We start from the raw sequence: 57,671 nt of genomic DNA, 5'->3' as shown, positions 1-57,671 counted from the left end.
GCGTGACCTGGCTGTATGGGTTCCAGTTCGAGATCAAGGTGATCGCGAAGCTGCCGTGATACGGGTAGTGCCGGCCGCTGGCCGGCAACGCGGTGGGGTCGAAAAGCGTGTCGACCAAGGTCGACACCTACCTGAGCACATGTGCGCGGCGCACCCGAACGGTGTGGTGGGGTCAGAGCCCTTTCCGGAGGAAAGGGATCCGACCCCGCGCCCGGCCCAGCTGAACGGGAGATTCCGACGAATTCCCGAAGCGTCCATTGATATTGTATCCGGCGAAAACCGCTTGCTAGCCTGCCGTCCATGCGCTGGATCACCCGCCACCTCCGTTCGACCCTGCTGATGCTGCTGATGGCGGCATTCGTGGTCGTGCCGGTGGCCGACGCGCTGGCCTGCACGGTGGAACCGCACGCCAGCACGGTGCATGTGGAGTCCGCACCGGATGCCGATGGCGATGCCGACGGCAAGCACGCCGGTGCCTGCAGCCACAACCACTGCCACCACTCCAATCTGAGCCTGCCGGCCAGTACCTTCGCCGCCTTCGGTGCGCCGCTTCCGGCGCGCTGGATGAATGCCGGCGACGCGGCGACCTATGCGGTCGCCCAGGATGAACTGACGCGTCCTCCCCGGGCGTGAGTTGAGCGCGTCCCGCATTCGCGGGCTTCGGTTCCCCTCACCTCCGGAAATTCTCCATGTCGACCCTGACACGTCGGCCGCTGCGTGCGGCCGGGCGGGTCGTCGCCGTGTTGCTGGGCCTGGCCCCGGCGGCATCGGTGATGGCGCAAGCCGCCCCTTCCTACGACACCCTGCTTGAACGCCTGGACCAGCTGCCCGGCACCCGCGTCGGTGCGGCGCTGGCCGAGGCCGCCGACGCGCGCGCCGACCAGGCCCGTGCGTTGCCCAACCCTTCCCTCTCTTACTCCGCCGAAAACGCCTGGGGCACCGGCTCCTATGGCGGCATGGGCAAGGCCGATACCGTGCTCACCCTGTCCCAGCCGCTGGAGGTCTGGGGCCAGCGTGGCGCGCGTGTCCGTGCCGCCCGTGCCGAGGCACAGGCCGCCAACCTGCGTGGTGCCCAAAGCCGCAGCGACGTGGCCAGCCAGCTGGCGGTGGTCTATGCACAGGCGGAAAGTGCACTGCGCCGCTACACCCTGGCCGAAGAAGCACTGAGCCTCACCCGCGCTGACGCCAACGCGGTCAACGCGATGGTCAAGCAGGGCCGCGAGCCGCAGCTGCGCGCCGTGCAGGCGCAGAGCGAAGTCGCCAACGCCAGCGCCGCGCTGGATGAGGCGCAGGCCTTCCGCGATGCCGCGCTGGCCCGCCTGGCCGGTGCCGCGCTGCTGGATGCGCCGGTGCAGTCGATCGGCGACAGCCTGCTCGACCGCGCGCCGCCGTTGCCACGCGGTGCCACCGATACCGCGCTGGCGGTGCGCATCGCCGAAGCCGAAGCGGATGCGGCGGGCAAGCTGGTCGACGTGGAGCGCAAGCGCGCCCTGCCCGACCTGAGCGTCACTGCCGCGCAGACCCGCTTCCGCGAGGGGGGCGAGCGCGCCTACAACCTCGGGGTCAGCCTCAGCATCCCGCTGTTCGACCGCAACCGCGGGGGCATCCGCGCCGCCAATGCCGACCAGCGCGCGGCCGAGGCACGCCTGGACCAGCAGCGCCGCGACAGCGAGGCGGCACGCCTCTCCGCGGTGGCCGGTTTGAAGGCCGCCGGCAGCCGTACCCGCGCCGCCGATGAAAGCGTGGTCGCCGCCGAAGAGGCGTATCGCCTGGCCCGCATCGGCTTCGACGCCGGGCGCATCTCGCAGCTGGAACTGCGCAGCACGCGCAGCGCCCTCATCGCCGCCCGCGGCACCGCCGTGGATGCGCGCCTGTCGCGCGTCGCCGCGGAAATCGATCTTGCCCGCCTTGAAGGGCGCGCACCTTTTGTGGAGGTCCCATGACGCTCTCCCGTACTTTCCCGCTGATCGGCGGCGTGCTGCTGGCCGCGCTGCTGGCCGGCTGCGCCGGCAACGCGCAGACACCTGCCAATGAAGACCCGGCTGCGGCCAAGGCCGGCACCGACGATGGCCACGGCCATGCCGCCGACAGCAAGGAGGCCAAGGCCGAATCCGCGAAGGCGCCCGCCGATGGCGATGAGGGTGTCGTGCAGCTGACTCCTGAGCAGATCAAGGCGTCCGGTATCGAAGTGGTCGCGGTCGGTCGTGGTGGCGGTAGCTCCACGCGCCTGTCCGGCCGGGTCGAACCGTCGGTCGGTGCACGCGCCTCGGTGGCGTCGACCGTGACCGGCCGCGTCGAACGCGTGCTGGTCGCACCGGGCACCGCGGTGAAGCAGAACCAGGCACTGGCGATCGTGGTCAGCGGCGAAGCGGCGGTGTTCCGCGCCAATGCGCTGGCCGCCTCGGCCGAAGCCGAGGCCGCGCGCCTGGCCTATGGTCGCGACAAGGCGCTGGTCGACCAGGGCGTGGTTGCCCGCCAGGAGATGGAAGCCTCGCGCGCACGGTCGCTGGCGGCACAGGCCCAGGCCGCTGCCGCGCAGGCCCAGGCCGCTGCCAACGGTGCGCCCGATGCCAGTGGCCGCGTGCGCATCACCAGCCCGGTGGCCGGCATCGTCGGCAACGTGCAGGTCACTCCGGGCGGTGTAGTCGCCGCCGGCAGTGCAGTCGCCGATGTCGCCGACCCGACAATGAACGAGCTGGTGTTCACCGCACCGCCGGCGCTGGCCGCACAGGTCACGCCGGGCATGACGCTGGAAGTGAGCGTGCCGGGTGGCAGCTTCACCGCCACCGTCACCGGTTCGGCCGCCGATGTGCGCCAGCAGGGCGGCGTCGCCGTGATCCGCGCCACCCCGGTGGATGCGTCGCTGCCGCCGGCCGGTTCGCCGGTCTCGGCCGTGGTGGTCACCGAAGGCCAGGACGGTTCGCTCAGCGTCCCGGCCGATGCAGTGCAGAACGTTGATGGCAGCAGCGCGGTGTTTGTCGCCGTCGAAGGTGGCTTCAAGGCGCAGCCGGTGCTGGCCGGGCGCCGTGCCGGTGACCGCATCGAGATCCTCGCTGGGCTGACCGGCAGCGAGCGCATCGTCGGTGCCAATGCCTTCCTGCTCAAGGCCGAGCTGGCCAAGGGCGAAGCCGAGCACGGCCACTGAGGAGGCGACCATGTTCAAGCTGATCATTGAAACAGCGGTGCGCCACCGCTGGCTGGTGGTGTTCATGGCCGCACTGATCGCCGCGGTGGGCCTGTTCCAGCTGGGCAAGCTGCCGATCGACGCGGTGCCGGACATCACCAACCGTCAGGTACAGATCAACACGGTGGCACCGGCGCTGACACCGGAGCAGATCGAGCGGCAGGTGACCTATCCGCTGGAAACCGCGCTGGCCGGCATCCCCGGCCTGACCACCACGCGTTCGCTGTCGCGCAATGGTTTCTCGCAGGTCACCGCGATCTTCACCGATGCCACCGACATCTACTTCGCCCGCCAGCAGGTGGCCGAACGCATGCGCGAGGCATCGGAAGACCTGCCCGATGGTGCATCACCGATGCTGTCGCCGGTCACCACCGGCCTTGGCGAGGTGCTGATGTGGACGGTGGACTTCACCGCGTTCGATCCGGCCAAACTGGCCAAACCCGATGAAGCGGGCTGGCAGGCCGGCGAGGTCTACCGCACACCGGAAGGCAACCTGCTGCGTACGCCCGAAGAACGTGCGACCTACCTGCGCACCGTGCAGGACTGGATCATCGCGCCGCAGATGCGTTCCAGCCCGGGGCTGGCCGGCGTCGATACGGTTGGCGGCTACGTCAAGGAATACGGCGTGCATCCGGACAGCGCCAAACTGGCCGCGCATGGCCTCGGCCTGGCCGACCTGGTCACTGCGCTGCAGCGTTCCAACGTGCAGGCCGGTGCCGGCTTCGTACAGCGTGCCGGCGAGGGCCTGGTGGTACGTGCCGACGGCCTGGCGCTGACCACCGACGACCTGGCACAGGCCCCGGTGGCGACCCGCAATGGCGTGGTGGTACGCGTAGCCGATGTGGCCACGGTGGAACTGAGCCGCGCGCCGCGGCTGGGTGCGGCCAGCCGCAACGGCCATGAAGCCGTGCTGGGCACCGCGCTGATGATTGCCGGTGGCAACAGCCGCACCGTGGCCCAGGCAGCGGCCGCGCGCCTGGAACAGGTAAACAAGTCACTGCCGGCCGACATCGTGGCGGCACCGGTGCTGGACCGCAGCGTGCTGGTCAATTCCACCATCAAGACCGTCGCCAGGAACCTCACCGAGGGCGCGCTGCTGGTGGTGGTGGTGCTGTTCCTGCTGCTGGGCAACCTGCGTGCGGCAACGATCACCGCGCTGGTGATTCCGCTGTCGTTCCTGTTCGCAGTGATCGGCATGAACCGCTTCGGCATCAGTGGCAACCTGATGAGCCTGGGTGCGCTGGACTTCGGCATCCTGGTGGACGGTGCGGTGATCGTGGTCGAGTCGACACTGCTGATGCTGGGCCAGCGCCGCGCCGAACTGGGCCGTGCGCTGACCGCGATGGAACGCCTGCGCGTAGCCGCCGATTCGGCCATTAAGATGGCGCGCCCTGCGGCCTTCGGCCAGCTGATCATCCTGCTGGTGTTCGCGCCGATCCTCACGCTGGAGGGCGTGGAGGGCAAGACGTTCCACCCGATGGCGGCCACGTTCATGCTGGCCCTGGTCGGTGCCTTCCTGTTCTCCTTCACCTTCGTGCCGGCGATGGCCGCGCTGCTGGTGCGCGAGCCCAAGGTGAAGGACGGCGATGCGCACGCGGACGACGGCGAGCACGAAACCAGGCTGATCCGCGTGCTGCGTGCGCGCATCGAACCGGTGGTGCGCAAGGCCGTGGCGCACCCGCGCACGGTGCTGGCCGGTGCGGTGATGATGGTGGTGGTGGGCATCGGCGCGTTCTCGCTGCTGGGCCGCGAGTTCATGCCGACCCTGGATGAAGGCAACGTGGCGATGCAGGCCCTGCGCGTGCCATCGACCTCGCTGGAGCAGTCACTGGCAATGCAGCTGGCGCTGGAAAAGGCGATTGCCAAGCAGCCGGAAGTGGAAACCGTGTTCTCGCGCACCGGTACCGCCGAGGCGGCGATCGACCCGATGCCGACCAACATTTCCGACAGCGTGATCGTGTTGAAGCCACGCAAGGACTGGCCCGATCCGACGCTGGCCAAGGACGCACTGGTGGCGCGCTTCGAGAAACTGGCCGGGCAGCAGCTGGGCAACAGCTTCGAGTTCAGCCAGCCGATCGAGCTGCGCTTCAACGAACTGATTTCCGGCGTGCGTACCGACCTGGCCGTAATGATCTTCGGTGATGACTTCAGCCAGCTGCAGAAGGTGGCCGACCAGGTGGCGTTGAAGCTGCGTGCGGTGGATGGCGCGGCCGACGTGCGGGTAGAACAGATCTCCGGCCTGCCCACGCTCAACGTGGCGATCGACCACGTGGCGGCGGCACAGTACGGGTTGAGCGCTGCAGATGTGAGTGATGCGCTGTCCACCGGCATCGGCGGTACCACGGCCGGCAAGATCTTCGAAGGCGACCGTCGCTTCAACGTGGTGGTGCGCCTGGACGATGCCTCGCGCAACGATCCGGACCAGCTGGCCTCGCTGCCGATCGCCACGCCATCGGGGCTCGTGATTCCGTTGTCGTCGGTGGCGCGCATTACCGTGAGCGAAGGGCCGAACCAGATCAGCCGCAACAACGGCAGCCGCCGCGTGGTGGTGCAGGCCAACGTGCGCGGTCGCGATCTGGGCGGCTTCGTCGGCGAGGCGCAGGCTGCGGTGGCCGACGTGGCGCTGCCGCCGGGCGCCTACCTGACCTGGGGCGGTCAGTTCGAGAACCTGCAGCGCGCGGAGAAGCGGTTGGCAACGGTGGTGCCGGTGGTGTTCCTGCTGATCGGCAGCCTGCTGTTCATGGCCCTGCGCAGCGGCAAGGAAGCCATTCTGGTGTTCAGCTGCGTGCCGTTGGCGCTGGTCGGTGGCATCCTCGCGCTGCTGCTGCGAGGCATGCCGTTCTCGGTATCGGCGGCAGTTGGCTTCATCGCCGTCTCCGGCGTGGCCACGTTGAACGGCCTGGTGCTGATGCAGGCGATCCGCGAACGCCTGGATGCCGGCGACCTGCCGCTGCAGGCGGCGATCAACGGTGCCTCCAGCCGCATCCGCGCGGTGCTGACCACGGCGCTGGTGGCGATCGTCGGCTTCATCCCGATGGCGATTGCCAGCGGTTCCGGTGCGGAGGTGCAGAAGCCGCTGGCCACGGTGGTGATCGGTGGCCTGATCACCGCCACCGTGCTGACCCTGCTGGTGCTGCCGACCTTCGCAGCACGGGTGGCCAAGCCGCGGCCGGTGGGGTGAGGCGAGAGGGGGTCGGAGCCCTTTCCACAGGAAAGGGATCCGACCCCGTGACCGGGTCGGGTTGCCGGCCAGCGGCCGGCACTACCCTTGCACGGTCAGGCCTTCTTGCGCTCGGCGATGTAGGCCTGGATCTGCTGTTCCAACACCGGCAGCGGCACCGAGCCCTGCTTGAGCAGGGTGTCGTGGAAGCCCTTGATGTCGAACTTGTCGCCCAGCTCCTTCTCGGCCTGCGCACGCAGGCGCACGATGGCGATCTCGCCCAGCTTGTAGCTCAGCGCCTGGCCAGGCCAGGAGATGTAGCGGTCCACCTCGGTGGTCACTTCATGCTCGCTCAGCGCGGTGTGGTCACGCAGGTAGGCCAACGCCTGCTCGCGGGTCCAGCCCTTGCTGTGCACGCCGGTGTCGATCACCAGGCGCGCGGCACGCCACATCTCGTAGGTCAGGCGGCCGAAATCCTCGTATGGGGTTTCGTAGATGCCCATCTCCACGCCCAGCTTCTCGCAGTACAGCGCCCAGCCTTCGCCATAGGCGGAGATGTAGGCGTTGCGGCGGAACTCCGGCAGGTTCTTCTGCTCGGCGGCGATCGCGCCCTGCAGCGAGTGGCCCGGATCGGATTCATGCAGGGTCAGCGCCGGCAGGTTGTACAGCGGGCGCGACGGCAGGTTGTAGGTGTTGAGCCAGTAGGTGCCCATGCCACCGCGGCCGGCCGTCCAGAACGGTGCGATGTCCGGCGGCACCGGCACGATGGTGAAGCGCGCGCGCGGCAACGTCATGTACTTGCCCAGCTGGCCGTCCGCCCGCTTGGAGATCCACGCGGCACGCGACAGCAGCTCTTCCGGTGTCTTTGCATAGAACTGCGGATCGGTACGCAGGAAGGTCAGGAACTCGGCAAAGCTGCCCTTGAACTTCACCTGCTTGATGATGTCGTTCATTTCCTTCTGGATGCGCGCGACCTCATCCAGGCCGATGCGGTGGATCTCGTCCGGCGACAGGTCCAGCGTGGTGTACTCGTGGATCTGCTGCCGGTAGTACGCCTTGCCATCGGGCATCGCTTCGGCGGCCAGGGTGGTACGCGCCTGCGGCACGTACTCGTTGACGAAGAAGGTGCGCAGCTGCTGGAACGCCGGCACCACCTTGCCGCTGATTGCTTCGCGCGCCTGCGCCTGCAGCCTGGCCTGCTCGGCGGCCGGGATGGTGGTGGGCAGCTTCTTGAACGGCGCGTACAGCGGCGACTCGGTCGGGTCCTTCAGCTCGGCGACGGTGGCGATGGACACTTCGCGGCCATCGAGCACCGCGCGCGGCACGCTGAAACCACGCTTCAGGCCGGCGCGCATGTTCTCGGTCTGCTGGCCGAAGTAGCGCGGTACATCATTCAGGCGTGCGATGTAGTTCTGGTAGTCCTGCACGGTCTTCATCTCGCGCCGGGCCATGAAGGACAGGTTGGACCAGAACGAGGAATCGGCGTTGAACGGCATCTCGTAGCCGCGCAGGCGCGTCTCTTCGGCCAGGTTGAACACCTGGTCGTGGTAGATCGCGTAGTTGACCTGGTTGTCGGCCGACAGGGTCTTCGGGTCGATCTTCTTCAGCGCGGCCAGGGTCTCATCCCACACCTTCAGGCGCGCCTGCTGCGCGGCCGGGCCGACGTCGGGCATGCGGGTGGCGTTGGCCGGGGCGTCCTCGTCCTCGCTGGCCTCGCCACCGCCCTGCTGGCGCCACTTCCATTCCTTCTCGTACAGCGCGCGGAAGGCGGCGTCGGCGGGCGATTCAGTGGCCACGCCGGACGGTGCGGCGGTGGCGGGCGGCGCGGCCAGGGCCACGGCAGGGGCGGACAGGGCGATCAGCAGGGCAACGGCAAGACGGGTTTTCACGAGCACAGGTTCCCGGGAAGGCAGACCCCGATCATGGCACCGCCCATCGCCCGTGGCATGGGACGAAGGTCCTGCCTGCGCAGCAGACCGGGGCCCCGGTAGCCAGGTACGCAGTAGACCCACGTCATGCGTGGATGCGCCGCGGATCCGGACAGGGTGATCCGGACGGGGTCAGAGCCCTTTCCCATGGAAAGGGATCCGACCCCGGGGCCTCAGTGGCTGGCCTTGTCTCGCTTCCAGCCGCGGTGCTTGATGTCCAGGTGCAGGCTGTACAGCGCGGTGAACGCCGGGAACAGGTTCTGCAGCACGCCCACCGAGTCCTGCTTGGCCGAGAACAGGAAGTAGCTCAGCGTCATCAGGCTGCCGAGCACGCTCATGTACCAGAACAGGCGCGGGATCACCGGCTTGCCGGCGCGCTTGGACGCGACGAACTGGACCAGCCAGCGGCCGCCGAACATCAGCGCGCCGGTATAGCCGATCAGCTTCCAGCCGGTCACGTGCAGGCCGGTCCAGTACAGCCAGGTCAGCGGCTGGTCGAGCCAATGCAGCTCCAGATCCATCAGCGCTCCTCCACCGCGGTGCGCTTGCTGCGGGTGATCAGCCAGGCCACGCCACGCAGGTCGCGGATGCCGACCAGCGCGCGGCCGAGGTTGTTGTACTTGGACACGCCAGCGGTACGGTGGCGGTGGTTGACCGGCACGCTGGTGGTCTTCCAGCCGGCGCGCTGCATCAGCGCCGGCAGGTAGCGGTGCATGTGGTCGAAGTACGGCAGGTCGAGGAACGCGCTGCGTTCGAACAGCTTGATGCCGCAGCCGGTATCGGGCGTATCGTCGCGCAGCATGCGTGCACGGATGGCGTTGGCCCATTTGCTGGCCCAGCGCTTGCTGCCGCTGTCCTGGCGGTTGACGCGCCAGCCGGCGAACAGCTTCACCTGCGCCTCGGCGGCGTCGCGTGCGGCGAGCAGCTTGGGGATATCGGCCGGATCGTTCTGGCCATCGCCATCCAGGGTCGCGATCCACGGCGCGCGGGCGTGCTTGACGCCGGTGCGCACCGCGGTGCTCTGCCCGCTCTGGTTCACATGGTGCAGCACGCGCAGTTCCGGGGTGGTCGCCTTCAGTCCCTGCAGCACCGCCAGGGTGTCATCGCGCGAGTGATCGTCGATGTAGACGATTTCGAACGGCAGCCGGCCACGCAGCGCGGCGGTGATTTCGGCGACCAGCGGGGCGACATTGTCGCGCTCGTTGAATACCGGGACGACAACGGAAAGCTCGGGTTGGCTCATAAGGCACTCGGCCAAAGGGGGGACAAAGACCGCGCATTCTCCGCTGCCGAGGTTATCCGAAGATGAACCCCGCGGCGTGAGGATCCATCCTCAGGCGCGATCGCCAAAATACTCGCGGCACCACTGCACCACAGGCGGCAGGCCTTCTTCGATCGGGGTCACCGCATCGAAGCCGAAAGCGTCATGTGCGCGCCGGGTATCGGCCATCGTGCGCACCATGTCGCCGGGCTGCATGGGCTTGTACACCTTCTGCGCGGGGCGGCCGGCGGCCTGCTCGATCACGCTGATGAAGCGCTCCAGCTCGACCGGCGTATGGTTGCCGAGGTTGAACACCCGGTGCGGCACCGGGCCGTCGGCCGGATGCGCGAGGGCGCCGAGGATACCGGACACAATGTCGGAGACATGTGTGAAATCGCGCTGCATGCGGCCTTCGTTGAACACGTCGATCGGCCGCCCGGCCAGCACCGCGCGGGAGAACAGCAGCGGTGCCATGTCCGGCCGGCCCCACGGGCCATACACGGTGAAGAAGCGCAGGCCGGTGGCATGCAGGCCGTACAGCTGCGCGTAGGTATGGGCCATCAGCTCATTGGCCGCCTTGGTCGCCGCGTACAGCGAACGCGGCTGGTCTACGCGCTGGTCCTCGGAGAACGGCGGCGTGGCCGAATCGCCGTAGACCGAGCTGCTGGAGGCATACACCAGGTGCTGCACGCCGCGGTGGCGGCACAGTTCGAGCATGTTGACGAAGCCGACCAGGTTGCTGTCGACGTAGGCGTGCGGGTTTTCCAGCGAATAGCGCACGCCGGCCTGGGCGGCCAGATGGATCACCGCCGTCGGCTGCACTTCATCGAACAGCGCAGCCAGGCCCTCGCGGTCGGTCAGGTCCAGCGCGCGCAGGTCCAGCGACGGGCACAGCGCGGCCACGCGGTCGCGCTTGATCTGCGGGTCGTAGTAATCGTTGAAGTTGTCCAGGCCGACCACGGCCTGGCCGGCCTCCAGCAGTGCGCGGGCGGTGTAGGCACCGATGAAGCCGGCAGCGCCGGTGAGCAGGATGGTCATGGCAGGGGCCTGGAAACGAAGTTCAGGCCCCTGATGTTACCGGTCTCAGAACAAACCGAAACGCTTCTTCGCCACGTTGGTGCGGCCGGGTTCGATTACATCCTGGATCTTCTTCGCGTCGAAGCGGTCGAGCAGCGCCTCGGCGCCCTTCCTCAGCTTCAGGTCCATCTCTTCGGGGTACAGCGGGACCAGGCTCATGAAGCTGATGGTCTTGCCGTCGTCCAGTTCCAGCGTGGCAAAGTCCTCCGGGGTGGTTACCGGCGTCAGCACGATGGCGCCGTCGAAGCCCACGCCCGGCGCATAGGGCTCGCTGGGATGGCCGTTGGGAATGGTGTGGCCGAAGCCCAGCCAGGTGTCGTACTCGTGCGGCAACCGCGCCATGCCCTTCAGCAGGCGCACCGGCCAGTAATTGCGCTCGTCCTCGAAGGCGTCCTGGGAGATGGGCCAGTCCGCCGGCAGGGTCACCATCAGTTCCATGTAGCGCGGCACGTCCGCGTCCACCTCGGCGGGCACGGTCATCGGCAGGTCGCTCATGCCGGAGGTGACCAGGCGCAGGTAAGGGCAGTGGTCATTGGCCGGCACCACGTGCACGTCGATGTGCACCAGGTCGGAGATGATCTCGTGGAAGACACCGGATACCGGGCCCAGATGGCGTTCGAGGTGGGCGCTGATCGCCTCGATGTGGCGTTCTTCGCCGGTGGCGAGCACGAAGTCCTTTTCGCGGCGATGTACCAGTATCTGGGTGCCGTCCGGGCTGACGTCCTCGTATTCGTTGCTCATGTCCTGCTCCCTGGATGAGGCCACGGACCGGAAGGCAGTGCATTCCCTCGGCGCGCGCGGCGGTACGTTCCCTGTCATTGGCGGGACACGGCAGGAACGGGCCGCGCCACTGTCACTGCGCCGGGCTCAGCCCTGGCGCGTGCGCAGCTTTTCCAGCACGCCGTCCAGGGTATCCAGGTCGGTGTAGTGGATGATCAGCTTGCCCTTGCCACCGCGGCCATGATTGATCGCCACCTTGGCGCCCAATGCTTCGGACAGTTCGGTCTCCAGCGAGGCGATATCAGCCTGCTGCACCTTCGGCGTGGCCGCCGGGCGGTTGCTCGGCACCTTGCCGGCGGCGAAGGCCTGCGCACGGCGCTCGACCTCGCGCACCGACCAGCCTTCATCGGCTGCTTCCTGGGCCAGCTTGCCGGCCAGCTCGGGAGCCAGGGTCAGCAGCGCGCGGGCGTGGCCCATTTCCAGGCGGCGGGTTTCCAGCAGCAGGCGGATCGCCACCGGCAGCTCCAGCAGGCGCAGCAGGTTGGACACCGCCGCGCGCGAGCGGCCGACGGCCTCGGCGGCCTCGGCATGGGTCAGGGTGAACTCGCTGATCAGGCGCTGCAGCGCCTCGGCTTCTTCCAGCGGATTGAGGTCTTCGCGCTGGATGTTCTCGATCAGCGCCATCGCGATGACGGTGCGGTCTTCCAGCTCGCGCACCACCACCGGCACTTCGTCCAGGCCGGCCAGCTGCGATGCGCGCCAACGGCGTTCACCGGCGACGATTTCGTAGTTGCCTGCCGGCAGCTGGCGCACCAGGATCGGCTGGATCACGCCCTGCGACTTGATCGAGTCGGCCAGCTCGGACAGCTTGCCCTCGTCCATCTCGCGGCGCGGCTGGTACTTGCCCGGCTGCAGCTGGCCGACCGGCAACTTGCGCAGCACTTCACCCGGCAGCGGCTCGATCACCGCGGTGGTGGCCTGCACCTGGCTGACCGCGCCTTTCGGGCCCAACAGCGCATCCAGGCCACGGCCGAGGCCTCGCTTCTTGGCTGCCGGCTTGCTGCTGGTCATCAGACGATCTCCACGGCCTTGCCGGCCTTGTTGCGTTCGTTGTTGCGGCGGATGATCTCGCCGGCCAGGCCCAGGTAGGCCACGCCACCGCGCGAGGCGCGGTCGTAGCCGACGATGCTCTGGCCATGGCTGGGTGCCTCGGCCAGGCGCACGTTGCGCGGCACGATGGTGCGGAACACGCGGTCGCCGAAGTGCTCGGTGAGCTCGGCCGACACTGCGTTGGCCAGGTTGTTGCGCACGTCGAACATGGTGCGCAGCACGCCTTCGATCTCCAGCGCCGGGTTCAGGCTGGTGCGCAGCGCTTCGATGGTTTCCACCAGCGCGCTCAGGCCTTCCAGCGCGTAGTACTCGCACTGCATCGGCACGATCACCGAGTCGGCGGCGGCCAGCGCGTTGAGCGTCAGCAGCGACAGCGCCGGCGGGCAGTCGATCAGGATGTAGTCGTACTCGTCGCGGATCGGCGCCAGCGCGCGCTTCAGGCGCTGCTCGCGCTCGCTCTGGCCCATCAGCTGGATCTCGGCGGCGGTCAGGTCGATATTGCCGGGCAGCAGGTCGTAACCCTCGGCAGTCTGCACGCGTACATCGGCAGCGCTGTTCTCGCCGAGCAGCAGGTCACAGGTGGAGGCGGCCAGCTCGCGTTTGTCCACGCCACTGCCCATGGTCGCGTTGCCCTGCGAATCCAGGTCGACCAACAGCACGCGCTTGGGTGCGTTGGCCAGGGAAGCGGCCAGGTTGACGGCGGTCGTGGTCTTGCCGACGCCACCCTTCTGGTTGGCGATGGCGATGATGCGGGCCATGCGGGTGTGCCTCGTCGACGTGTGCTGGGACCGGTCATTATGCGTACAACCGGCCCCTTGCGGAAATCGTGGATCGCCAACCCGTTGTTCCACAAGGGGCTGGCGGCGGGAATCAGGGGCCTGTAACAGTGACCAGGTGGCGTTCGCCGGCCAGGCCGGGCACGCTCAACGGGGTCACCTCGCGCACCTGCCAGCCCGCCGGCAGCTCCGCGATCTCCTCATGCGGGTAGACGCCCTTCATGGCCAGCAACACGCCGCCGGGGCGCAGCAGGTGGCCACCGACGCGGACGATGCCGGCCAGGGTGTCCATCGCGCGCGCGGTCAGCTGGTCATAGCGGCCGGCCTCGTCCAGCGCCTCGGCGCGCGACTCGGCCACGCGGGCGTTGCCCAGGCCGAGCTGGCGCACGGCTTCGCGCATGAAGCGCGCCTTCTTGCCGTTGCTCTCGACCAGGGTGACCTGCAGGCCCGGGCAGGCGATCGCCAGCGGGATGCCGGGCAGCCCGGGGCCGGTGCCAAGGTCGGCCAGGCTGCCGTCGGCCACGAACGGCTGCATCGCCAGCGAGTCGAGCAGGTGGCGGGTGACCATCTCCTGCGGGTCGCGGATGGCGGTGAGGTTGTAGGTGCCGTTCCAGCGGTGCAGCAGGGCCAGGTAGCGCAGCAACGGCGGCGCCAGCGCGGCGTCCAGGCCCATGCTGGCCAGGCCCTGTTCCAGCGTAGCAGACACGCTGGCGGGAAGTGGGTGTTCGCTCATGCCGGCATTATCGCCGGTTTTGCGCGCCGATTCCCCGCTTCAGTGTGGATACCAGGCCAATGCAGCGCGGAACTGGCCGCTGGCCTGCCACTCGTGCAGGTGCCAGCGCGCGGCCTCGCCCAGTTCCGGGTCGCACCAGCGCAGGTGCAGGGCGCCATCGGGCCCGGGCGCCAGCTGCAGGCGGTGCAGGCCGAACGAGATGCCCTGCCCGTGCGCCTTCAGCATCGCTTCCTTGGCGCACCACACGCGGAAGAACCAGTGCTCGCGCCCGGCCTCATCCAGGCGTTCCAGCCAGGCCACCTCCTGTGGGTGGAAGAAGCGCCGCACGATCTCCAGCAGGCGCGGTCGCGGCCGCAGCAGCTCCAGGTCCACGCCCAGCCGCACGCCTTCGCCCAGCGCCACCAGCAGCACCTCGCCGCTATGGCTCCAGCCGGTGCCGTAGTGGGCCAACGGGCCGCTCAGTTCCGGCCGGCCCTTGTCATCACGGACCAGCGGCAGCGTCTGCGGGTCGGCGCCCAATGCCTGTGCCAGCACCTGCCGCGCCTGCGGTTCACCACGCTGGCCCGGCACATGCGGGCGCCGCCAGACCGTCACCGGACCGAAGCGCCACGGGCCATCGAGGGTGGCTGGCAGGCTCATCCGCACACGCCCATCACGCAATTCCACGACGGGTTCACAGCCCTGCGCGTCAACTGGTCACAGTTCCCCACCGGAGGTTCGATCATGGGCATCATCATCTGGCTGATCGTCGGCGGCATCGTAGGCTGGCTGGCCAGCATCATCATGAAGCGCGATGCCCAGCAGGGCATCATCCTCAACATCGTGGTCGGCATCGTCGGCGCGCTGATTTCCGGCTGGCTGTTCGGCGGCGGCATCAACGAAGCGATCACCCTCCGCACCTTCCTGTTCTCGCTGATCGGTGCGGTGATCCTGCTGGCGATCGTCAACCTGTTCACCCGCAAGAGCATACGGTGATCTGAGGGTAGTGCCGGCCACTGGCCGGCAGATGTTCCAGAACGGGCCCGGCAATCGTCGGGCCCCGTTCGTTCAACCGATCTGCACCCAGGCCGGCGCATGGTCACTCGGGCGTTCCCAGGTGCGCGGCTCGCGGTCGATGCCCGAGGCCACCGCACTGCCCTTCAGCGCCTCTGAGACCAGGGTCAGGTCGATGCGCAGGCCCAGGTTGCGGCGGAAGCCGGCGGCACGGTAGTCCCACCAGCTGAAGGTACCCGCCTCGTCGTTGTGCAGGCGGAAGCCATCGTGCAGGCCCAGCTGCAGCAGCTTGTTCAATGCGCCGCGCTCGGCGGTGGAGGTCAGGATGTGGTTGTCGTTCCACACCGCCGGGTCGTGCACGTCGCGCGCGTCCGGGGCGATGTTGAAGTCGCCCATCACGATCAGCTTCGGGTGGCGCTGCAGTTCTCCGGCGATCCAGGCATGCACCGCTTCCAGCCAGCGCAGCTTGTAGTCGTACTTGTCGGTGCCGATGTCCTGGCCATTGACCACGTACAGGTTGATCACCCGCAGGTCGCCGAAGGTGCCGGCGATGACGCGCTTCTGCTCGTCCTCGAAACCGGGAATGCCGATCTGCACGTCCTGCGCCGGCTCACGCGACAGCAGCGCCACGCCGTTGTAGGTCTTCTGGCCGGCGAACACGCTGCGATAACCTGCGGTGATCAGCGCCGAATCGGGGAACTTGTGGTCCTCCAGCTTGGTTTCCTGGATGCCGACGATGTCCGGGCCGAAGTCCCTGAGCCACTGCTCCAGGTGCGGCAGGCGGACATTGAGCGAATTGACGTTCCACGAGGCGATCTTCATGGGGGCATTCTACCCGGGCCAGCTTTGGTAGACGCCAACCTTGGTTGGCGCCGGCAATCACCCTGTGCCAACCAACGTTGGCAGCTACCAGAATGGGCCGCGTGGGTTGGCACCCACCGGTAGTGCCGGCCGCTGGCCGGCAACCCCATGAACCGTCGGCAAGACCCTGCAGTTGCCGGCCAGCGGCCGGCACTACCGAAGCAGCAGCTTCAACAACCCCGCAATCCTCGAATACGGCGGCCGCAGCCGGTCGCTGGTCGCCCAGCGCGACTGCCACAGCACCGGCAGCCGCTTGCTCATCGCATCGAACCCGGCGCGGCCGTGGTACGCGCCCATGCCGCTGGCCCCTACCCCGCCAAACGGCAGGCCATCGGCGGTGAAGTGCAGCAGCGTGTCATTCACCGTAACCCCGCCGGCCACCACCTGGCCGAGGATGCGCTCCACCGCCGCGCGGTCGTGGCTGAAGGGATACAGCGCCAGCGGCCGGTCGCGGGACAGCACGTCCGCCAGCGCCGCCTCCAGGTCCGGGTAGGCCCGCACCGGAAGGATCGGGCCGAAGATCTCCTCGCGCATCAGGTCCAGGTCGTCCGGCGGGTCCAGCACCACGGTCGGCACCAGCAGGCGCTCGCGGTCGGCGCGCGCGTCATCCACCTGCGCCAGCGGAATCACCGGCACCCCGCGCTGCCGCGCCTGTGCCAGGTAGCCCTGCAGGCGCCGGTACTGGCCTTCATTGATGATGCGGGTGTAGTCGTCGGCATCGCTGAAGTCGCCATAGCGCTCGCGCACCTGCTGCTGCAGCGCCTGTACGAACTCGCGCTGGCGCGCGGTATCGATCAGCACATAATCCGGCGCGATGCAGGTCTGGCCCGCGTTGAACCACTTGCCGGTGGCCAGCCGCGCGGCGGCTTTATCCAACGGGAAATCACGGCAGACGATGGCCGGCGACTTGCCGCCCAGTTCCAGCGTGACCGGTACCAGATGCTCAGCCGCAGCAGCCATCACCTTGCGGCCGACCGCCGTCGAACCGGTGAACAACAGATGGTCCAGCGGCAGCGAGGACACCGCCGCCGCCACGTCCGCCCCACCCTGCACCACCGCCACCCGATCGGGCGGGAACACGCTGGCCAGCAGATCGGCCAGGAACGCGCTGGTGCGCGGCGTGTGTTCCGAAGGCTTCAGCAGCACATGGTTGCCGGCAGCAATCGCGGTGACCAGCGGCACCAGCGCCAGCGTGACCGGGTAGTTCCACGGTGAGATCACCCCCACCACGCCGAGCGGCGTCGGCCGCAGCTGCGCGCGCGCCGGCCACAACTTCCATCCCGCCGATGCCCGCTGCGGCTTCGACCAGCGCCGCAGGTGGCGCCGCAGGTGGTCGATGGCCGACAGCACACTCATGCCATCGGCCAGTTTCGATTCAACGTGGGCGCGATGCCCGAAGTCCTCGGCGATGGCCTGGGCCATTTCGTCCAGGCGTGGCTTCAATGCCTCGCGCAGACGGCGCAGGTCGGCTTCGCGCTGGTCGAGCGTGGGGCGCTGGGCCTGCCAGGCGCTGCGCAGGGTGTGCAGGAGGGCGGGAAGGTCGGCCGGCGTGGTGGTGGTCATGGGCCGACTATACGGGGTGCTGCGCAACGCAATGGTAGTGCCGGCCGCTGGCCGGCAAGGGCTTCATGTCCGCGGCGATTCAGGAGGTTGCCGGCCAGCGGCCGGCACTACCGGATGCGGGCCGAGTGGGCACGGCCCACAAGCAGAAAGGCCGCGGTCTGCACCGCGGCCTTTCCTTCACTGCATGGAACCCACCGGTTACTTGGTGATATCCACGTTCTTGGTTTCGCGCAGGAACAGGCCGCCGATCACCACCGACATCAGTGCGATCGCGATCGGGTACCACAGGCCGTAGTACAGGTTGCCGGTACCGGCCACCAGCGCGAACGAGATCGCCGGCAGGAAGCCACCGAACCAGCCGTTGCCGATGTGGTACGGCAGCGACATCGAGGTGTAGCGGATGCGGGTCGGGAACAGTTCGACCAGGTAGGCGGCGATCGGGCCGTAGACCATGGTCACGTACAGCACCAGCAGCCACAGCATGAAGATGGTGCCGGCGATGTTGATGCGGGCGCCATCGGCCTTGGCCGGGTAGCCGGCGGTGGTCAGGGCGGTCTTCAGTTCCGCACCGAACGCATCGGCCTTGGCCTTGCCTTCTTCCTTGGTCAGGCCGGCGGCCTCATACGAGGTGACGCTGGCGCTGCCCACGTTCACCATCGCCAGCGAACCGGCGGCGGCGGGCTGCACGTCGTACGGCACACCGGCCTTGGTCAGCGCGGCGGTGGCCACGTCGCAGGAGCTGGTGAACTTGCGCAGGCCGACCGGATCGAACTGGAACGAGCAGGTAGCCGGATCGGCCACGACCAGGGCCGGCGAGCTGCTGCGGGCTTCTTCGATGGCCGGGTTGGCGAAGTGGGTCAGGCCCTTGAAGATCGGGATGTAGGTGATGGCCGCCAGCAGGCAGCCGGCCAGGATGATCTTCTTGCGACCGATGCGGTCGGACAGCCAGCCGAAGAAGATGAAGAACGGCGTACCCAGTGCCAGCGCAGCGGCGATCAGCAGGTAGGAGGTGGTGGCATCGACCTTCAGCATGCTGCTGAGGAAGAACAGCGCGTAGAACTGGCCGCCGTACCAGACCACCGCCTGGCCGGCCGCCGCACCGAGCAGGACCAGCAGCATCAGCTTCAGGTTGCCACCCTTCAGGCTGTCGCGGAACGGGGTCTTGGAGCCCTTGCCTTCAGCCTTCATCTGCTGGAACAGCGGCGATTCGCTCAGCTGCAGGCGGATCCATACCGAAATGCCCAGCAGCAGGATCGAGACCAGGAACGGGATGCGCCAGCCCCAGGCTTCGAAGGCCTCGTTGCCCAGCGTCATGCGGCAGGCCAGGATGATCAGCAGCGACAGGAACAGGCCCAGCGTGGCGGTGCACTGGATGAAGCTGGTGTACAGGCCGCGCTTGTCGTCCGGCGCGTGCTCGGCCACGTAGGTGGCGGCACCGCCGTACTCGCCGCCCATCGCCAGGCCCTGGGCCAGGCGCAGGATGATCAGGATCACCGGTGCGGCGAAACCGATCGAGGCGTAGTTGGGCAGCACGCCGACCAGGAAGGTCGAGATGCCCATGATCAGGATGGTGACCAGGAAGGTGTACTTGCGGCCGATGCGGTCGCCGAGGCTGCCGAAGAAGGCCGCGCCGAACGGACGCACGAAGAAGCCGGCAGCGAACGCCAGCAGGGCGAAGATCATGCCCGTGGTTTCATTGACGCCACTGAAGAACTGCTTGGCGATGATGGCCGCGAGCGAGCCGTACAGGAAGAAGTCATACCACTCGAAGACCGTGCCGAGGCTCGAGGCGAAGATGACTTTCTTGTGGCCCTTGGTCAGGGTGCCCGCCGCATGGTGCGGGCCTGGTGCAGTGCTGGACATAAGACGCTTCCCCTCCGAAGCAATCGTTGTGGGTGGGTGCCGACCGTTGGTCGGCACACAATCTCTGTAGGTGCCGACTTTGGCCGGCACCCCATCTCGGTAGATGCCGACCTTGGCCGGCACCTCATCTCGGTAGGTGCCGGCCGCTGGCCGGCACGCTCTTAGAAGCTGTACTTCGTAGTGAACTGCAACCGGGTGATGTCACCCTTGTTGCCGTTCTCCACTTCGCGACGGCCATACATCAGCTCGGCGCCGATATCGACCTTGGGCAGCGGCGAATAGAAGATGTTGCCGCGGATGCTCTGCACGCTCTTGGTCACCAGCGGGCCGAGGATGCTGTCGTTGTCGTAGTCGCTGCGCGCATAGATCAGGTTGGTGCGGAGCTTCGGCGAGAACGCATGCCGCCAGCCCACGTAGCCGGCCAGCACGCCGGTCGGGTTGAGCTCGTCGCGGGCCACGTCATAGGCACTGTCGGCAGTGATGCCCAGGCCGATGTAGCGGGCGATGCCTTCGCCACCGGTCAGCTGGTAATGCAGCGAATCGCTGTCACCCATCACCCACTTGCCGCCCAGGGTCAGGCCGCCAGCCACCTTGTCGGCCTTCGCGCCGGTGGCCTGGTTGTCCACCTTCAACTGGCGGACGATGCCGCCGACACCAAAGGTGCCCCAATCGCCCTTCCAGCCATAACGCATGGTCAGGTCGGGCAGGCTGCCACGGTCGGAGTTGGCGCTGGCGTTGGTCCAGGCCCCGGTGACCGGGTTGCGGGTACCGGTGAGGGTGGTGGTTTCCGGGTTTTCCAGTGCGACGCTGAAGCCGCCCTGGGTGTAGCGCACCTGGGCCTGGCGCACGAAGATCACGCCGTCGGTGGGGCCGACGAAGTCGACCGCCTCCGGCAGCGCGGCCGCGTCCATGAAGTTGGACCAGGTCTGGCCGGCCATCCAGTTGTTCCAGTACATGTAGGCGTGACGCAGGGTCACGCCGTAGGTATTGGTGGCGGTCTGGTTGCCCAGCGAATTGCCGAAGAAGTCCATCTCGAAGAACGCACCGGCCTTGTTGCCCGATTCGCTCACGTTGTCGATGCCCAGGTTGAAGCGCGAGAACTTGGCATGGGCGTTGAAGTCGGTGCCCGAACGCTTGCCGCTGCCGCCGGCGCCTTCCACCGGGGTCTGGCCCGGCAGGTACAGCGAGCGGCCGGTGGCGTCGTCGGCCAGCTGGCCATCGCTGGTCTGGGTGGCCAGGAAGTCGGCCTTGATGAAGCCACCGATCTTGACCGTGGTGCCCGGCGCGGCGCCCGGGGTAATGGTGGTGACCTGGATCGGCTGCTTGCCCGCCGGCACCGAGGCGACCGGCTTCTGCCCGGCCTGCACCGTGCGCACTTCGGTCACCGCCTGCTGGGTCTGGCTGATCTGGGTCTGTTGTTGTTGCTGCGAAGACAGCAGCAGCTGGACCTGGCGTTCCAGTTCGGCAACGCGTGCTTCCAGTGCCTTCTCTTTGGCGGTCTCTGCGAACGCCATGCCCGGTGCGACCAGGGCGACCAACAGGCAGGCCGCCAAAGGTGTGCGCACGGCTTTCAACGTACGGTGGCTCATGTTGCCCTCTCTCCCAAGTGGCAAGGTGATGCCGCGCGTGGGGCACGGTCGAGCCGAGACTGCGGGGCGTTCGCGCACAGCGGCTATTGGCCATTGGTCGAACCCGGCCCTGCTGGGCGCTCACTTTCGACCATGGTCTAACCAGGGTGGTGACGCGGCCGGGGGTGAATGGGGCAAACTGAGGGGGATCGGTCGTTGCGATGCTGCGACCGCACATACAAAGTCAACGTGCAAGTGAGGGTGCCATGGCTGATATCTACCCCGTCGATCCGCAGTTCGCCGCCAAGGCACGCATCGACAAGACGTCGTACGAACAGCAGTACCAGGCGTCGGTGACCGACCCGGATGGTTTCTGGGGCAAGGCCGCCGAGCGCCTGCAATGGATGCGCAAGCCGACGAAGATCAAGAACGTCAGCTATGACCTGTCCGACTTCCACATCAAGTGGTTCGAAGATGGCGAGCTCAATGCCAGCGTGAACTGCCTGGATCGCCAGCTGGAAACGCGCGGCGACAAGACCGCCCTGCTGTTCGAGCCGGACGGCCCGGAAGCACCGGCCCAGCACGTGACCTATCGCGAGCTGTACGAGCGCACCTGCCGCCTCGGCAACGCGCTGCGCAACCTCGGCGTCAAGAAGGGCGACCGCGTCACCATCTACCTGCCGATGATCGTCGACGCCGCGGTGGCCATGCTGGCCTGTGCGCGCATCGGTGCGATCCACTCGGTGGTGTTCGGTGGCTTCGCGCCGAATTCGATCGCCGACCGCGTCAGCGACTGCCAGAGCAAGCTGATCATCACCGCCGACGAGGGCCTGCGCGGTGGCCGCAGGATTCCGCTGAAGGCCAACGTTGATGCCGCGCTGAAGCTGCCGGGCACGAATACGGTTGAAACCGTGCTGGTGGTGCGCCACACCGGCGGCGCGGTGGACATGCAGGCCCCGCGCGACCGCTGGTTCCACGATGTGGTGGACAGCCAGCCGTCCACCTGCGAACCGGAACGCATGAACGCGGAAGATCCGCTGTTCATCCTCTACACCTCCGGTTCCACCGGCAAGCCCAAGGGCGTGCTGCACACCACCGGCGGTTACCTGCTGTACGCGGCCTACACCCATGAAGCGGTGTTCGACCTGCGCGAAGACGACGTCTACTGGTGCACCGCCGATGTCGGCTGGGTCACCGGCCACAGCTACATCGTGTACGGGCCGCTGGCCAACGGCGCGACCTCGCTGATGTTCGAAGGCGTGCCGAACTACCCGGATACCTCGCGTTTCTGGAACGTCATCGACAAGCACAAGGTGACCATCTTCTACACCGCCCCGACCGCCATCCGCGCGCTGATGCGCGAAGGCGAGGAGCCGGTGAAGAAGACCTCGCGCGCGTCGCTGCGCCTGCTCGGCAGCGTCGGCGAGCCGATCAATCCGGAAGCCTGGCGCTGGTACTACGAAGTGGTCGGCGACAGCCGCTGCCCGATCGTCGATACCTGGTGGCAGACCGAGACCGGCGGCATCCTGATCTCGCCGCTGGCCGGCGCGATGGACCTCAAGCCCGGTTCGGCCACCCTGCCCTTCTTCGGCGTGCAGCCGGCGCTGGTCAATGCCGATGGCGAGGTCCAGGACGGCCCGACCGAAGGCAACCTGATCATCCGTGATTCCTGGCCGGGCCAGATGCGCACGGTGTACGGCGACCACCAGCGCTTCATCGACACCTATTTCCGCACCTACCCGGGCAGCTACTTCACCGGCGACGGTTGCCGCCGCGACGAGGACGGCTACTACTGGATCACCGGCCGCGTTGACGATGTGATCAACGTGTCCGGCCACCGCATCGGCACCGCCGAAGTGGAAAGCGCGCTGGTCTCGCACCCCAAGGTGGCCGAAGCGGCCGTGGTCGGCTTCCCGCACGACGTGAAGGGCCAGGGCATCTACGCCTACGTGACGCTGGTGGCCGAAGAGGCGCCGAGCGACGAGCTGCAGAAGGAACTGGTCGCCTGGGTGCGCAAGGAGATCGGCCCGATCGCCACGCCGGACCACCTGCAGTGGGCGCCGGGCCTGCCGAAGACCCGCTCGGGCAAGATCATGCGCCGCATCCTGCGCAAGATCGCCGAGAACGCGCCGGACCAGCTCGGCGATACCTCGACCCTGGCCGACCCATCGGTGGTGGCGTCTCTGGTGGACGAGCGCAAGGTGCGCTGACGTACGACCCGGGGCCGGATCCCGTTCCGCCAGGAACGGGCTCTGACCCCGGAGGATCTGGCCCCATGCAGTTTCCCCCCCACGGTTCCCCCCGACCATGACCACCCTCCTGATTGCCGATGACCACCCGCTGTTCCGCGAAGCCCTGCGCGGGGCCGTGCAGCGGGTCATCCCCGGCGTGCAGCTGTTCGAGGCCGACAGCGTGGAAGCGCTGTATGCACTGGCCGACCAGCACAACGACGCCGACCTGGTCCTGATGGACCTCAACATGCCCGGTGCGCAGGGTTTCAACGCGCTGGTGCACATGCGCTCGCTGCACCCGCACCTGCCGGTGGTGGTGGTGTCCGCACGCGAAGAAGCCACGGTGATGCGCCGCGCGCTCGACCACGGCGCGCTGGGCTTCATTCCGAAGTCGGCCGACTCGGACACCATCGGCCACGCACTGGGCACCATCCTCGATGGCGAGACCTGGGCACCGCCGGAAGCGCACAACGTGCCGCCCACCGGCAGCGAAGAACGCGAAGTCGGCCAGCGCCTGCGCGAGCTGACCCCGCAGCAGTTCCGCGTGCTGCAGATGCTGGGCGCCGGCCGCTTGAACAAGCAGATCGCCTACGACCTCAACGTCTCCGAAGCGACGATCAAGGCCCACGTCACCGCCATCCTGCGCAAGCTGGGCGTGACCAACCGCACCCAGGCCGTGCTGATGGCCGGCAAGCTGGCCATCGACGACGACGCCATCGTGCTGCCGCCGGAAGAAGATTGATCGTAACGGACTGCGGAGCCGAGCATGGGCTCGGCTCCGCAGCCTTCATGATGCCCCTGTAGAGCCGAGCCCATGCTCGGCTGCTCTTGGCCTCAATACCGATCACCCCCAAAGCCGCCATCGACTCCATACATAGGGGTATTCCCCGATGCGCGTGGCCAGCCGAGCACGCACGGGATTGGCCGCAATGTACATCGCCTGCGTGCGCAGGCACTCATCGCTGCGCAACGCATGGTCGTAGTACCCCGGCTGCCAGATCGGTGCGTTCGCATCAACGCGCCTGGCGATGGATCTTCCACTCCGGGACTTCAGGATCTGCACGCAGCCGGCCAGCGTTCCGGTACGCAACTCGACCAACCAATGCAGGTGGTCCGGCATGACCACCCAGGCGAGGGAGGAGGTCCGCCCCGTCCGCTCTACGGTGCGCAGCGCTTCGATCAGCAGATCGACATTGGCCTTGTCGTCGAACCAGGGACGGCGTGCGCGTGTCACAGCCGTGATCGCGTAGACATTGCCGGTCTGCGACCAGCGACCAAAGCGGAGTGCGGGACTGGCCATGCGAAGAGGCTATGGCACGCATGACAGCCTCTCCATCAGCGAAATGCCGTGCTGCATGTCGGCGAATGCTCCAATGTAGAGCCGAGCCCACGCTCGGCTGCCATGTGAAGCAGCCGAGCATGGGCTCGGCTCTACAGGGGCGGGCGTTACCCCACGCCGTGCAGGTGTTCGTACAGGATCGTTGCGCCGATGATCACCAGGATCACGCCACCGATGATCTCCGCACGCTTGCCTACCATGCTGCCCAGTACGCGGCCGAGCATGATGCCGACGGTGACCATGGTCAGCGTGCACAGGCCGATCACCGCAGCCATCACGCCGATATGTACATCCATGAAGGCCAGGCCGATGCCCACCGCCATCGCGTCGATGCTGGTGGCGAAACCGGTCAGCGCCAGCTTCCAGAAGCCGTGGTGTTGCGACGGATCTTCGTCGTCCTCAGCACTGTCGGGGCGCAGGCCGTTGTAGATCATGTGGATGCCCAGTGCGCCGAGCAGGCCGAAGGCGATCCAGTGGTCGAAGGCTTCGACGTATTGCAGGGCAGCCCGACCGAGCAGCCAGCCGATGATGGGCGTGATCGCCTCGATGACGCCGAAGATGATGCCGGCACGCAATGCATCGCGGAACACCGGCTTGCGCATGGCCGCACCCTTGCCGATTGCAGCGGCGAAGGCATCGGTGGACATGGCAAAGCCGATCAGGAGGATCGAAATGGGGGACATGGGCGGTGGCTGAGGTCGGGCTGGGACGGACGCACGGCCTGCGCTCGCGCCCAACCTGACGTTGCGCGCGCGGGCCGCTGGTCTCGCCAACCATCATGGTTGTCCACGCCACGGCGCACTGGCCGAGTATGTTGACGTGGACGATTCCTGCGAAGGAATCCGGCTACTCCCCAAGGGGACGCGAAGCTTAGCATCGCGATCCGCACGTGGCGCATTTCCAGCGAAACGCGCAGGCAGGGCTGGTTTGTATAGCGATGGCTATATCGGCGCCGCCATGCGTTCGGGAGCCGAGCACGGGCTCGGCTCTACAATTGCCGATCAGGCATCGCTATTGCCGGCATCGCGCAGCGCGCCCAGGAAGGCGCGCAGCGAGGCCGGCTTGATCGGCTTGGTCAGCACGCGGTAGCCGCGTTCGCGTGCTATCCGCTTCAGTTCGTCGCGGCCATCGGCGGTCAACAACGCACCCGGCAGCGGGTAACCGGCGGCTTCACGCAGCGCCACCAGCGCATCCAGGCCGTCCATGCGGTCGTGCAGGTGGTAGTCCACCAGCATCACCTGCGGCCGCTCGGCCACTTTCTCCAGCGCCTGATCCACCGTCGATGCCGTAATCACCTGCACCTGCCAGCGACCGAGCAGCGCGCGCATGCCGTCGAGGATCTCTTCGTCGTTGTCCACGCAGAGCACGCGCAGGCCGACCAGCGAATCGCTGCGCAGCGGCGCGGCTGCGGCCTGTACCGGCGCGGCCAGTTCGGTATAGCCCGGCAGCGGCGCCACCCGCGGCAGGATGATCGAGAACATCGAGCCCTTGCCAACCCGGCTGCGCGCATTGAGGCGATGGTCAAGCAGGCGCGAGATGCGCTGGCAGATCGACAGGCCCAGGCCCAACCCCTGTTCGCCCCAATCGAACGGCTGCTGGTAGCGGTGGAACTCGTCGAAGATCTGCCGCATGTGGTGCTCGGGAATGCCCGGGCCGGTATCCCATACCTGCAGCTCCACTTCGTTGCCACGCTGGCGCACCGCCAGCACGATGCGGCCCTGACGGGTGTAGCGCAGCGCATTGGCCAGGAAGTTCTGCAGCACGCGGCGCAGCAGGCGGCGATCACTGCGCACCCAGGCCGGACGCGTGAACAGGTCCAGGCGCAGGCCACGGCCGGCGGCGACCGGCGTGTACTGCGCGGCCAGTTCGCGCATCAGCGCGCTCACGTCGAACTCGCCGATCACCGGGTGCAGGCCACCGGCATCCAGCCGCGACACGTCCAGCAGGCCATCAAGCAGCTCTTCGGCAGCACGCAGCGACGCATCCACGCGCTCGGCCAGGTGCTTCTGCTCGTCACTCACATGGTCGCTGTCGCGCAGCGCCGAAGCAAACAGCCGTGCGGCGTTCAACGGCTGCAGCACGTCATGGCTGATCGCCGCCAAGAAGCGGGTCTTCGACTGCTGCGCGACCTCGGCCTCGTGCGAGCGCTCGGCCACGCGCTGTTCCAGCGTCTCGTTGGCCTCCAGCAGTGCTTTTTCCGCGTGCTTGTAGTCGGTGATGTCGTTGTAGCTGGTCACGTAACCGCCGCCGGGCAGCGCCTGGCCGCGCATCTCGATCACCTTGCCGTCGCTGCGGGTGCGCTCGAACACGTGCGGTGAGCCGGCGCGCATGTAGCCGATGCGGCGGTTGATCTGCACTTCGATATCGCCCTCGCCCAGCTCGCCGCGCTCGGCGTTGTAGCGGATCAGGTCGGCCACCGGGCGGCCCACGTAGAGCATGCCGTCGGGGTAGCCGAACATGTCCTGGTAGCGGCGGTTCCATGCGGTCAGGCGCATGTCCGGATCAACCACGCTGACCCCGGCGCTGATGTTCTCCAGCGTGGTCGACAGGATCTCGCGGTTGAAGCGCAGCTCCTGCCCCGCTTCGTCCAGCACCGCCACCACTTCGCCCAGGTCCATGCCCGAGCCACGCAGCAGGCTGGTCAGCAGCAGGCGCGCCGATGCCGCGCCGATCGAGGCCGCCAACAGACGCTCGGTGAACTGTACCCACGGCCGGTCCGCAGGCGCCGAGGATTGCAGCTCGCGGCCCAGCGACTGCGCCTGCTCGAAGAACGAACGCCGCGCGTGACGCTCGCCGACCACGCGCGAGGCCAGTGCCAGCAGGTCGCCCACGTGCACGTGGCCGGGCCAGCCGCCGGCCACCGACGGGCGTTCGGCATACGGGTCGAGGAAGGGGGCAGCGCGCAGGCGCTCGTCGACGCCGGGTCGCCAGCGTGCGGACACCAGCATCATCGTCGCCGCATTGACCAGCAGCGACCAGAACGTGCCATGGGTCAGCGGATCCCAGCCGGTCATGCCGAACAGCTGCTGCGGGCGCAGCCACTCAATGCCGAACGGGCCGTGCTGCACCCAGGCGGCATCGACCCAGCCGGCCATGGTCATCGCCGGCAACAGCAGGGTGTACAGCCAGGTGGCGAAGCCGAGCAGCATGCCCACCTCGACGCCACGCCGGCTGGCACCGCGCCAGTACAGGCCGCCGATCAGGCCGGGCGCGAACTGCGCCACCGCTGCGAACGCCATCAGGCCGTACGAGGCCAGGGTGCTGTCGTTGCTGCTGGTGCGGTAGTAGCTGTAGGCCATCAGCGCCAGCAGCAGGATCGCCAGGCGGCGGATCCACAGCACGCGCGAGGCGACGTCGGCGGCCTCCTGGTGGTCACCGCTCCGACGCAGCAGCACCGGCATCACCAGGTCGTTGCTGACCATGGTAGCCAGCGCGATGGACGACACGATGACCATGCCGGTGGCCGCCGAAAAGCCGCCCACGTAGGCGATCAGCGCCAGCGCATTGCGGCCCTCGGCCAGCGGCAGGGCCAGCACCATCGAGTCGTCGGCGACGCTGCCGCCGGTGCCGAACAGGGTCACGCCGGCGGTGGCGATCGGCAGCACCATGCCCGAGATCAGTACCAGGTAGCCGCCGAACATCCAGCGCGCGCGGCGCACGTCGCGCACATCGCCGCACTCGACCACGGCCACGTGGAACTGGCGCGGCAGGCAGATGATGGCCAGGAAACTGAGCAGCGTCTGCGAGATGAAGCCCACCGGCGGCAGGCCGGTGAACAGCGTATGCACCGACTCGACCACCGCGTCGGTGCGGTTGCTCAGCCACAGGTAGGCGAACACGCCCACGGCCAGCATCGCCAGCAGCTTGATCACCGATTCGAAGGCGATGGCCAGCATCATGCCGTGGTGGTGTTCGGTGGCATCGACCTGGCGGGTACCGAACAGGGTGGCGAACAGCGCCATCAGCAGCGCCACGTACAGCGCGGGATCGGTGAAGAAGCCGGTCGGGCCGGTGTTGCCGGTCAGCACCTGCAGGCTCATCGCCACCGCTTTGTACTGCAGCGCCAGGTACGGAATGATGCCGATCAGCGCGATGATCGCCACCAGCGCCGCCAGCCGCCGCGAGCGACCGAAGCGCGAGGAGATGAAGTCGGCGATGGAGACCACGTTCTGGCTGCGCGCGATCAGCGCCAGGCGCTCGATGATGCGCCAGCCGAACAGCAGCAGCAGCAGCGGGCCGATGTAGATGGGCAGGTAGCCCACGCCGTTGCGCACGGCGGTGCCGACCGCGCCGTAGAAGGTCCACGACGAGCAGTACACGGCCAGTGCCAGGCTGTAGACCACCGGCCGCAGCCACGGCCGGTCGGGGTACATCGGCCGACGGTCGCCCCACCACGCCACGCCGAACAGCAGCGCGGCATAGGCAACCGAGACCAGCAGCAGGATCCAGCTGGAGACCACGCGTGCGTTTCCGTCAGGACAGGGGTCAGTAGATCACGACCGCTGGTCGTGCGGGTAGGTCACGAGGAAGGACCGCAAGGGTGGGGCATGGCAGTAGGTCACGATCGTTGATCCGTCTGGTGGGTCACGACCGTTGGTCGTGACGGGGACATCCGTGCCCACTAACAGTGGGCACCTACCGGGAATCAATGGGCACCCACCAGGAAGCGGTGGGCGCCTGCCAGGTACCGGCGTTATTGGGCCGGCACGCCCATTTCCTTCAGCAGCTCGGGCGCCGGGTAGACCTTGGCCAGCAGCCAGCGCAGGTAGCGCATGTCCACGTGCACGGCGCGCTTGTAGCGCGGGTCGAACCACCAGCTGGCGCTGACCGACTCCCAGTTGCTGTCGAAGTTCAGGCCGATCAGTTCGCCCCTGGCGTTGAGCACCGGCGAGCCGGAGTTGCCGCCCGTGGTGTCCAGGTTGGTCAGGAAGTTGACCGTCTGGGTCTTCAGTGCCGGATCGGCGGTGCTGCCGAAGTCACCCTTGGCGATGGCGGCCAGCAGCGGCTTGGGTGCATCGAACGGGTAGGCGTTGGTGTTCTTCTCGACGATGCCGGCCACGGTGGTCACCGGCGAGTAGGTCACGCCATCGCGCGGGTGCAGCGCCTCGACCTTGCCGTAGCTGATGCGCAGGGTGCGGTTGGCATCCGGATACACCGCGCGGCCCTGCTTGGCACGCCAGGCGAACAGCGCCTGCATGTACGCCGGGCGCAGGCGCAGCTGCTCGCCTTCGCGGGTCTTGCTCTCGTTCTCGATGCGCAGCTGCGCGGCCACCAGCGGACCGGCCACGCTGATCAGCGGATCGGCGGCCAGTGCCTTGCCTTCGCGTGCGGCGGCAAAGCGCGACAGGCGCTGCGCTTCCTCACCCAGCTGGGTACCGGCATACAGGGTGTCCAGCGCCTTGGCCAGCTGCTGTGGGGTACGACCAAAAGCCGCGTCGAACTCGGCCACGCGCTGCGCGTCCGGCAGCTGCTGGTAGCGGGTCAGCAGGGTGGTCAGCAGGGCCTTCTCGACCTCCGGCGCGTAACGGCGCTGGACCTGCTTGAGCACCCCTTCGATCATCGCCTGGTCGCGCTGCTGGTAGCCGCTCTCGCGCTGCGCGTCCGGCTTGGCCGATTCGATGCGCAAGCGCTCCAGCAGCAGCGCCGAGCGCAGCAGCTGGCTCTGCGCGGCCATCTGCTCCAGCAGCAGGTCACGCTCGCCCACCGCCGCACCCTGCGACAGGTTGGCCAGCAGCGCCTTGATGTCACCCTGGTACCTGCGGTCGGTGGCAGCCAGCATGGCCGTCTCGTCGGCGGCGCGCTGGGCCTTCGCATCGCTGCGCAGCAGGCCTTCCAGTTCGCCGGCGGCGCGCTTGCGGTTGTTCTTCAGCGACTGCAGCTGCGAGGCGTAGCGGGTACGCGCCTGCGCGTCCTTGGCGCTGGCGGCCTCGATGGTGTCGATCATCTGCTGGAACACCGATACGCGGCGCGGCAGCACGGTATCGATCTGGCCGGCGAATTCGGCCGCGGTGCGGTGGCGGTAGGTGATGCCCGGGTAACCGGCCAGCATCGCGTAATCGCCTTCCTTCGGGCCTTCCACCGACATCTGCAGGTGTGCCGGCGCCTGGTAGGGCACGTTGTCCTTGCTGTAGGCGGCCGGCTTGCCGTCCTTGCCCACATAGGCGCGCAGCAGGGTGAAGTCGCCGGTGTGGCGGGGCCACATGAAGTTGTCGATCTCATCGCCGTAGTTGCCGATCGCACGCGGCGGCGCATACACCAGGCGCACGTCGCTCAGTTCCAGCTGGGCAATGCGGTAGAAATCGGTGCCGTAGTACATGTTGGCCACCGAGCAGCGCACGCTGCCGTCCTTCTCGCACTCGGCCACGATCTGCTTGCTGGCTGCATCCACGGCATCGAAGTAGGCACGGCCGGTCTTGCCACGGGCCTGCGCCAGCACCTGGTCGGTCACCTTGTCGAAGCCGACGGTGACCAGCACGCGGAAGTCCGGGTTGGCCGGGCGCTCGTCGGCACGGTCCCTGGCGATGAAGCCACCAGCGATCAGGTCGTGCTCGGGCGAGCTGTTGTACTGGATCACGCCCATCGCCACGTGGTGGTTGGTCAGCAGCAGGCCGTCGGCGGACACAAACGAACCGGTGCCACCACCGGCGCGCACCACGGCGCTCAGCGGCGGCGCGGTGACGTTGGCCAGGTCGGCCGGATTGCCCTTGAAGCCAGCGGCCTGCAGCGGTTGGGCCAGGTCCGGCAGCTGCGTCGGCATCCACATGCCTTCATCGGCGTGGGCGCCGGTGGCGAGGGTCAGGCCCAGGGCCAGGGCGGTGGGGAGGGCTTTGCGTGGTGACATGAGGCAATCCGGTACGACAGAACAGCCCGGGACCATAGCCCGTGGGGCGCTGTCGGGCAACGCCCGATAGTCAGGCCTGCGCCGCGCTCCTAGAATTGCAGTTTTCTGCACATCGGACGTTCGCAGATGATCGTCGGCATCGATCTTGGCACCACCCATTCCCTCATCGGCAGGCACACGGCAGCAGGGCCGCAGCTGTTCCCCAATGCCCATGGCGAGCTGTTGACCCCTTCGGTGGTCAGCCTCGTCGATGGTGCCGTACTGGTCGGCCAGCCGGCCCGTGACCGCCTGGTCAGCCATCCGCAGCAGACCGTGGCCCATTTCAAGCGCTGGATGGGCAGCGACCGTGAGACCCGGCTGGGTGAGCGCAGTTTCCGTCCCGAGGAACTCTCGGCCATGGTGCTGCGCTCGCTGCTGGCCGACGCCGAAGCCGCCCTGGGCCACAAGGTGGAGGAAGCAGTGATCAGCGTGCCGGCCTACTTCTCCGACGCCCAGCGCAAGGCCACCCGGGCCGCCGGCGAACTGGCCGGCATCCGCGTCGAGCGCCTGATCAATGAACCCACGGCCGCTGCGCTGGCCTATGGTCTGCAGGAGCGTGACGGCGAAGGCCGCGTGCTGGTGCTGGACCTGGGCGGCGGCACCTTCGACGTCTCCATCCTGGAACTGTTCGATGGCGTGGTCGAAGTGCATGCCAGCGCCGGCGACAATTTCCTGGGCGGCGAGGATTTCCTGCAGGTACTCGTGCAGGCCTTCCACGCCGACCAGGGCACGTCCGCCAGCGACCTGTCCGCTGCCGAGCAGGCGCAGCTGCTGCGTCGGCTGGAACTGTTCAAGCGCGAACTCAGCCAGAGCGGCACTGCCAGCCTGCAGTTGCCCCTGGCCGGCAGCGAACGCCAGTGGCAGCTGGATGAAGCTCGCTACGCCCAGCTCTGCGAGCCACTGCTGCTGCGCATGCGCGCGCCCATCGAGCGCGCGATCCGCGACGCCCGGCTCAAGCCCGAGGCGCTGGACGACATCATCCTGGTCGGCGGTGCGGTACGCATGCCGATGGTCAGCAGGCTTGCGACCCGCATGTTCGGCCGGCTGCCGCTGCGCCATGTCCATCCGGACCAGGCGATTGCCTTGGGTGCCGCCGTTGCAGCGGGATTGAAGGCGCGCGACGAATCGCTGCGCGAAGTCGTGCTGACCGATGTCTGCCCCTACACGCTTGGCACGCAGGTGTCCCGCCAGGATGCTGCCGGTGGCGAGCGCAGCGGCTATTTCCACCCGATCATCCAGCGCAACAGCGTGGTGCCGGTCAGCCGCGAGGATCGCTTCTACCCGCTGCACGAGCGGCAAAGTGCCATCCGCATCGACGTGTTCCAGGGCGAGAGCCCGACGGTGGATCGCAACATCAAGCTCGGTGAGCTGACCGTGCCGCTGACCCATTCTGTCCCGATGCAGGAACGCAGCGTCACCGCCCGCTTCACCTACGACGTGAACGGGCTGCTGCAGGTCGAAGTCACCGAGGATGCCACCGGCAGGCGCCACGAGCTCATCCTGGAACAGAATCCCGGGCTGCTGTCACCCGAAGAGATCCAGCAGCGCCTGCGCGCGCTGGAAGCGCTGAAGATCCACCCGCGTGACGCCCAGCCCAACCTCGCGGTGATCGCCCGCACCGAGCGCCTGTACGAGGAACGCATCCATCACCGTGAACAGTTGCAGTCGTGGCTGAGCAGCTTCCGCCATGTGCTGGAGAGCCAGGATGCCGTTGCCGTCGAGCGTCATCGCCGTCAGCTGGACGAGGCACTCGACGCCCTCGAGCGCGATGCATGAGCTGGGCACTGCACGTCCTGGAGCTGGACCAAACGGCTGACGAGCGCGCGGTCAAGCGCGCCTATGCAAAGCGCCTGCGGGTGACGCGACCCGACGAGGATCCCATCGCCTTCCAGCACCTGCATGAGGCCTATCAGGCGGCATTGGACTGGGTCCGCCAGGAAGCGCTGGCCGATATCGCGGACGAAGACGAACCGGCGGAGCATGCAACCGACATCGCACCCTGGCCGCCCGACGCAGACGTGGCATGGGCGCCGCCCGAAACGCGTTCGTACTCGCCTCCATGGCCACCTCGCGGCACGCCTGTGCTGCTGCGCACGGCACCAGTGGCGGAACTGGAGGGAGCGGTCCACGTATCGGGCCATGCGCACACGATCCTGCGCATGGCCCATCTGGCTTCCCCTGAAGACTTCGGCCCCTGGCTGGAGGCCACGCCGGTGCTGTGGTCGCTGCGCTACAAGCCATTGGTGGGCGACGCGCTGCTGGATGAACTGGCACGCAGTCACAACAGCGTCAGCGCAGCCAACATGGGTCTGCTGGCACGCTGCTTTGGCTGGGATGATGTACACGATGGCGTGGATCCGGACAGGCTGACATCGATCCAGTCGCGCGGTCATCGACGCTGGGCCGCCGAGACCGGGAATGCGGCAGAGCTGTCGGCACTGCTTGAACAAGAGGGCAGCCTGCGGCTGGGGAGGGTCACCCTTGCGCGTTGCCTGCGCTACCTGTCGCAGCCATGGCACGCGCGACGATCCCTCTGGCAGGCGCAGCTGCCCGAGCACATCATTGAGGTCAACGCGCTGCTGGATGCGCTGGAACGCGGCGGCCAGGAGCCATTGCCCGCCGCCTGGGATCGGCAGCAGGTGCAGTTCTGGCGCAGCCTTGCCGACGTTTCCCGTCCCAACCGCTGGCGTTGCCAGGTCAATGCGCTGCGGGGCGGCCTGTTGGCTGCCCTGACGCTCGCGATTGCCGGTGGCTCGACTCTCATGAGTCTTGCCCAGCGTGACCTGCGCACCGCCGCCGCGCTCGGCATAGGCGGCGTGCTGCTCGGGGTCCTGCTCGCCCTGGCCGGCGCTCTGTGGGTCCATGTCCGTTGGGCGCTGCGCCAGCTGACGCTGGATCTGCCCCCTTCGCGCTGGGGATGGCTGCTGGCGTTGCCAGCGCCGCTGATCGCTCTCGCCAGCCTGATCCTGGTCCATGGCCTGGATCTGCGGCTAAAAGGTACGTTGCTGCTGTTCCCTGGCCTTGCTCTGGCGACGGCACGCTGGATCCGGCGCGAGGATGGCCGGGGATTCCGGCCGCGCAACCTGATTGGACCGGGCATCGGCATGTTCGTCCCCGAAGTGGGCTGCGTCCTGGTCCTGCTGCTATGGACCACCTGGTTCCTGCGTGACAGGTGCCGTCGCCTGTCGATCGACCTGCCTCCACCTGCTTCTGGAAACACCGTGTGAACCGGGCACTGGACGCTCTCGGGCTCGACGCCAGCGCCGACGAAAAGGCGATCAAGCGCGCCTACGCGCAGAGACTGCGCGCGGCACGCCCGGACGAAGACCCGGTGGCATTCCAGGCGCTGCACGAGGCTTACCAGCAGGCCCTGCTGTGGGCACGCAGCCGCACGCAATGGCAGGAGGAAAGCAGTGCAGAAGCGCTGTCGACGCCACCTGCAGACAACAGCCCACCCGGCCCACCGGCGCCGTACGACAGCCATTCGCCGATGGACCACATGCCGGTGCTGCATCATCCATGCACGCCCGACACCGACATGCCGGACGATGTGGTGGAGCCATCATTGAACCTGCCCCGGTTTGCGCGCCTGCTGATCAACACCGCCGGCGACGCCGACCCGGCCAGCTTCGAGCACTGGCTGGCCCATCGCCCGGAGCTGTGGTCATTGGCCGACAGGCCGCGTATCGGTGACGTGGTACTGCAGCAGCTGCTGCACCAGGGCCAGCCGCTGTGCGAGTCCAACTTCGATCTGCTGGGTCGATACTTCTGCTGGGATGAGATCCGGGCTGATATCGATCCCTACCGGGTCCGCGCACGGCGCAACCTGCTGCATCGCCGCTGGCAGCTGCAGCCGCGCAACCACACGGCCCTCACCGCAGCCCTGGACCGACCGCATGACCGGGTGTCCGTAACCGAGGCCCATGCCCGCATGGAACGCTTGACCCGACCGTGGCACTGGCTGCAATCGCTGCTGTCGGCCAGCGTGCCCGGGCGTGCTGGCATCATGCGGCAAACGATGCAGCGTCTGGGAGTGCATGGTGTCCGTGACACGCTGGCGCCACTGGACACGGATCAGGTCGCCTTCTGGATGGCGGTATCCCAACCCGGGCACTTCAATCTCATGAAGATGCAGGTGGCCATTGTCCGCTGCCTGCTGGGCGCTCTCGTCGTGCTGGCCGTTCTGGCGGCGCTGGCATTGCTCGGTGATGCCGCTCGCCCTATCGCGATCAGCACGTCCAGCATGAAACACGTGGCAATCCATGCCTCGGTGGTCATCGTGTCTGGCGTCCTCATGCTGACGCCTTTCGTTGGAGGCACCCCATCGCGGACGGCGTCCGCGCCAGCGCCCGTCGAGCCACCGTCGGCGCTTGATGGGCACGGCATGCTCACGCACGGGCCTCGTCCGCGCAGGTCAGCCCCCTCCTTCGCCGTTGTCAGCCAGACCGATCCCGACACAGAGGGTGGTTGAGGGGCAGCGGGTTATTTCTCCCGCCGCCAGTTGATCGACCCGCGGTTTTCCACGGTGCTCGACTCCACTTCCACGTCGAACCCGCGGCGCAGCAGGTACTTCAGCGTGATCACCGAACCGGCACCGACCAGCGACACGCCGTAGCCGACGTACAGCTTGGGCGAGATGTACTTGCCGACACCGATCACCGAGCCGCCCAGCGCGCGCGACTGGCTCACGCCGGCGTCGTCCAGGCCCAGCTTGGCGCCCAGCTGCGAAGCCAGCAGGCCGCTGCCCGCCGAGAGCGCCGCCGAGGCCGCGTTGACCTGCTGCGCCTGGTCGCTGCTGGCACCGGTCAGGCTGCGTCCCAGCACCAGATAGGCCAGTGCCTCGGACTGCGACATTGCCGGATCGGACCACACGTCCGCGCGCGGCTGCTGCGCACGCCCGGTCACGTCGATGCCGGCGGTGACATCACCGATCCGGCGCTCGGCGCGGATGTTGATGCGCGGGTCGGACACCGCGTTGTAGTTCCAGGTGAGGTTGCCGCGGGTGATGGTCAGGTCCTGCCCATACGCCTTGTAGCGGCCGCTCACTTCCAGGCCGCCATTGGCGGTCATTTCACGGCCGGGCTTGGCCCAGACCTGCATCTTGCCGGTCAGCGCGCCCTTCAGGCCGAACCCGGTCATCTTCACCTTGTCGCCGAGGCTGACCGTCAGGTCCATGTCCAGCGGCGAGGTGCGCGACTCTTCCGGATCGGCCGGGTCCAGCACCACCACGTCTTCGGACACCGAGGTGCCACGGTCCAGGCGCTCCAGGTCGATGTCGGCCTCGGGCACGTGCACGGTGCCACGCAGCTCCATCGCCGCCTTGGCCAACGTGAAGTCGAGGTTGGGGTTGGCGACGATGCGCAGCTCGCTGGTGTTGGACAGCAGCACGTTCTCGCCGTGGATCTTCAGCTGCAGCGGCTGTGCATCACCGAACCACGACAGGCCGCCGTCGACATACAGCGTGCCCTGGCCCGAGTTGGCCTGCGCGGTGATCTTGGCCGAACCGTCGGGCTGGGCCACGAAACTACCCTTGCCCTGGTCGAAGGTCAGGCCAAGCGCGGGGAATTCGCCCTTGAAGTTGCTCAGCTGCGCGTCGCCGCCCAGCGACGGCTGCCCGCGCGTACCGCGCAGGCTGACGTGGCCTTCGATCAGGCCGGTCGGGCGCACGATGTCCGGCGAGAACAGCTCCAGCCAGTACAGCCGCGACATGTTGAGGTAGAGCTCACCGTTCAGCGGTGCGCTGGCTTCCCAGCCGGTCTGCATCTTCGCGTCGACGAAACCATTGCCCTGGAAGCCCATGCCCAGGTAGCCCTTGATGCTGGCCGGGGTCATGTCGAGCTTCAGCGAGAACTGGTCATAGCGCACCAGCTCGCCGCGGGTGGTATCGCCCACGGTGTTGCGGTTCTCGCCCAGGCGCACGCCGCCTTCCTTCGAGCGCACTTCCACATGGCCTTCCCAGGTCGCGCCGCGCGGGCGGATCTGCGCGTCCAGGCTGACGTCGCCGCGCAGGTAGATGCGGCGGCCGGACTGCGGCGGCAGCCACGGCTGCACCAGCGCCAGCGGCAGCGCGTCACTGCGCACCACCAGGCCTTCTCGCGGCCAGTTGGCCTGTGCGCACAGCGCGCCGCTGCTGGCGGCGGCCAGGCAGGCTTCGGACAGGGTGTAGGTGCTGCCGTTGATCGCGAACGCCGCCGGTGCACGCAGCGACCACGCATCACCCTTCACCGGTGCGATGCGCAGCGAGGCCAGCTCGCCACGCCACTGCGCCCCCTGCTGGCGCACGCTGCCCTGCAGCTCGATCGCGCCCATCTCATTGCGGGTCTGCGCAGCCAGGCGCAGGTTGGACACACTGCCCTGCGCATCCACGTTCAAGCGCTCCAGCAGCATGCCGGCGTTGACCTGCTGGCCCTGCACCGCCAGCGTGCCGCTGTCGCCGCGCCACGGCAGGTGGCCCTTGATGCTCACGCTCTCGGCGCCGTAGCCCTCCCAGTTGAGATTGTTGCCGACCAGGTCGGCGGTGATGTCCGGCGCATCGCGCGGCCCCTTCACCTGCACCTGGCCGCGCAGGCCACCGTCGGCGCCCGGCAGCAGGTCACTCAGCTGCAGCGGTTCGAAACGTGCATCGATGTCGAGGCGGTCGCCGACCTTGCCCGACGCGGTCACCCGGCTGCTGCCCAGCGACAGCTTCAGGTCACCCTGGCCCTGCGCGCCCTGCAGCGCGAACTTGCCCTGTGCATCAAGGTTGCGCTGGCGCAGGATGCCCTTCAGCGACGGCAGGTCGACGGTGGCTTCCAGCGTGCCGGCCGTGCCCGGTGCGGCATTGGCCGGCAGCGGCAGCTGACGGCCCTTGGAGGCCAGGTTGCCGGACAGGCGGCCGTTCCAGCCCGGCACGAAATAGCCGGGGTCGAAGTCCTTCAGCGTGGCCTTGGCGTCCCAGTCCAGCTGCGGCGCCCAGGCCACCTGGCCTTCCACCTGCAGCTGCCCACCCGGCGTCTGCGCCTGCAGCTGGTGGATCGACGCGGCCTGGTCATTGCCGCGTACGTCGAACTGCAGCTGCGCCTTCTGCGCCTCGCGTTCGATCTCGGCACGGCCGATCGCCGCCCAGGCCTTCAGGGTACCGGCCAGGCCGAAGCGTGCTTCCTTCAGGGTGACCGGCACCGGTGCGCTGCCAGCCGTGTTCGGGTCGGGTGCTGGCACGTAGGTCAGATCGCGTGCGACCACCGAGAAATTGAGTTTCTGCTGATCGTCCTGGCTGAAGTCGGCGGTGCCTTCCAGCCGCGCTTCGCCACCGAGGCCCTTCACCAGCAGCGGTGAGACCTTCAGCACCTGGTCCTGCAGCGACACCACCGACGGTGCCAGTTCCAGCTCCTGGTCGCCCTGCTTCACCCTGCCGCGCAGGTTGGCATTGCCGCCCTTGCCGGCGGCGGTGAAGTCCAGCGACAACGGCGCAATCGCCGAGCTCGCCAATGCTGGCGACAACAGCGCCAGATCCAGCTCGTCGCTGCGGATGCTGGCGCTCCAGCTCGGGTCGGTGCGGCCATCGAACACCAGCATCGCGTGCAGCGGCTTCGGCGCGCGCCCGGCTACGGCCACTTCCATGTGCGACAGGTCGCCACGTGCGACCAGACCCACCGTAGCGGCGGTGCGCCCACGCGGTGCTGGCAGCACCGCCGTCACCGTCACATCGGTGTCGTAGTCCTCGGCCGGAATGTAACGGCCCTGGGCGGTGAAGTTGCCCATGTCGCTGTCCACCACCAGCTTGTGCGCCTGGAACTCGCCATTGGCGATCTCGATGCCACCACGCACACGGCTGATGTCGATCACCGGCTCGTTGGCCTGGCTGATGCGGAAGCCGTCGATGGCAATGGCATCGGCCTGGATCGCCAGCGGCATTTCGATCTGCGGCAGCGAATCGGGCCACGACGGCAGCTTGAACGGCTCGTCACTCTTGGCCAGGTTCAGCGTGGCGTTGGTCAGCTCCAGCTTGTCCAGCAGCAGCTTGCGGCCCAGCAGCGGGCGCAGGTCCGGCTCCAGGTGCGCGCGCTCGGCGTGGAAATGGATGTCGTCGTAGCGGAAGTCGACGTTGTACAGGGTCAGCGGACCGGCCACCGGGCCGTCCACCTTGTCCCAGGTGAAGCTGGCGCCCGCCGGCAGTCGCGCCACCACCTGTGCCAGCAGCACATCGCGGCCGGCCACGGTCTGCAGCAGCCAGTACACCGCCAGCAGGGCCAGCAGCACCACGCCGATCACGCCGACGCCGGACCAGGCCCAGAAGCGGCGGCGTCGGTAGAAGCGCACGCGCGGCGGTAGCGTGCCGGGGCTCGGTGCGGGCGTGCTCACAGGTCCGCTCCGATGTTGAGGTACAGCTGGAACTGCGAGTCCGGATTGTTCAGGCCGTGCGCGATATCCACCCGCACCGGGCCCACCGGCGATTTCCAGCGCACGCCGAAGCCGACGCCGGTATGCAGGTCAATGGTGTTGTCGAAGGCACTGCCGGTATCGACGAACACCGCCGCGCCCCAGGGGCCGCCATTGAAGTAGTGTTCGTACTCGGCCGAGCCGATCACCAGGTTCTTGGCGCCCAGCGCATATTTGTCGGGTTTGGGCGTGCGCGGACCAACTTCGCGGTAAGCGTAGCCGCGGATGCTGCGGTCTCCGCCGGCGAAGTAGCGCAGGCTCGGTGGCATCGCCACCAGGTCGCTGGTCCACGTGGTGCCGCCTTCACCGCGCAGGATCAGGCGGTTGCTTTCACCCACCGGGATGTACCAGCGCAGCACGGCGTTGGCCTGCACGAAGCTGGTATCCGAGCCGGCGCCTTCCACGCCGGCACGCACCGTCGCCGCGCCGCTGATGCCCTTGCGCGGGAACATCTCGTCGTCGACGTTGACGTAGTCGGCAACCATCTGCGGGTACACCAGCGTCGAGGTGTTGTAGACGGCGTCGGTGAATTCGGTGCCGGACGCGTAGCGCCAGCGCTCGCGCAGTGCGTTGATCGAGGCGATCGCGGTCCAGTGCTCGTTGATCTCGCCGCTGCGGCTGGCGATCAGCTTGAAGTTGCGCAGATCGATGTAGTCGGTCTGCTCGTCGTACGCGCTGGCGGCAAAGGTGTACCAGCCGTCGAGCCAGTTGAAGGCCGGAATGCGGTAACTGGTGACCAGGCTCTTGCGCTTCTGCGCATAGTCCAGCTGCGTGTTCATCTTGTGGCCGCGGTTGTTCAGGAAGCGCCGCTCGATGCCACCGCGCACACCCGGGCCGCTCTCGCTGCCGTAGCTCAGGCCGGCGGTATAGATGGTGCGCTTGGCGCGCGTCAGCTTCACGTCCACCGGCACTTCGCCGTTCTCGTCGGCCTGGTCCGGGCGCGGCTGGATGTCGATCACGCTGAAGTAGTCCAGCTTGGTCAGCGACTCGCGCAGCCGGTCCAGCTTGCCCTCGTGGTAGTAGCTGCCCTGGTCCCAGTAGACCAGTGGATCGAACAGCTTGTCGACGAAGTAGTCCTGCTGGAAGCGCACCGGGCCCATGTTGTAGCGGCGGCCGCTGTCCCAGGTCAGGTCGATGTCGGCGGCGTTGTCGGCGCGGGTGATCTGCACCTGGCGCTGGGTGTAGTCGGCGTCGAAGTAGCCGCGCTCGGCCAGGCGCCGGGTGATGGTGATCTTGCTGGCTTCGTACTGGGTGTGCTCGAAGCGCTGGCCCTTGCGCGGCTTGAACGCGGCCAGGTCATCCTGCAGGTACTGGTCGTACATCGCCGGGCCGGTGATGTCGATGTGCTCCCGGCGCACGGTCACCGGGGTGCCCTTGTCGACATGGATCAGCACGCGCACGTGTTCGTCCTCGCGCGGTGCCTCGACCTTGATCACCGGGTTGTAGTACCCGAACGGTTCCAGTGCCTGGCGGGTCTGCCGCTCGGCCTGCGACAGCAGGTACTCCAGGCGTGATTCGCCCTGTTCCTTGCCGATCGTGTCGTACAGCGACAGCGATTCCTGGATGTTCTCGATGATTGCGGCGTCGTCGCCCTTGTCCAATCCCTTGATGTCCACCTTGTCGATGGTGCCGCGCGCGTGGGCCACGGAAGTGGCGGCCAACGACAGGACCATCAGCGGCAGGGCGTATTTCTTTGGCTGCATGCGGGACAGCATACCGACCGAAGGTGACGATGCGAAATGCATCACGTCATTCGGGATCGGTTGTTAAGTGGCGGTCAAAATACGCACCTTTGTGGCGATCATCGTCAATGCAGGCGAGGATGCCGGCATCGTGCGCGATGCCGGCAATGACCCCGATGGACATCCACCGGCGATGCGGTGCGCGGGGTAATGCCGGCCAGCGGCCGGCACTACCGATACGGGCATCAGCTCGACAGATGCTCGATCGCCGCGACCTTGCCCAGGCGCTCGCCCAGCATCGTCAGCAGCGCCAGGCGGTTGCCACGCAGCGCCAGATCGTCCGCATTGACCATCACCCCGTCGAAGAACGCGTCGACCTGCGGGCGCAGGCGCGCCAGGCGTGCCAGCACGGCCACGTAGTCCTTCTGGTGCAGGCTGGCGCCGGTGTCGTCGATGGCGGCGGTGACCGCTTCGGCCAGCGCGCGCTCGGCGTCTTCCTGCAGCAGCGCCGGGTCGATCTGCGCCGGAATGTCGCCCTCGGCCTTGCGCAGGATGTTGCGGATGCGCTTGTTGGCCGCAGCCAGTGCTTCGGCTTCCGGCAGTGCGGCGAAGGTGCCGATCGCATCCAGGCGGCGGTCGAAGTCGTACAGCGAGGCCGGCTTCAGTTCGGCCACCGCGTTGAAGTGCGTGGCCGGCACGCCCTTGTCGCCGTAATAGCCCTTCAGGCGGTCGAGAATGAAGTCGTACAGCTCGCCGACATCGGCCTGCACGTTGCGCGCGGCCAGGCCGGCGTTGGCGCTGGCCAGCAGCGCGCGCAGGTCCAGCTCGAAGCCGCTTTCGATGATCGTGCGGGCCAGGCCCAGCGCATTGCGGCGCAGCGCGAACGGGTCCTTGTTGCCGGTCGGCTTCAGGCCCGCGGCGAAACCACCGGCCAGCGTGTCGACGCGTTCGGCGATGGCCAGCACCTTGCCCAGCGGCGACAGCGCGATGTCATCACCGCCGAAGCGCGGCTGGTAGGCCTCGTCGATGGCCAGCGCCACCTCGGTCGATTCGCCACCGGCCACGGCGTAGTGGCGGCCGGCGATGCCCTGCAGCTCCGGGAACTCGTTGACCATGCGCGACTGCAGGTCGTTCTTGGCCAATTCGGCAGCCCGCCTGGCCTGCACGGCATCGGCACCCACCTGGGGTGCGATCACTTCGGCCAGGGCGGCCACGCGCGCCACCTTGTCGGCCACGCTGCCCAGCTTGGCCTGGTAGGTCACCGTCTTCAGGCCGTCGCCCATCGACGCCAGGCCCTGCTTCAGGTCCTCGTCGAAGAAGAACTTGGCGTCGGCGAAGCGCGGGCGGATCACCCGCTCGTAGCCCTTGGCCACTTCGGCCACGTCCTTCGATTCGATGTTGGCGATGCCGATGAACTTCTCGGTCAGCGTGCCTGCGGCATCCAGCACCGGGAAGAACTTCTGGTTGATCTCCATCGTTTCGATCAGCGCTTCCTGCGGCACTGCCAGGAACGCACGTTCGAAGCTGCACAGCACCGCCGACGGCCACTCGACCAAGGTCACCACCTGCTCCAGGTTGTCGTCGGTGATGCGGGCGCTGCCACCGGCCCTGGCCGCGGCGGCCTCGACCTCGGCGACGATGCGCGCACGGCGCTCGCGCGGGTCGACCAGCACGAAGGCGGCGCGCAGGGCTTCAACATAGTCCTGCGGCTGGGCCAGCGACACGGGCTGGTCGTGGTGGAAGCGATGGCCACGGCTGACACGGCCGGCCTGCAGGCCGAACAGTTCGGCCTCCACCACCTCGGTACCGTGCAGCAGCACCAGCCAGTGCGCCGGGCGGGCAAAGCCCCAGGTGTGGTCGCCCCAGCGCATCGGCTTGGGAATCGGCATCGCTGCAATCGCCTCGCGCAGGATCTCCGGCAGCAGGCTGGCGGTGCGTGCGCCCGGGGTCACCGCGCGGTGCACGAAGCGCTCACCCTTGTTGTCGGTGGTCTTCTCCAGCGCGGTCCAGTCGATCCCGGCCTTGGCGGCGAAGCCCTGCAACGCCTTGGTCGGCTGGCCTTCGGCGTCCAGTGCGATGTTCAGGTACGGGCCCAGCACTTCGCTGTGCTGTTCCGGCTGTTCCAGGCCCACGCCCGGCAGCAGCACGGCCAGGCGGCGGGGGGTCGACAGCGGGCGTGCATCACCCAGTTCCAGCGCGACGCCGCGCGTGCGCAGGCCTTCGACAACACCGTCGAAGAACGCCTGGGCCAGGCCCGGCAGCGCCTTGACCGGCAGCTCCTCGGTGCCCAGTTCGATCAGCAGGGGGGACAGTTGGCTCATCGGTTCGATCCTGTGGTGGGGGCGCAGCGCGCGACGCGTCCGGCGCCCCGGGTAGTTGATGAAAAGCGGGTGGGTGCCGACGGCCCGTCAGGCCTTCTTCGCGCCCGGGAAGCCCAGCTTCTCGCGCTGCTCGTAGTACGCCTTGGCCACCGCCTGGGCCAGCGCGCGCACGCGCAGGATGTAGCGCTGGCGCTCGGTCACGCTGATCGCGCGGCGTGCATCGAGCAGGTTGAAGGTGTGGCTGGCTTTCATCACCTGCTCGTAGGCCGGCAGCGGCAGGCCCACCTCGACCAGCTTCTGCGCTTCACGCTCGCAGGCATCGAAGCGGTGGAACATTTCGTCCACGTCGGCGTATTCGAAGTTGTAGGTGCTCTGCTCGACTTCGTTCTGGTGGTAGACGTCGCCATAGGTCACCGGTTGCCCGTCCGGGCCGTAGGTCCAGACCAGGTCGTAGACGTTGTCGCAGTTCTGCAGGTACATGCACAGGCGTTCGAGACCGTAGGTGATCTCGCCCAGCACCGGGCGGCACTCCAGGCCACCGGCCTGCTGGAAGTAGGTGAACTGGGTCACTTCCATGCCGTTGAGCCAGACTTCCCAGCCCAGGCCCCAGGCGCCCAGCGTCGGCGATTCCCAGTTGTCCTCGACGAAACGCAGGTCGTGCACCAGCGGGTCGATGCCCAGCGCCTTCAGCGAATCCAGGTACAGCTGCTGGATGTTGTCCGGCGCCGGCTTCATCGCCACCTGGTACTGGTAGTAGCGCTGCAGGCGGTTCGGGTTCTCGCCGTAGCGGCCGTCGGTCGGGCGGCGCGAGGGCTGCACGTAGGCCGCGTTCCAGCGTTCCGGACCGATCGCACGCAGGAAGGTGGCCGGGTGGAAGGTACCGGCGCCCACCTCCAGGTCGAGCGGCTGGATGAGCACGCAGCCCTGCTGGGCCCAGAACTGGTTCAGGGTCTGGATCAGGCCCTGGAAGGTGATCGGAACGGTCGGGGTCGCGGACATGCGTACGAGTCTTGGCCGGCAAGGGGGTGCGTTAGTATAACGGCCGACCTGCGGGGCATTCCGTACCCGGGAGGAGCAGGCAGATGGAACATCGGCTGCCGGTGGGCACGCCCGGCGAGCCAGGCGACATCCCGCTGCCGTGGGGCCGCCTGCATTTCGAACAGGTCTGCGCAGCGCTGCTGGCCGATGGCCTGGTGGCCGAGCACGACGTCGAGCGCATGCGGTTTTCCGCACAGGGCGCGCGCAATGCCAGTGAAGTGCACCCGCTGGTGTTGCTGTCCAACCTCAAGCTGGCCGCCCGCGACGGTGGCGAACTGACCCTGGAACGCCTGACCGAATGGCTGGCCCGGCGCACCGGCAGCCGCTACCTGCGCATCGATCCGACCCGGGTCGACGTCGCTGCGGTCACCGCGCTGGTCTCCCACGCCTACGCCCGCCGCCACCGCTTCCTGCCGCTGGCGGTGGATGCCGAACGGGTGCTGGTGGCCACCAGCGAGCCGCTGGTGCAGGAGTGGCGCCGCGACCTGCAGCACCTGACCCGCCGCAGCATCGAGCTGGCGGTGGTCAATCCGCTCGACCTGCACCGCTACACCATGGAGTTCTACGGGGTGACCCGCTCGGTGCGTGGCGCGCGCGGCGATGTCCGCGGCGAAGCCAGCACCACCCTGCCCAGCTTCGAGCAGCTGGTCGAGCTGGGCCGTACCGGCGACGTCAATGCCGACGACCAGCACATCGTGCACATCGTCGACTGGCTGCTGCAATATGCCTACGAACAGCGCGCCTCGGACATCCACCTGGAACCGCGCCGCGAGATGGGGCGCATGCGCTTCCGCATCGATGGCGTGCTGCACAAGGTCTTCGAGGTGCCACCGGCGGTGATGACCGCCGTGGTCAGCCGCATCAAGGTGCTCGGCCGCATGGACCTGGCCGAACGCCGGCGCCCGCAGGACGGCCGCATCAAGACCCGCTCGCCGGGCGGCCGCGAGGTCGAGATGCGCCTGTCGACCATGCCCACCGCCTTCGGCGAGAAGTGCGTGATGCGCATCTTCGACCCGGATGCCGCCTTCAAGAGCATCGACCAGCTGGGTTTCAGTCCGCAGGAGGCCGCCGGCTGGAATGCACTGGTCGAACGCCCGCACGGCATCGTGCTGGTCACCGGCCCGACCGGCTCAGGCAAGACCACCACCCTGTATTCCACGCTGAAGCGGCTGGCCACGCCGGACGTGAACGTGTGCACCGTGGAGGACCCGATCGAGATGATCGCGCCCGAGTTCAACCAGATGCAGGTGCAGGCCAACATCGACCTGGACTTCGCCAGCGGCGTGCGCACCCTGCTGCGGCAGGACCCGGACATCATCATGATCGGCGAGATCCGCGATCTGGAAACCGCGCAGATGGCGGTGCAGGCCTCGCTGACCGGCCATCTGGTGCTGTCCACGCTGCATACCAACGACGCGCCGTCGGCGGTCACCCGCCTGCTCGACCTAGGCGTGCCGCACTACCTGCTGGCCAGCACCCTCAACGGCATCCTCGCCCAGCGCCTGGTGCGCACCCTGTGCCCGCACTGCAAGCAGCCGCACACCCTTGGTGCTGCCGACTGGGCGGTGCTGGCTGATAGCCAAGCTGCATATCCAGATGCCGCCACGCCCTGTCGGCCGGTTGGTTGCCTGGAGTGCCGGCGCACCGGATTCCTCGGCCGCATCGGCCTGTATGAGTTGCTGCCATTGGGCTCGCGGCTGCGTGGGCAGATCCGCGCCGACATGGATCTGGCCGGTTTCACCCGTGCCGCGCGGGCTGAAGGGCTGCGAACCCTGCGCCAGGCCGGGCTTGAAAAGGTGGCGCAGGGGCTGACTACAATCGAGGAAGTCCTGTCAGTCCTGCCGCCCCCGGATGAACCCAGCCCCGTTCCTGATCCTTGAAACCGGCCGCCCGGTGCCGTCGCTGCGCCGCTACGGGCGCTTCCCGCACTGGATCCGGGTGGCCGCCGGGCTGGAAGAGCACGAGACGGTGGTGGTCGATGTCGAACACGGGGATGCCCTGCCCGACCCGCATGCCTTCGCCGGCGTGCTGGTGACCGGCTCGGCCGCCTTCGTCACCGACCACGCCGAATGGAGTGAGCGCAGTGCCGCATGGCTGCGCCAGGCCGCCCACGACGACCTGCCGGTGTTCGGTATCTGCTACGGTCACCAGCTGCTGGCGCACGCGCTGGGCGGGGAGGTGGCCTACAACCCGGCCGGGCGCGAGTCCGGCACGATCGAACTGGAGCTGCAGCCGCAGGCCGCGCAGGACCCGCTGTTCCAGGGCCTGCCGCAGCACTTCGCCGCCCACGCCACCCACCTGCAGACCGTGTTGCGCGCGCCCGACGGCGCCGAAGTACTGGCACGCTCGCCGCTGGATGGCTGCCATGCCTTCCGCTGGGGGCGCCAGGCCTGGGGCGTGCAGTTCCACCCCGAGTTCGCCACCCACCACATGCGCGGCTACGTGCGTGCCCGCGCCGACTGCATCGGCCGCCATGGCGGCTGTGCCCGCAGCATCGAGCGCGCGGTCAGCGCCGCACCGCTGGCGCGCCAGCTGCTGCGCCGCTTCGTTCGCCAGGCGCGGCTGTCTTCAGCCCAGCCGGCGGCAAAACAGGGATAATCGGCGGCACGGGCAAGCGCCCGGCCCCTCCTGTCCTTCCCGGATGTCCATGAAAGAGATTCGCAAGCTGCCGGCCTCGGCGGGCGCCCAGTGGTTGCTGGATACGTTCTCGCTGTATCGGCGTGCGCCGCTGCAGCTGGCCCGGATCGGTCTGACCTGGCTGCTGGTGAGCTGGGTGGTCACCCTGTTGTCGACGCTGATTCCCGGCGCCGCCGGCATGGCCGTGCAGCTGATGACCCTGGCCATCTCGCCGATCATGTTCGGCGGCATGCTGTACGCCGTGGGTGAGATCGACGAAGGTCGCCCGGGCCTGGCCTCGCACCTGCTGCAGCCGATCCGCGACCACCGCGTCAGCCACCTGCTGGTGCCGCTGGCGATCCAGGTGCTGGCGGTGCTGCTGCTGGGCGCGCTGCTGTTCCTGATGATCGGCCGCGAAGGCTTCACCGCCTTCAGCGAGGTCATGACCAAGATGGAAGAGATCAGCCGCAGTGGCCAGCAGATCAAGCCGGACGATGCTGCGGCGCTGGTGGCCAACCTGCCGGCCAAGCGCATCGCACTGTGGATGCTGCTGGTGTTCCTGAGCGCGGTCGCACTGTCGCTGGCAATGTTCACCCAGCCGGCGCTGGTGGTGTTCGACAAGCAGAGCGGCATGCACGCGCTGCGCCTGAGCCTGCAGGGCTGCATCGAGAACATCGGCGCAATGATCGTGTTCGCCGTGCTCGGCCTGATCGCCGCGTTCTGCATCTACATCCTGTTCGTGATCGTGATCCAGATCGCGATGCTGATCGGCGGCCCGCTGGCCGCCGCCTTCATCGCCCAGCTGGTGCTGACCACGGTGCTGATGCCGCTGTATGTCGGCGCGGTCTACGCCGCGTGGAAGCAGATGTTCGTGCACCGTGGCAGCCGCGCCGCACCGCCGATCCCGACCACGCCGACCTCGAGCGACATCTTCCACGCCTGATGAAAAAAGGGGACGGAGGGGATTAAGTCGTTTATGCCCAGTGTGTGCAGCTAACGACTTAATCCCCTCCGTCCACTTTTTTTTTCAGGCGGCGGGCTTCTTGACTGCCGACGACGGCACCAGCCAGCGTGCGGCGTGGATGCCCAGCTCATAGAGCAGGCACATCGGGATCGCCAGCATCAGCTGCGAAACCACGTCCGGCGGGGTCAGCACCGCCGCCAGCACGAAGATGCCGACGATCGCGTAGCCGCGGCCTTCCTTGAACTGCTGCGGCGTCACCCAGCCCAGCAGCACCAGGATCACCATCGCCACCGGCAGTTCGAAGCTGCCGCCGAAGGCGAAGAAGATCGCCAGCACGAAATCCAGGTAGGCATTTGCATCCGGGGTGATCGCAATCACGTCCGGGCTGAAGGTGGTGAGGAAGTGGAACACCGCCGGCAGCACCAGGAAGTAGGCAAAGGCACAGCCGGTGTAGAACAGCAGCACCGAGGACACCAGCAGCGGCACCGCCAGGCGCTTCTCGCGCGCATACAGGCCGGGCGCGACGAAGGCCCACAGCTGGTACAGCAGCCACGGCACCGCCACGAACAGGGCAACGAAGAAGGTCAGCTTCAACGGCGCGAAGAAGGCGCCGGCCGGATTGGTGGCAATCATCGTCTGCCCGTTCGGCAGCTGCGAGACCAGCGGCTCGGCCAACGCGTTGTACAGCTTCTGGGTGAACGGCAGCAGCGCCAGCAGCACCACGCCCAGGCCCAGCAATGCGCGCACCAGGCGGCCGCGCAGTTCCACCAGATGTTCGACCAGCGAGCTCTCGCCGAAATCCTGTTCACTCATGGCTGGCGCTCCGTGCGCGGCGGCGGCGGCGCACCGGCTTCAGGGGGTGTCGCCGGCGTCGGCTCGGGAGCGACGCCCTCCTGTACCGGTGCATCGGCACGGGTCAGGCCGCTCATATGCGGCGGCAGATCCGCAGGCGCCGGTGCGCGTACCTCCTGCGCCAGCGTATCGCCCTGCTGCTGCGCCTCCTGCGCTTCGCGACGGATCGCTTCGCCGCTGGCACGCAGCTGGTTCTCGGTGTCCTGCATGCCCTGGCGAACGTCCTGCATCTGCCGCTTGATCTCCTCGGCCTGCAGTTCGCGCTCCAGTTCCTGTTTCACCGAATCCCATTGATTGCGGGCGCGACGCACCCACAGGCCGGCAAAGCGGGCCGCCTTGGGCAGGCGCTCGGGACCGAGCACCACCAGGGCGACCACGGCGATCACCAGCAGTTCGCTGAAGCCGATATCAAACACCACGACCGCTCCGGATCAGCGAGGGGTGCGGTCGTGCTCGTCCTGCGCGGTGCGCGAGGCGTCCTGGCTGCGCGACTCGTCGCCCAGCTGCGCGTTCGGCTTGTCGTCGTCGCGCATGCCCTTCTTGAATTCCTTGACCGCCGAACCGAGGTCCTTGGCGCCACTGGTCAGGCGCTTGGTGCCGAACACCAGCAGGACGATGGCCAGCACGACCAACCAATGCCAGATGCTGAAACTGCCCATAAAGACGCTCGTTACGTTAGTGATCAGGCTGTCGAGCATAGCGCACCGGGTGTTAGCCGGCGCGCGTGACGAAAGTCAGTTTCCGCCCAGCGTTTCCGTGCGGATTTCGCCGTCATTGACCGGCTGGAAGCCCTGCTGCTGCGGCGGCGGGTTCTGCGGAACGTTCTGCAGCGGCGCGGTGGTGGCTTCGGCCGGGGCCGCCGGTGCTGCCTGAACGGGCACAGACACGGGGGCGGCAGCCGGCGCCGGCGCCGGACGCGGTGCATTGCCACCGTTGCCGTTGCGGTTGTTGCGGGCGGCGTAGGTGGCCTCTTCCAGGCGATCGCGGAAGGCGACCACGTCCATCGACGGCGAACCGACGGCGCGACCTTCGAAGATCATGCGCGGCGTGGTGTTGCTGCCGTAGGCGTCCAGATTGGCGGCATCGTCGATCTGCAGCACCGCGCCATCCAGCGCGACACCGGCGAACAGGCCGCGCGCGCGCGACCACGACCAGATCTCGGCCTTCAGCTGGCCGTCGGTGGCGGCGGCGGCATTGCGGCCGACCGGACCGGCGGCAACGCCGGCATCGGCGCCAAGCGTGAACTTGCCATTGACCAGGTTGTCCAGGCTGCGGTCGTTGCGGAACACCAGCACTACGTCGGAAGACTGCACGCCGGCCTGGAAGCCGATGCTGCCACCGGTCAGCTTGACGAATACCGGGCTGGACCAGGCGCCATTGGGCATGCGCACCGACATCAGCCCGTGGCCGCGACGACCGCCAATGACCAGGCCGGCCTTGATCGTGTCGGGAATGACGATGACCGCGCGGCCTTCGTCGAGCAACTTGTCCGGAATTCCCTGTTCAGGGATTTCCTGGATCTCCGCCAGCACGCGCACGGCATTGCGGGCGCGCTGGTCTTCCTGCGGTCCGGCCATGGCCTGGCTGGACAGCAGGCTGGCGGCGATCAGCAGGGCTTGGATCGGGCGACGCATGGCAGGCTCCAGAAGTCAGTCCATAGGAAGATATAGCAAGTGACTGAAATTAGTAGTGTTGTCATGAATCCCCAATGAGCGCTCCCCGCTCACATAGATGCGCGCTATGCCTGCAATCCGAACCCTGCATCCCGGTGCGACACCGGATCGGCGACAATGCACCCCATGCTCGACGCACCCGATACCGCCGTGCTGGCGGTCAACCTAGGCACGCCCGATACGCCGACGGCCCCCGCCGTACGCCGTTACCTGGCCGAATTCCTGTCCGACCGCCGCGTGGTCGCGATCCCGCCACTGCTGTGGCAGCCGCTGCTGCGCGGACTGATCCTGCCGCTGCGCAGCAGCCGTTCGGCGGCCAAGTACGCCCAGGTCTGGCTGCCGGATGGCTCACCGCTGATGGTCCATACCCGGCAGCTGGCGCAGGCGATGCAGGCCCTGCTGCCAACCCTGAAAGTGCGCCACGCAATGCGCTATGGCGAACCGGCCCTGGCCCACGAGCTCGACCGCCTCGCCGGCGAAGGCGCACGCCGCATCGTGGTGCTGCCGCTGTACCCGCAGTACTCCACCACCACCACCGCCTCGGTCGAGGACCGGGTCGATGCCTGGCAGCGGCGCAACCCGGGCGTGACCGTCAGTCTGGTACGCGACTACTCGGTCGACCCGGGCTGGGTCGAGGCCGTTGCCGGCTCGATCCGCCGCTACTGGGAACAGCACGGCCGCAGCCAGAAACTGATGTTCTCCTTCCACGGCATTCCGCAGCGCCTGGCCGACGCGGGTGATCCGTATCCGCAGCGCTGCGAGGCCAGCGCGCAGGCCATCGCCAACGCGCTGGGCCTGGGCAAGGACGACTGGCAGATGGGTTACCAGTCGCGCTTCGGCCGCGAGCGCTGGCTGCAGCCTTACGCTGAGCCGAGCCTGTGGGCGTTGGCCGAATCCGGTGTGAAGCAGATCGACGTGGTCTGCCCCGGCTTCGCCACCGATTGCCTGGAAACGCTGGAAGAAGTCGCGATGGGCTTCACCGAAACGCTGGCCGAACGTGGCGCGACGATGCGCTACATCCCCTGCCTCAATGCCGAACCGGAACACGCGCGCGCCCTGGCACGACTGGCCGTGGCCTCGCTGGCATGAGTCTGCAACCCTTTGAACTCGAGGTGGGCGGCACCCGCGTCGCCGGCCTGCGCAACAGCGGCGACGGCCCGCGCGTGCTGGCCCTGCATGGCTGGCTCGACAATGCCGCCAGCTTCGTGCCGCTGGCGCCGCACCTGGCGTCGCTGCAGCTGGTGGCGATCGACCTGCCCGGCCATGGCCACAGCGCGCACCTGCCGGCCGGTGCCAGCTACACCACGGCGGCCGCGATCTGCCACGTGCTTGATGTGGCCGACGCCCTGGGCTGGGACCGCTTCAGCCTGCTCGGCCATTCGATGGGCGCCGGCATCGCCAGCCTCACCGCCTCGGTCAGCGACCGCGTCGAGCGCCTGGTGGCGATCGAAGCTCTCGGCGGCCTGCGCGGCCCCGAAGAAGAGACCGCCCATCGCCTGCGCGAGCATGTGAACGCCACCCGTGCGTTGGCGCGCAAGCAGCTGCGCGTGTTCCCCGACCTGGCCGCGCCGATCCGCGCACGGATGATGACCAACCAGCTCAGCGAACCGTGCGCACGACTGCTGGTCGAGCGCGGCGTGGAACCGGTCGAAGGCGGGTATCGCTGGTGCAGCGATCCGCGCCTGATGCTGCCCACCGCGATCCGCCTCAGCGAGGGCCAGATCGACAACCTGCTGCAGGCCATCGCCTGCCCGACACAGGTGATCTATGCCACGCCGGCGCAGTCGTATTATCCCGAGCCGATGCGCAGCGATCGCCTGCAGCACCTGCGGGATGGCCGGCTGGCAGTGTTTCCCGGCAACCATCACCTGCACATGGAAGATCCGGAACAGATCGCAGGCGTGATCCTGCACTTCTTCAGCAACGACAACGCCGGCTGAGCGCAGGCGTCCGCGCGCTTCACTCCGCGCGTTTGCGGCCGATACATCAGTTGCGGGCCCCTGCGCCCGCTGCACGCGGGCCCGGTCGGTCCTGCGGCATGTGTCTGGTTCTGCAAGGAAGTCCGCATGCCCGCTCTGCTGCACCGTCACCCACAGGATGTGGCCGCGGTGTCCCGTCTCCGCGTCGCTAATCGCGCCGCATCCCTCGAATTCCCGGCACCCGCCCTCGTCACGCCCTGCTGCGTGCGTTGCGGCGTGCTCGTTGTCGTCTGCTGACCCAGGAGCCTCCGATGTCCATTGCATCCGCCCGTCCCCCCGATACCGCCCGCCTGTCGCACCTGCAACAGCTCGCCCGCGGTGCTGACCGCCGCCTGCTGACCGGCAGCGCGGCACTGGCCGTGACCGGGCTGGTGCTGGCCCTGCGCGGTCCGCACGGTGTGGCCGCCGCGTTGGCCGCGGGCGCTGTGCTGCCCGCCTTGTGGCTGGCCGGTCCGCTGGCAGGCCGCGGCATCGCCCGCAACGCCCTGGCAATCCTGGTGGCGCTGCAGCTGGCCCTGTTGTCCGCGATCACCGGCCTGTCGCCGGCGTTGCCGATCGCCCTGCTGCTGGGCGTGCTGCTGGGCCATCGCGATCGTCTGCCGGTGTGGCTGGCCGGTAGCATCGGCACGCTTGCACTGCTGGCCCCGCTGCCGGCCGGTGCTGCGGTGGGGCCGGCGCTGCTGCAGGCCGCGATGCTGGCCGGCCTGACCCTGTTCCTTGGCCAGGTCGCACTGCGGCTCCGCCAGCAGACCGAAGCACTTGGCCACGGTCCCCGCCGGCTGGCCGCGCTGGCGCGCGACATCGCCACCGGCGCCGATCTTGGTGCACATGCTGACACCACCGCCTACGCACCGGGTTCGCTGGCCCATGCGCTGGCCGACACCGCACGCCATGTGCAGGCCCAGCGTGGACGCGAAGCGGAGGCACACGCCGAGAACGCGCAGATCCGCCAGGCCCTCGATGCCTCGCGCACCGCGATGATGATTGCCGACAACGATCACGTGATCCGCTACGTGAACCGCTCGGTGGTGGCCCTGCTGCGCAACCAGCAGGCAACGTTGCGCCAGGCCTTCCCCGATTTCGATGCCGAGCGCCTGGTCGGTAGCAGCATCCATCGCTTCCACGCCAACCCGGACCGGATCCGCGCCATCCTCAATGGCCTGCAGGTCAGCCACAACGGCAAGGTACAGATCGGCCCGGTGCACTTCGCACAGGTGGTTACTCCGGTCTTCGACGCACAGGGCCTGCGCCTGGGCTTTGCCGTGGAGTGGCATGACCGTACCCATGAGCTCGCCTTGGAGAACGCCGTCGCCGGCATCGTCGCGGCCGCCGCCGCCGGCGACCTCGACCAGCGCCTGCAGGCAACCGAAGGTGCCAGCTTCCTCGATGGCCTCACCGGTGGCATCAACCAGCTGCTGGATACGTTGGGCAGTACGGTTGACGAGGTGCGGCAGATGCTCTCGGCGCTGGCCAGCGGCGATCTCGATCGACGCATGCATGGCGAGTATCACGGCGCCTTTGCCGCGATCCAGCGCGATGCCAACGCCACCGCCGGCCAGCTGGCGCGCATGGTGGGCCGTATCCAGCAGTGCGCGTCCTCGATCAGCACCGCTGCCAGCGAAATCGCTGCGGGCAATGGCGCGCTGTCCGAGCGCAGCGAGCGCCAGGCAGCGCACCTGCAGGAAACCGCCGCTTCGATGGAAGAGCTGACTGCCACCGTGCGCCAGAACGCTGCCCATGCGCGCGAGGCGAGCCAGCTGGCGATCACCACCCAGAGCGCCGCCAGCGATGGCAACGTCGCCATGCAGCGGGTCGTCGACACCATGCAGGCGATCGAGGGAGCCTCGAAGCGGATCGGCGACATCACTGGCGTGATCGATGGCATCGCCTTCCAGACCAATATCCTCGCGCTCAACGCGGCAGTGGAGGCCGCCCGTGCCGGCGAGCAGGGCCGTGGCTTCGCGGTGGTGGCCAGCGAGGTGCGCGTGCTGGCGCAGCGCTCCGCCGCCGCCGCACAGGAAATCAAGAAACTGATCGATGAGGCGGGTCGCCAGGTGGGCGAAGGTGCCCAGCTGGTGGCCGATGCGGGCCAGCGGATGCAGGGCATTGTCGGGGGCGTTGAGAATGTCAGCCACCTGATGCACGAGATCTCGGCGGCCTCGCAGGAGCAGTCGGTCGGCATCGAGCAGATCAACCAGACCGTGGTGCAGATGGACCAGGCGACGCAGCAGAATGCCGCGCTTGTGGAGGAAGCCACCGCGGCCGCACGCGAGCTGCAATCGCAGGCGGGTACGCTTACCGAGGCGGTATCGGTGTTCCGCCAGCAGGAACCGCACGAGGTCTCGCGGGCCGCCTGATCCGGGCCTGCAGTTCCATCCCGGTCAAGACGGCGCCCGCAGGGCGCCTTTTTTTTGCCTGCTTTTGCGTGATGGGTCAGGAAAAAAGGCCGCTTCCGGACCTGCCGTGAGGAGCGACCAACCCTGGCTGGTGCCGCATCCACATATGGCGTGAATCTACTGTGCGCCCGCATGCCCTCGGTAGTCGCCAACCTTGGTTGGCGCTGGGGCTGCCCGCGGAGAATATCCACGCATGGCGTGCATCTACCGGCCGGTGTGCAGCTATGACGGTGCCGGCCGGCGGCCGGCACTACCCACATGTTCTGCGCACAAAGAAAAACCCCGCTGCGTGAGCAGCGGGGTTTTGGGTATAAACCCTGGCGATGACCTACTCTCGCATGGCTTGAGCCACACTACCATCGGCGCAGCTGCGTTTCACTTCCGAGTTCGGGATGGGATCGGGTGGTTCCACAGCGCTAATTTCACCAGGGAGGCTTTTGGAGCGTCGCACTCGTCCCTGGGGGACAAGGCGCCAGCCTCGCATAGTTCTTGTGACGTAGCGTGCACTTGGATGCTCTTACGACGTTGTCGTAAAGCCAAGGCAACTTGAGGTTATATGGTCAAGCCGCACGGATCATTAGTATCAGTTAGCTCAATACATTGCTGTACTTACACACCTGACCTATCAACCACGTAGTCTACATGGTTCCTTCAGGGGGCTTGTGCCCCGGGAGATCTCATCTTGAGGCGCGCTTCCCGCTTAGATGCTTTCAGCGGTTATCGCTTCCGAACATAGCTACCCGGCAATGCCACTGGCGTGACAACCGGAACACCAGAGGTTCGTCCACTCCGGTCCTCTCGTACTAGGAGCAGCCCCTCTCAAATCTCCAACGCCCATGGCAGATAGGGACCGAACTGTCTCACGACGTTCTGAACCCAGCTCGCGTACCACTTTAAATGGCGAACAGCCATACCCTTGGGACCGACTACAGCCCCAGGATGTGATGAGCCGACATCGAGGTGCCAAACACCGCCGTCGATATGAACTCTTGGGCGGTATCAGCCTGTTATCCCCGGAGTACCTTTTATCCGTTGAGCGATGGCCCTTCCATACAGAACCACCGGATCACTAAGTCCTAGTTTCCTACCTGCTTGATCCGTCGATCTTGCAGTCAAGCACGCTTATGCCTTTGCACACAGTGCGCGATGTCCGACCGCGCTGAGCGTACCTTCGAGCTCCTCCGTTACTCTTTAGGAGGAGACCGCCCCAGTCAAACTACCCACCATACACGGTCCCCGACCCAGATAATGGGCCCAGGTTAGAACGTCAAGCACGACAGGGTGGTATTTCAAGGATGGCTCCGCCACAGCTAGCGCCATGGTTTCATAGCCTCCCACCTATCCTACACAGACGAACTCAACGTTCAGTGTAAAGCTATAGTAAAGGTTCACGGGGTCTTTCCGTCTTGCCACGGGAACGCTGCATCTTCACAGCGATTTCAATTTCACTGAGTCTCGGGTGGAGACAGCGCCGCTGTCGTTACGCCATTCGTGCAGGTCGGAACTTACCCGACAAGGAATTTCGCTACCTTAGGACCGTTATAGTTACGGCCGCCGTTTACTGGGGCTTCGATCAAGAGCTTCGCCTTGCGGCTGACCCCATCAATTAACCTTCCAGCACCGGGCAGGCGTCACACCCTATACGTCCACTTTCGTGTTTGCAGAGTGCTGTGTTTTTGATAAACAGTCGCAGCGGCCTGGTTACTGCGACCCTCTTCAGCTATAGCTCGCACGAGCCACCAAAAAGGGTGCACCTTCTCCCGAAGTTACGGTGCCATGTTGCCTAGTTCCTTCACCCGAGTTCTCTCAAGCGCCTGAGAATTCTCATCCTACCCACCTGTGTCGGTTTACGGTACGGTCTGCGTAAGCTGAAGCTTAGGAGCTTTTCCTGGAAGCGTGGTATCAGTGACTTCGCCATAAAGGCTCGTCTCGGTGCTCGGTCTTAGAGGATCCCGGATTTGCCAAAGATCCAAACCTACCGCCTTTCCCCAGGACAACCAACGCCTGGTACACCTAACCTTCTCCGTCCCTCCATCGCACTTACGCGAGGTGCAGGAATATTAACCTGCTTCCCATCGACTACGACTTTCGTCCTCGCCTTAGGGGCCGACTCACCCTGCGCCGATTAACGTTGCGCAAGGAAACCTTGGGCTTTCGGCGTGCGGGTTTTTCACCCGCATTATCGTTACTCATGTCAGCATTCGCACTTCCGATACCTCCAGCAGACTTCTCAATCCACCTTCAACGGCTTACGGAACGCTCCTCTACCGCGCATACAAAGTATGCACCCCAAGCTTCGGTTCTGTGCTTAGCCCCGTTAAATCTTCCCCGCAGACCGACTCGACCAGTGAGCTATTACGCTTTCTTTAAAGGGTGGCTGCTTCTAAGCCAACCTCCTGGCTGTCTGTGCCTTTCCACATGGTTTTCCACTTAGCACAAAATTTGGGACCTTAGCTGTGGGTCTGGGTTGTTTCCCTTTTCACGA

General features: G+C 67.3%; 42 protein-coding genes, 2 rRNA genes and 1 riboswitch (2 of these 45 running past the window's edge). Of the genes, 17 read left to right on the top strand and 27 right to left on the bottom strand.

The genetic code is table 11. The features are described from left to right. From E5790_RS10335 to E5790_RS10315, 5 genes are all read left to right on the top strand, one after another. Positions 1 to 59, top strand: the final stretch of a protein-coding gene (locus E5790_RS10335) for a RidA family protein (RefSeq protein WP_014648873.1). 331 nt of this gene lie to the left of the window's left edge; the window shows 59 of its 390 coding nt (coding positions 332-390); its start codon lies off the left edge, out of view; it ends in the stop codon at positions 57 to 59. A gap of 241 nt (positions 60 to 300) precedes the next feature. Further along, positions 301 to 633: a hypothetical protein gene (locus E5790_RS10330; RefSeq protein WP_111205381.1), complete on the top strand. Its 333-nt coding sequence runs from the start codon at positions 301 to 303 to the stop codon at positions 631 to 633. Between the two features lie 56 nt (positions 634 to 689). After that, positions 690 to 1,943, top strand: coding sequence for a TolC family protein (locus tag E5790_RS10325; protein ID WP_049407169.1), 1,254 nt, complete (start codon positions 690 to 692; stop codon positions 1,941 to 1,943). Continuing rightward, positions 1,940 to 3,145, top strand: a complete 1,206-nt coding sequence (locus E5790_RS10320) for an efflux RND transporter periplasmic adaptor subunit (RefSeq protein ID WP_032960667.1) — start codon at positions 1,940 to 1,942, stop codon at positions 3,143 to 3,145. The genes E5790_RS10325 and E5790_RS10320 overlap by 4 nt, the downstream gene beginning before the upstream one ends. A 10-nt stretch (positions 3,146 to 3,155) precedes the next feature. Beyond that, positions 3,156 to 6,365: a CusA/CzcA family heavy metal efflux RND transporter gene (locus E5790_RS10315; protein ID WP_014648877.1), complete on the top strand. Its 3,210-nt coding sequence runs from the start codon at positions 3,156 to 3,158 to the stop codon at positions 6,363 to 6,365. 95 nt (positions 6,366 to 6,460) lie between these two features. On the opposite strand, the gene E5790_RS10310 is transcribed toward E5790_RS10315, so the two are convergent. The 9 genes from E5790_RS10310 to E5790_RS10270 form a co-directional block, all read right to left on the bottom strand. Then, positions 6,461 to 8,233, bottom strand: a complete 1,773-nt coding sequence (locus E5790_RS10310) for a DUF885 family protein (RefSeq protein WP_049442093.1) — start codon at positions 8,231 to 8,233, stop codon at positions 6,461 to 6,463. A 212-nt stretch (positions 8,234 to 8,445) separates the two neighbouring features. After that, positions 8,446 to 8,793: a lipid-A-disaccharide synthase N-terminal domain-containing protein gene (locus E5790_RS10305; RefSeq protein ID WP_014648879.1), complete on the bottom strand. Its 348-nt coding sequence runs from the start codon at positions 8,791 to 8,793 to the stop codon at positions 8,446 to 8,448. Continuing rightward, on the bottom strand, positions 8,793 to 9,515 hold the full coding sequence (locus tag E5790_RS10300; protein WP_005420380.1) for a glycosyltransferase family 2 protein: 723 nt from the start codon (positions 9,513 to 9,515) through the stop codon (positions 8,793 to 8,795). The genes E5790_RS10305 and E5790_RS10300 overlap by 1 nt, the downstream gene beginning before the upstream one ends. A gap of 90 nt (positions 9,516 to 9,605) precedes the next feature. Continuing rightward, positions 9,606 to 10,571: an NAD-dependent epimerase/dehydratase family protein gene (locus tag E5790_RS10295; protein ID WP_053494542.1), complete on the bottom strand. Its 966-nt coding sequence runs from the start codon at positions 10,569 to 10,571 to the stop codon at positions 9,606 to 9,608. A gap of 45 nt (positions 10,572 to 10,616) precedes the next feature. Then, complete coding sequence (locus E5790_RS10290) at positions 10,617 to 11,351, bottom strand: suppressor of fused domain protein (RefSeq protein ID WP_049442094.1); 735 nt, start codon at positions 11,349 to 11,351, stop codon at positions 10,617 to 10,619. Positions 11,352 to 11,477: 126 nt separating this feature from the next. Continuing rightward, entirely contained in the window at positions 11,478 to 12,401 is a 924-nt protein-coding gene (locus E5790_RS10285; protein ID WP_014648883.1) for a ParB/RepB/Spo0J family partition protein, read from the bottom strand. After that, a complete protein-coding gene (locus E5790_RS10280; protein WP_014648884.1) occupies positions 12,401 to 13,198 on the bottom strand; it encodes a ParA family protein in 798 nt (265 codons plus the stop codon). The genes E5790_RS10285 and E5790_RS10280 overlap by 1 nt, the downstream gene beginning before the upstream one ends. Positions 13,199 to 13,310: 112 nt before the next feature. Further along, complete coding sequence (gene rsmG / locus E5790_RS10275; protein ID WP_111205382.1) at positions 13,311 to 13,949, bottom strand: 16S rRNA (guanine(527)-N(7))-methyltransferase RsmG; 639 nt, start codon at positions 13,947 to 13,949, stop codon at positions 13,311 to 13,313. Positions 13,950 to 13,988: 39 nt separating this feature from the next. Further along, positions 13,989 to 14,588: a 4'-phosphopantetheinyl transferase superfamily protein gene (locus E5790_RS10270; RefSeq protein ID WP_111205383.1), complete on the bottom strand. Its 600-nt coding sequence runs from the start codon at positions 14,586 to 14,588 to the stop codon at positions 13,989 to 13,991. Between the two features lie 84 nt (positions 14,589 to 14,672). On the opposite strand from E5790_RS10270, the gene E5790_RS10265 reads away from it, so the two are divergent. Beyond that, positions 14,673 to 14,924: a GlsB/YeaQ/YmgE family stress response membrane protein gene (locus tag E5790_RS10265; RefSeq protein WP_014648887.1), complete on the top strand. Its 252-nt coding sequence runs from the start codon at positions 14,673 to 14,675 to the stop codon at positions 14,922 to 14,924. Positions 14,925 to 14,996: 72 nt separating this feature from the next. Here E5790_RS10265 and xth read toward each other — a convergent pair whose 3' ends face one another. The 4 genes from xth to E5790_RS10245 all read right to left on the bottom strand — a co-directional run bounded on the left by xth (position 14,997) and on the right by E5790_RS10245 (position 20,818). Then, complete coding sequence (gene xth, locus E5790_RS10260; protein ID WP_111205384.1) at positions 14,997 to 15,764, bottom strand: exodeoxyribonuclease III; 768 nt, start codon at positions 15,762 to 15,764, stop codon at positions 14,997 to 14,999. Positions 15,765 to 15,956: 192 nt separating this feature from the next. Then, on the bottom strand, positions 15,957 to 17,366 hold the full coding sequence (locus E5790_RS10255; protein WP_111205385.1) for a coniferyl aldehyde dehydrogenase: 1,410 nt from the start codon (positions 17,364 to 17,366) through the stop codon (positions 15,957 to 15,959). A 198-nt stretch (positions 17,367 to 17,564) separates the two neighbouring features. After that, positions 17,565 to 19,229 (bottom strand): MFS transporter, encoded by a 1,665-nt coding sequence (locus E5790_RS10250; protein WP_014648890.1) that lies wholly within the window; start codon positions 19,227 to 19,229, stop codon positions 17,565 to 17,567. A gap of 161 nt (positions 19,230 to 19,390) precedes the next feature. Continuing rightward, the gene (locus E5790_RS10245) at positions 19,391 to 20,818 is read right to left on the bottom strand and encodes a DcaP family trimeric outer membrane transporter (RefSeq protein WP_032957835.1); all 1,428 of its coding nucleotides are present in this window, start codon (positions 20,816 to 20,818) and stop codon (positions 19,391 to 19,393) included. Between the two features lie 245 nt (positions 20,819 to 21,063). On the opposite strand from E5790_RS10245, the gene acs reads away from it, so the two are divergent. Continuing rightward, on the top strand, positions 21,064 to 23,007 hold the full coding sequence (gene acs, locus E5790_RS10240) for an acetate--CoA ligase (protein ID WP_111205386.1): 1,944 nt from the start codon (positions 21,064 to 21,066) through the stop codon (positions 23,005 to 23,007). A 97-nt stretch (positions 23,008 to 23,104) separates the two neighbouring features. Continuing rightward, positions 23,105 to 23,770 carry a response regulator transcription factor gene (locus tag E5790_RS10235; protein ID WP_006477308.1) on the top strand — a complete coding sequence of 222 codons (666 nt, stop codon included), beginning with the start codon at positions 23,105 to 23,107 and terminating at the stop codon, positions 23,768 to 23,770. Positions 23,771 to 23,872: 102 nt separating this feature from the next. On the opposite strand, the gene E5790_RS10230 is transcribed toward E5790_RS10235, so the two are convergent. The 4 genes from E5790_RS10230 to E5790_RS10215 form a co-directional block, all read right to left on the bottom strand. After that, positions 23,873 to 24,328, bottom strand: a complete 456-nt coding sequence (locus E5790_RS10230; RefSeq protein WP_111205387.1) for a transposase — start codon at positions 24,326 to 24,328, stop codon at positions 23,873 to 23,875. A gap of 146 nt (positions 24,329 to 24,474) precedes the next feature. Continuing rightward, a complete protein-coding gene (locus tag E5790_RS10225; RefSeq protein WP_032957840.1) occupies positions 24,475 to 25,050 on the bottom strand; it encodes a manganese efflux pump MntP family protein in 576 nt (191 codons plus the stop codon). A gap of 88 nt (positions 25,051 to 25,138) precedes the next feature. Beyond that, a riboswitch (yybP-ykoY riboswitch) is annotated at positions 25,139 to 25,228 on the bottom strand. A gap of 140 nt (positions 25,229 to 25,368) precedes the next feature. Beyond that, positions 25,369 to 28,827 carry a PAS domain-containing hybrid sensor histidine kinase/response regulator gene (locus E5790_RS10220; RefSeq protein WP_111205388.1) on the bottom strand — a complete coding sequence of 1,153 codons (3,459 nt, stop codon included), beginning with the start codon at positions 28,825 to 28,827 and terminating at the stop codon, positions 25,369 to 25,371. Positions 28,828 to 29,060: 233 nt separating this feature from the next. Then, a complete protein-coding gene (locus tag E5790_RS10215; RefSeq protein WP_032957842.1) occupies positions 29,061 to 31,208 on the bottom strand; it encodes a S46 family peptidase in 2,148 nt (715 codons plus the stop codon). Between the two features lie 126 nt (positions 31,209 to 31,334). Between E5790_RS10215 and E5790_RS10210 the strand changes: the two genes are divergently transcribed. From E5790_RS10210 to E5790_RS10200, 3 genes are all read left to right on the top strand, one after another. Further along, a complete protein-coding gene (locus E5790_RS10210) occupies positions 31,335 to 33,023 on the top strand; it encodes a molecular chaperone HscC (protein WP_046433293.1) in 1,689 nt (562 codons plus the stop codon). Beyond that, positions 33,020 to 34,474 carry a heat-shock protein gene (locus tag E5790_RS10205; RefSeq protein WP_229653727.1) on the top strand — a complete coding sequence of 485 codons (1,455 nt, stop codon included), beginning with the start codon at positions 33,020 to 33,022 and terminating at the stop codon, positions 34,472 to 34,474. The genes E5790_RS10210 and E5790_RS10205 overlap by 4 nt, the downstream gene beginning before the upstream one ends. A 104-nt stretch (positions 34,475 to 34,578) precedes the next feature. After that, positions 34,579 to 35,718 carry a heat-shock protein gene (locus E5790_RS10200; RefSeq protein ID WP_247594922.1) on the top strand — a complete coding sequence of 380 codons (1,140 nt, stop codon included), beginning with the start codon at positions 34,579 to 34,581 and terminating at the stop codon, positions 35,716 to 35,718. Between the two features lie 11 nt (positions 35,719 to 35,729). Here the strand turns inward: E5790_RS10200 and E5790_RS10195 are convergent, their stop codons facing one another. The 4 genes from E5790_RS10195 to glyQ form a co-directional block, all read right to left on the bottom strand. Beyond that, positions 35,730 to 39,587 carry a translocation/assembly module TamB domain-containing protein gene (locus tag E5790_RS10195; protein WP_111205390.1) on the bottom strand — a complete coding sequence of 1,286 codons (3,858 nt, stop codon included), beginning with the start codon at positions 39,585 to 39,587 and terminating at the stop codon, positions 35,730 to 35,732. Further along, entirely contained in the window at positions 39,584 to 41,380 is a 1,797-nt protein-coding gene (locus E5790_RS10190) for an autotransporter assembly complex family protein (RefSeq protein ID WP_111205391.1), read from the bottom strand. Before E5790_RS10190 ends, E5790_RS10195 begins: the two co-directional genes overlap by 4 nt. Positions 41,381 to 41,592: 212 nt before the next feature. Continuing rightward, on the bottom strand, positions 41,593 to 43,668 hold the full coding sequence (gene glyS, locus E5790_RS10185; RefSeq protein ID WP_111205392.1) for a glycine--tRNA ligase subunit beta: 2,076 nt from the start codon (positions 43,666 to 43,668) through the stop codon (positions 41,593 to 41,595). Positions 43,669 to 43,755: 87 nt separating this feature from the next. Beyond that, positions 43,756 to 44,667: a glycine--tRNA ligase subunit alpha gene (gene glyQ, locus E5790_RS10180; RefSeq protein ID WP_014648902.1), complete on the bottom strand. Its 912-nt coding sequence runs from the start codon at positions 44,665 to 44,667 to the stop codon at positions 43,756 to 43,758. 83 nt (positions 44,668 to 44,750) lie between these two features. On the opposite strand from glyQ, the gene E5790_RS10175 reads away from it, so the two are divergent. From E5790_RS10175 to E5790_RS10165, 3 genes are read left to right on the top strand one after another with little or no spacing between them, the layout of a single operon-like run. After that, the gene (locus tag E5790_RS10175) at positions 44,751 to 46,586 is read left to right on the top strand and encodes an ATPase, T2SS/T4P/T4SS family (protein ID WP_014648903.1); all 1,836 of its coding nucleotides are present in this window, start codon (positions 44,751 to 44,753) and stop codon (positions 46,584 to 46,586) included. After that, entirely contained in the window at positions 46,558 to 47,304 is a 747-nt protein-coding gene (locus E5790_RS10170; RefSeq protein WP_014648904.1) for a glutamine amidotransferase, read from the top strand. The genes E5790_RS10175 and E5790_RS10170 overlap by 29 nt, the downstream gene beginning before the upstream one ends. Positions 47,305 to 47,353: 49 nt before the next feature. Continuing rightward, positions 47,354 to 48,265 (top strand): BPSS1780 family membrane protein, encoded by a 912-nt coding sequence (locus E5790_RS10165; RefSeq protein ID WP_014648905.1) that lies wholly within the window; start codon positions 47,354 to 47,356, stop codon positions 48,263 to 48,265. A gap of 84 nt (positions 48,266 to 48,349) precedes the next feature. Here the strand turns inward: E5790_RS10165 and tatC are convergent, their stop codons facing one another. From tatC to E5790_RS10145, 4 genes are all read right to left on the bottom strand, one after another. After that, on the bottom strand, positions 48,350 to 49,099 hold the full coding sequence (gene tatC, locus E5790_RS10160) for a twin-arginine translocase subunit TatC (RefSeq protein WP_005420449.1): 750 nt from the start codon (positions 49,097 to 49,099) through the stop codon (positions 48,350 to 48,352). Then, the gene (gene tatB / locus E5790_RS10155; RefSeq protein WP_032957854.1) at positions 49,096 to 49,554 is read right to left on the bottom strand and encodes a Sec-independent protein translocase protein TatB; all 459 of its coding nucleotides are present in this window, start codon (positions 49,552 to 49,554) and stop codon (positions 49,096 to 49,098) included. The genes tatC and tatB overlap by 4 nt, the downstream gene beginning before the upstream one ends. A gap of 15 nt (positions 49,555 to 49,569) precedes the next feature. Further along, on the bottom strand, positions 49,570 to 49,797 hold the full coding sequence (tatA, locus tag E5790_RS10150) for a Sec-independent protein translocase subunit TatA (RefSeq protein WP_014648907.1): 228 nt from the start codon (positions 49,795 to 49,797) through the stop codon (positions 49,570 to 49,572). 75 nt (positions 49,798 to 49,872) lie between these two features. After that, the gene (locus tag E5790_RS10145) at positions 49,873 to 50,772 is read right to left on the bottom strand and encodes a YSC84-related protein (RefSeq protein ID WP_111205393.1); all 900 of its coding nucleotides are present in this window, start codon (positions 50,770 to 50,772) and stop codon (positions 49,873 to 49,875) included. 165 nt (positions 50,773 to 50,937) lie between these two features. Between E5790_RS10145 and hemH the strand changes: the two genes are divergently transcribed. The 3 genes from hemH to E5790_RS10130 all read left to right on the top strand — a co-directional run bounded on the left by hemH (position 50,938) and on the right by E5790_RS10130 (position 55,147). Beyond that, the gene (gene hemH, locus E5790_RS10140) at positions 50,938 to 51,900 is read left to right on the top strand and encodes a ferrochelatase (RefSeq protein ID WP_032957857.1); all 963 of its coding nucleotides are present in this window, start codon (positions 50,938 to 50,940) and stop codon (positions 51,898 to 51,900) included. Further along, on the top strand, positions 51,897 to 52,751 hold the full coding sequence (locus tag E5790_RS10135; protein ID WP_032957858.1) for an alpha/beta hydrolase: 855 nt from the start codon (positions 51,897 to 51,899) through the stop codon (positions 52,749 to 52,751). The genes hemH and E5790_RS10135 overlap by 4 nt, the downstream gene beginning before the upstream one ends. A gap of 290 nt (positions 52,752 to 53,041) precedes the next feature. Further along, entirely contained in the window at positions 53,042 to 55,147 is a 2,106-nt protein-coding gene (locus E5790_RS10130; protein ID WP_111205394.1) for a methyl-accepting chemotaxis protein, read from the top strand. A gap of 354 nt (positions 55,148 to 55,501) precedes the next feature. Here E5790_RS10130 and rrf read toward each other — a convergent pair. Together rrf and E5790_RS10120 are read right to left on the bottom strand one after the other, a co-directional pair. Further along, a 5S ribosomal RNA gene (gene rrf, locus E5790_RS10125) occupies positions 55,502 to 55,616 on the bottom strand. A gap of 126 nt (positions 55,617 to 55,742) precedes the next feature. After that, positions 55,743 to 57,671 (bottom strand): 23S ribosomal RNA (locus tag E5790_RS10120) (it continues 949 nt past the right edge of the window).

Origin of the sequence: Stenotrophomonas sp. PAMC25021 (assembly GCF_004795795.1) — a bacterium.
Classification (GTDB): domain Bacteria; phylum Pseudomonadota; class Gammaproteobacteria; order Xanthomonadales; family Xanthomonadaceae; genus Stenotrophomonas; species Stenotrophomonas muris.
Note: the sequence above shows the minus strand (reverse complement) of the source record. Positions and strands in the feature narration are given on the sequence as shown.

What these genes read in the sequence shown, in the direction of transcription:
- E5790_RS10330 (WP_111205381.1), top strand. Translation starts at nt 301, where the DNA reads ATGCGCTGGATCACCCGCCACCTCCGTTCGACCCTGCTGATGCTGCTG.
- E5790_RS10325 (WP_049407169.1), top strand. Translation starts at nt 690, where the DNA reads ATGTCGACCCTGACACGTCGGCCGCTGCGTGCGGCCGGGCGGGTCGTC.
- E5790_RS10320 (WP_032960667.1), top strand. Translation starts at nt 1,940, where the DNA reads ATGACGCTCTCCCGTACTTTCCCGCTGATCGGCGGCGTGCTGCTGGCC.
- E5790_RS10315 (WP_014648877.1), top strand. Translation starts at nt 3,156, where the DNA reads ATGTTCAAGCTGATCATTGAAACAGCGGTGCGCCACCGCTGGCTGGTG.
- E5790_RS10305 (WP_014648879.1), bottom strand. Translation starts at nt 8,793, where the DNA reads ATGGATCTGGAGCTGCATTGGCTCGACCAGCCGCTGACCTGGCTGTAC.
- E5790_RS10300 (WP_005420380.1), bottom strand. Translation starts at nt 9,515, where the DNA reads ATGAGCCAACCCGAGCTTTCCGTTGTCGTCCCGGTATTCAACGAGCGC.
- E5790_RS10295 (WP_053494542.1), bottom strand. Translation starts at nt 10,571, where the DNA reads ATGACCATCCTGCTCACCGGCGCTGCCGGCTTCATCGGTGCCTACACC.
- E5790_RS10290 (WP_049442094.1), bottom strand. Translation starts at nt 11,351, where the DNA reads ATGAGCAACGAATACGAGGACGTCAGCCCGGACGGCACCCAGATACTG.
- E5790_RS10285 (WP_014648883.1), bottom strand. Translation starts at nt 12,401, where the DNA reads ATGACCAGCAGCAAGCCGGCAGCCAAGAAGCGAGGCCTCGGCCGTGGC.
- E5790_RS10280 (WP_014648884.1), bottom strand. Translation starts at nt 13,198, where the DNA reads ATGGCCCGCATCATCGCCATCGCCAACCAGAAGGGTGGCGTCGGCAAG.
- rsmG (WP_111205382.1), bottom strand. Translation starts at nt 13,949, where the DNA reads ATGAGCGAACACCCACTTCCCGCCAGCGTGTCTGCTACGCTGGAACAG.
- E5790_RS10270 (WP_111205383.1), bottom strand. Translation starts at nt 14,588, where the DNA reads ATGAGCCTGCCAGCCACCCTCGATGGCCCGTGGCGCTTCGGTCCGGTG.
- E5790_RS10265 (WP_014648887.1), top strand. Translation starts at nt 14,673, where the DNA reads ATGGGCATCATCATCTGGCTGATCGTCGGCGGCATCGTAGGCTGGCTG.
- xth (WP_111205384.1), bottom strand. Translation starts at nt 15,764, where the DNA reads ATGAAGATCGCCTCGTGGAACGTCAATTCGCTCAATGTCCGCCTGCCG.
- E5790_RS10255 (WP_111205385.1), bottom strand. Translation starts at nt 17,366, where the DNA reads ATGACCACCACCACGCCGGCCGACCTTCCCGCCCTCCTGCACACCCTG.
- E5790_RS10250 (WP_014648890.1), bottom strand. Translation starts at nt 19,229, where the DNA reads ATGTCCAGCACTGCACCAGGCCCGCACCATGCGGCGGGCACCCTGACC.
- E5790_RS10245 (WP_032957835.1), bottom strand. Translation starts at nt 20,818, where the DNA reads ATGAGCCACCGTACGTTGAAAGCCGTGCGCACACCTTTGGCGGCCTGC.
- acs (WP_111205386.1), top strand. Translation starts at nt 21,064, where the DNA reads ATGGCTGATATCTACCCCGTCGATCCGCAGTTCGCCGCCAAGGCACGC.
- E5790_RS10235 (WP_006477308.1), top strand. Translation starts at nt 23,105, where the DNA reads ATGACCACCCTCCTGATTGCCGATGACCACCCGCTGTTCCGCGAAGCC.
- E5790_RS10230 (WP_111205387.1), bottom strand. Translation starts at nt 24,328, where the DNA reads ATGGCCAGTCCCGCACTCCGCTTTGGTCGCTGGTCGCAGACCGGCAAT.
- E5790_RS10225 (WP_032957840.1), bottom strand. Translation starts at nt 25,050, where the DNA reads ATGTCCCCCATTTCGATCCTCCTGATCGGCTTTGCCATGTCCACCGAT.
- E5790_RS10215 (WP_032957842.1), bottom strand. Translation starts at nt 31,208, where the DNA reads ATGTCACCACGCAAAGCCCTCCCCACCGCCCTGGCCCTGGGCCTGACC.
- E5790_RS10210 (WP_046433293.1), top strand. Translation starts at nt 31,335, where the DNA reads ATGATCGTCGGCATCGATCTTGGCACCACCCATTCCCTCATCGGCAGG.
- E5790_RS10205 (WP_229653727.1), top strand. Translation starts at nt 33,020, where the DNA reads ATGAGCTGGGCACTGCACGTCCTGGAGCTGGACCAAACGGCTGACGAG.
- E5790_RS10190 (WP_111205391.1), bottom strand. Translation starts at nt 41,380, where the DNA reads ATGCTGTCCCGCATGCAGCCAAAGAAATACGCCCTGCCGCTGATGGTC.
- glyS (WP_111205392.1), bottom strand. Translation starts at nt 43,668, where the DNA reads ATGAGCCAACTGTCCCCCCTGCTGATCGAACTGGGCACCGAGGAGCTG.
- glyQ (WP_014648902.1), bottom strand. Translation starts at nt 44,667, where the DNA reads ATGTCCGCGACCCCGACCGTTCCGATCACCTTCCAGGGCCTGATCCAG.
- E5790_RS10175 (WP_014648903.1), top strand. Translation starts at nt 44,751, where the DNA reads ATGGAACATCGGCTGCCGGTGGGCACGCCCGGCGAGCCAGGCGACATC.
- E5790_RS10170 (WP_014648904.1), top strand. Translation starts at nt 46,558, where the DNA reads ATGAACCCAGCCCCGTTCCTGATCCTTGAAACCGGCCGCCCGGTGCCG.
- E5790_RS10165 (WP_014648905.1), top strand. Translation starts at nt 47,354, where the DNA reads ATGAAAGAGATTCGCAAGCTGCCGGCCTCGGCGGGCGCCCAGTGGTTG.
- tatC (WP_005420449.1), bottom strand. Translation starts at nt 49,099, where the DNA reads ATGAGTGAACAGGATTTCGGCGAGAGCTCGCTGGTCGAACATCTGGTG.
- tatA (WP_014648907.1), bottom strand. Translation starts at nt 49,797, where the DNA reads ATGGGCAGTTTCAGCATCTGGCATTGGTTGGTCGTGCTGGCCATCGTC.
- E5790_RS10145 (WP_111205393.1), bottom strand. Translation starts at nt 50,772, where the DNA reads ATGCGTCGCCCGATCCAAGCCCTGCTGATCGCCGCCAGCCTGCTGTCC.
- hemH (WP_032957857.1), top strand. Translation starts at nt 50,938, where the DNA reads ATGCTCGACGCACCCGATACCGCCGTGCTGGCGGTCAACCTAGGCACG.
- E5790_RS10135 (WP_032957858.1), top strand. Translation starts at nt 51,897, where the DNA reads ATGAGTCTGCAACCCTTTGAACTCGAGGTGGGCGGCACCCGCGTCGCC.
- E5790_RS10130 (WP_111205394.1), top strand. Translation starts at nt 53,042, where the DNA reads ATGTCCATTGCATCCGCCCGTCCCCCCGATACCGCCCGCCTGTCGCAC.